The organism is Flavobacterium sp. P3_A6, from assembly GCF_056403035.1.
The window spans coordinates 57,672-114,887 of record NZ_JBFUGG010000007.1 but is presented as its reverse complement, the minus strand read 5'-3'; the positions used below and the strand labels follow the sequence as shown (position 1 = coordinate 114,887).

63 protein-coding genes (2 of these 63 running past the window's edge) are annotated in these 57,216 nt (G+C 34.3%); 14 read left to right on the top strand and 49 right to left on the bottom strand.

The genetic code is table 11. The features are described from left to right. The 33 genes from carA to rpsL form a co-directional block, all read right to left on the bottom strand. Nucleotides 1-1,083, bottom strand: partial view of a glutamine-hydrolyzing carbamoyl-phosphate synthase small subunit gene (gene carA / locus AC1DVP_RS09345; protein WP_477183207.1) — the 5' portion only. Its footprint begins 21 nt before the window's first position; 1,083 of the gene's 1,104 nt are visible here — the first part of the coding sequence; the start codon lies at nt 1,081-1,083; its stop codon lies off the left edge, out of view. Nucleotides 1,084-1,350: 267 nt separating this feature from the next. Further along, nucleotides 1,351-1,839, bottom strand: coding sequence for a 50S ribosomal protein L17 (gene rplQ, locus AC1DVP_RS09340; RefSeq protein WP_477183206.1), 489 nt, complete (start codon nt 1,837-1,839; stop codon nt 1,351-1,353). A gap of 38 nt (nt 1,840-1,877) precedes the next feature. Further along, the gene (locus tag AC1DVP_RS09335; protein WP_035637337.1) at nt 1,878-2,870 is read right to left on the bottom strand and encodes a DNA-directed RNA polymerase subunit alpha; all 993 of its coding nucleotides are present in this window, start codon (nt 2,868-2,870) and stop codon (nt 1,878-1,880) included. Between the two features lie 21 nt (nt 2,871-2,891). Beyond that, on the bottom strand, nt 2,892-3,497 hold the full coding sequence (rpsD, locus tag AC1DVP_RS09330; RefSeq protein ID WP_100433335.1) for a 30S ribosomal protein S4: 606 nt from the start codon (nt 3,495-3,497) through the stop codon (nt 2,892-2,894). A gap of 92 nt (nt 3,498-3,589) precedes the next feature. Then, nucleotides 3,590-3,973 (bottom strand): 30S ribosomal protein S11, encoded by a 384-nt coding sequence (gene rpsK, locus AC1DVP_RS09325; RefSeq protein WP_024981527.1) that lies wholly within the window; start codon nt 3,971-3,973, stop codon nt 3,590-3,592. 8 nt (nt 3,974-3,981) lie between these two features. Next, complete coding sequence (gene rpsM, locus AC1DVP_RS09320) at nt 3,982-4,356, bottom strand: 30S ribosomal protein S13 (RefSeq protein ID WP_100433334.1); 375 nt, start codon at nt 4,354-4,356, stop codon at nt 3,982-3,984. A gap of 2 nt (nt 4,357-4,358) precedes the next feature. Continuing rightward, on the bottom strand, nt 4,359-4,475 hold the full coding sequence (ykgO, locus tag AC1DVP_RS09315) for a type B 50S ribosomal protein L36 (RefSeq protein WP_008992256.1): 117 nt from the start codon (nt 4,473-4,475) through the stop codon (nt 4,359-4,361). Between the two features lie 12 nt (nt 4,476-4,487). Further along, on the bottom strand, nt 4,488-4,703 hold the full coding sequence (gene infA, locus AC1DVP_RS09310) for a translation initiation factor IF-1 (protein WP_007136545.1): 216 nt from the start codon (nt 4,701-4,703) through the stop codon (nt 4,488-4,490). A gap of 3 nt (nt 4,704-4,706) precedes the next feature. Further along, nucleotides 4,707-6,053 (bottom strand): preprotein translocase subunit SecY, encoded by a 1,347-nt coding sequence (gene secY / locus AC1DVP_RS09305; protein WP_100433333.1) that lies wholly within the window; start codon nt 6,051-6,053, stop codon nt 4,707-4,709. 13 nt (nt 6,054-6,066) lie between these two features. Then, nucleotides 6,067-6,519 carry a 50S ribosomal protein L15 gene (gene rplO / locus AC1DVP_RS09300; protein WP_100433332.1) on the bottom strand — a complete coding sequence of 151 codons (453 nt, stop codon included), beginning with the start codon at nt 6,517-6,519 and terminating at the stop codon, nt 6,067-6,069. 11 nt (nt 6,520-6,530) lie between these two features. Then, the gene (gene rpmD, locus AC1DVP_RS09295) at nt 6,531-6,713 is read right to left on the bottom strand and encodes a 50S ribosomal protein L30 (RefSeq protein WP_026706255.1); all 183 of its coding nucleotides are present in this window, start codon (nt 6,711-6,713) and stop codon (nt 6,531-6,533) included. 12 nt (nt 6,714-6,725) lie between these two features. Further along, the gene (rpsE, locus tag AC1DVP_RS09290; RefSeq protein ID WP_116797193.1) at nt 6,726-7,250 is read right to left on the bottom strand and encodes a 30S ribosomal protein S5; all 525 of its coding nucleotides are present in this window, start codon (nt 7,248-7,250) and stop codon (nt 6,726-6,728) included. Between the two features lie 3 nt (nt 7,251-7,253). Continuing rightward, nucleotides 7,254-7,604: a 50S ribosomal protein L18 gene (gene rplR / locus AC1DVP_RS09285; RefSeq protein ID WP_477183205.1), complete on the bottom strand. Its 351-nt coding sequence runs from the start codon at nt 7,602-7,604 to the stop codon at nt 7,254-7,256. Between the two features lie 11 nt (nt 7,605-7,615). Continuing rightward, a complete protein-coding gene (gene rplF, locus AC1DVP_RS09280; RefSeq protein WP_477183204.1) occupies nt 7,616-8,158 on the bottom strand; it encodes a 50S ribosomal protein L6 in 543 nt (180 codons plus the stop codon). Between the two features lie 18 nt (nt 8,159-8,176). Then, complete coding sequence (gene rpsH, locus AC1DVP_RS09275) at nt 8,177-8,575, bottom strand: 30S ribosomal protein S8 (RefSeq protein WP_100433328.1); 399 nt, start codon at nt 8,573-8,575, stop codon at nt 8,177-8,179. 107 nt (nt 8,576-8,682) lie between these two features. Beyond that, entirely contained in the window at nt 8,683-8,952 is a 270-nt protein-coding gene (gene rpsN / locus AC1DVP_RS09270; protein WP_026707007.1) for a 30S ribosomal protein S14, read from the bottom strand. Nucleotides 8,953-8,955: 3 nt separating this feature from the next. Further along, entirely contained in the window at nt 8,956-9,507 is a 552-nt protein-coding gene (gene rplE / locus AC1DVP_RS09265; protein WP_077377755.1) for a 50S ribosomal protein L5, read from the bottom strand. A gap of 2 nt (nt 9,508-9,509) precedes the next feature. After that, the gene (rplX, locus tag AC1DVP_RS09260) at nt 9,510-9,824 is read right to left on the bottom strand and encodes a 50S ribosomal protein L24 (protein WP_035668111.1); all 315 of its coding nucleotides are present in this window, start codon (nt 9,822-9,824) and stop codon (nt 9,510-9,512) included. A gap of 11 nt (nt 9,825-9,835) precedes the next feature. Further along, on the bottom strand, nt 9,836-10,204 hold the full coding sequence (gene rplN, locus AC1DVP_RS09255) for a 50S ribosomal protein L14 (protein ID WP_007803649.1): 369 nt from the start codon (nt 10,202-10,204) through the stop codon (nt 9,836-9,838). A 2-nt stretch (nt 10,205-10,206) separates the two neighbouring features. Continuing rightward, on the bottom strand, nt 10,207-10,467 hold the full coding sequence (gene rpsQ / locus AC1DVP_RS09250) for a 30S ribosomal protein S17 (protein WP_026706247.1): 261 nt from the start codon (nt 10,465-10,467) through the stop codon (nt 10,207-10,209). 17 nt (nt 10,468-10,484) lie between these two features. Then, a complete protein-coding gene (rpmC, locus tag AC1DVP_RS09245) occupies nt 10,485-10,676 on the bottom strand; it encodes a 50S ribosomal protein L29 (protein WP_035668115.1) in 192 nt (63 codons plus the stop codon). Between the two features lie 13 nt (nt 10,677-10,689). After that, entirely contained in the window at nt 10,690-11,115 is a 426-nt protein-coding gene (gene rplP, locus AC1DVP_RS09240) for a 50S ribosomal protein L16 (RefSeq protein ID WP_017495016.1), read from the bottom strand. Between the two features lie 19 nt (nt 11,116-11,134). Continuing rightward, complete coding sequence (gene rpsC, locus AC1DVP_RS09235) at nt 11,135-11,887, bottom strand: 30S ribosomal protein S3 (RefSeq protein WP_100433325.1); 753 nt, start codon at nt 11,885-11,887, stop codon at nt 11,135-11,137. Between the two features lie 5 nt (nt 11,888-11,892). Then, nucleotides 11,893-12,306 carry a 50S ribosomal protein L22 gene (rplV, locus tag AC1DVP_RS09230; RefSeq protein ID WP_268847741.1) on the bottom strand — a complete coding sequence of 138 codons (414 nt, stop codon included), beginning with the start codon at nt 12,304-12,306 and terminating at the stop codon, nt 11,893-11,895. 6 nt (nt 12,307-12,312) lie between these two features. After that, nucleotides 12,313-12,591, bottom strand: coding sequence for a 30S ribosomal protein S19 (gene rpsS, locus AC1DVP_RS09225; RefSeq protein ID WP_024981511.1), 279 nt, complete (start codon nt 12,589-12,591; stop codon nt 12,313-12,315). Between the two features lie 6 nt (nt 12,592-12,597). Beyond that, the gene (gene rplB, locus AC1DVP_RS09220) at nt 12,598-13,422 is read right to left on the bottom strand and encodes a 50S ribosomal protein L2 (protein ID WP_100433324.1); all 825 of its coding nucleotides are present in this window, start codon (nt 13,420-13,422) and stop codon (nt 12,598-12,600) included. Between the two features lie 6 nt (nt 13,423-13,428). After that, nucleotides 13,429-13,719 carry a 50S ribosomal protein L23 gene (gene rplW / locus AC1DVP_RS09215; protein ID WP_115813673.1) on the bottom strand — a complete coding sequence of 97 codons (291 nt, stop codon included), beginning with the start codon at nt 13,717-13,719 and terminating at the stop codon, nt 13,429-13,431. A gap of 6 nt (nt 13,720-13,725) precedes the next feature. Beyond that, nucleotides 13,726-14,355, bottom strand: a complete 630-nt coding sequence (rplD, locus tag AC1DVP_RS09210) for a 50S ribosomal protein L4 (protein WP_477183203.1) — start codon at nt 14,353-14,355, stop codon at nt 13,726-13,728. Next, on the bottom strand, nt 14,355-14,972 hold the full coding sequence (gene rplC, locus AC1DVP_RS09205) for a 50S ribosomal protein L3 (protein WP_477183202.1): 618 nt from the start codon (nt 14,970-14,972) through the stop codon (nt 14,355-14,357). Before rplC ends, rplD begins: the two co-directional genes overlap by 1 nt. Before the next feature lie 154 nt (nt 14,973-15,126). Beyond that, nucleotides 15,127-15,432: a 30S ribosomal protein S10 gene (gene rpsJ, locus AC1DVP_RS09200; RefSeq protein ID WP_007803605.1), complete on the bottom strand. Its 306-nt coding sequence runs from the start codon at nt 15,430-15,432 to the stop codon at nt 15,127-15,129. A 10-nt stretch (nt 15,433-15,442) separates the two neighbouring features. Then, on the bottom strand, nt 15,443-17,599 hold the full coding sequence (fusA, locus tag AC1DVP_RS09195) for an elongation factor G (RefSeq protein WP_477183201.1): 2,157 nt from the start codon (nt 17,597-17,599) through the stop codon (nt 15,443-15,445). 10 nt (nt 17,600-17,609) lie between these two features. Next, a complete protein-coding gene (gene rpsG, locus AC1DVP_RS09190) occupies nt 17,610-18,086 on the bottom strand; it encodes a 30S ribosomal protein S7 (protein ID WP_026727879.1) in 477 nt (158 codons plus the stop codon). Nucleotides 18,087-18,159: 73 nt separating this feature from the next. After that, nucleotides 18,160-18,543 carry a 30S ribosomal protein S12 gene (gene rpsL, locus AC1DVP_RS09185; protein WP_007136570.1) on the bottom strand — a complete coding sequence of 128 codons (384 nt, stop codon included), beginning with the start codon at nt 18,541-18,543 and terminating at the stop codon, nt 18,160-18,162. A 216-nt stretch (nt 18,544-18,759) separates the two neighbouring features. On the opposite strand from rpsL, the gene AC1DVP_RS09180 reads away from it, so the two are divergent. The 6 genes from AC1DVP_RS09180 to rlmB all read left to right on the top strand — a co-directional run bounded on the left by AC1DVP_RS09180 (nt 18,760) and on the right by rlmB (nt 31,550). Then, a complete protein-coding gene (locus tag AC1DVP_RS09180) occupies nt 18,760-20,508 on the top strand; it encodes a BamA/TamA family outer membrane protein (RefSeq protein ID WP_477183200.1) in 1,749 nt (582 codons plus the stop codon). A gap of 84 nt (nt 20,509-20,592) precedes the next feature. Continuing rightward, on the top strand, nt 20,593-23,757 hold the full coding sequence (locus AC1DVP_RS09175) for a SusC/RagA family TonB-linked outer membrane protein (protein WP_477183199.1): 3,165 nt from the start codon (nt 20,593-20,595) through the stop codon (nt 23,755-23,757). Between the two features lie 17 nt (nt 23,758-23,774). Next, nucleotides 23,775-25,202 (top strand): SusD/RagB family nutrient-binding outer membrane lipoprotein, encoded by a 1,428-nt coding sequence (locus AC1DVP_RS09170; RefSeq protein ID WP_477183198.1) that lies wholly within the window; start codon nt 23,775-23,777, stop codon nt 25,200-25,202. A gap of 1,043 nt (nt 25,203-26,245) precedes the next feature. Next, a complete protein-coding gene (locus AC1DVP_RS09165) occupies nt 26,246-29,353 on the top strand; it encodes a SusC/RagA family TonB-linked outer membrane protein (protein ID WP_477183197.1) in 3,108 nt (1,035 codons plus the stop codon). 4 nt (nt 29,354-29,357) lie between these two features. After that, complete coding sequence (locus tag AC1DVP_RS09160) at nt 29,358-30,731, top strand: SusD/RagB family nutrient-binding outer membrane lipoprotein (protein WP_477183196.1); 1,374 nt, start codon at nt 29,358-29,360, stop codon at nt 30,729-30,731. An 84-nt stretch (nt 30,732-30,815) separates the two neighbouring features. Continuing rightward, nucleotides 30,816-31,550 (top strand): 23S rRNA (guanosine(2251)-2'-O)-methyltransferase RlmB, encoded by a 735-nt coding sequence (gene rlmB / locus AC1DVP_RS09155; RefSeq protein WP_477183195.1) that lies wholly within the window; start codon nt 30,816-30,818, stop codon nt 31,548-31,550. Between the two features lie 81 nt (nt 31,551-31,631). On the opposite strand, the gene AC1DVP_RS09150 is transcribed toward rlmB, so the two are convergent. Continuing rightward, nucleotides 31,632-32,429, bottom strand: a complete 798-nt coding sequence (locus AC1DVP_RS09150) for a rhomboid family intramembrane serine protease (RefSeq protein WP_477183194.1) — start codon at nt 32,427-32,429, stop codon at nt 31,632-31,634. 249 nt (nt 32,430-32,678) lie between these two features. Between AC1DVP_RS09150 and AC1DVP_RS09145 the strand changes: the two genes are divergently transcribed. Then, nucleotides 32,679-33,956, top strand: coding sequence for a replication-associated recombination protein A (locus AC1DVP_RS09145; RefSeq protein WP_477183193.1), 1,278 nt, complete (start codon nt 32,679-32,681; stop codon nt 33,954-33,956). A 126-nt stretch (nt 33,957-34,082) separates the two neighbouring features. Here the strand turns inward: AC1DVP_RS09145 and AC1DVP_RS09140 are convergent, their stop codons facing one another. Genes AC1DVP_RS09140 through AC1DVP_RS09115 form a run of 6 tightly spaced genes read right to left on the bottom strand, consistent with a single transcriptional unit; the run spans nt 34,083 to nt 37,814 of the window. Continuing rightward, on the bottom strand, nt 34,083-34,856 hold the full coding sequence (locus AC1DVP_RS09140) for a hypothetical protein (RefSeq protein WP_477183192.1): 774 nt from the start codon (nt 34,854-34,856) through the stop codon (nt 34,083-34,085). Between the two features lie 3 nt (nt 34,857-34,859). Next, nucleotides 34,860-35,549 (bottom strand): YjjG family noncanonical pyrimidine nucleotidase, encoded by a 690-nt coding sequence (locus AC1DVP_RS09135; RefSeq protein WP_477183191.1) that lies wholly within the window; start codon nt 35,547-35,549, stop codon nt 34,860-34,862. Nucleotides 35,550-35,558: 9 nt separating this feature from the next. After that, the gene (locus tag AC1DVP_RS09130) at nt 35,559-36,017 is read right to left on the bottom strand and encodes an RES family NAD+ phosphorylase (RefSeq protein ID WP_477183190.1); all 459 of its coding nucleotides are present in this window, start codon (nt 36,015-36,017) and stop codon (nt 35,559-35,561) included. After that, nucleotides 36,017-36,520 carry a type II RES/Xre toxin-antitoxin system antitoxin gene (parS, locus tag AC1DVP_RS09125; RefSeq protein WP_477183189.1) on the bottom strand — a complete coding sequence of 168 codons (504 nt, stop codon included), beginning with the start codon at nt 36,518-36,520 and terminating at the stop codon, nt 36,017-36,019. Before parS ends, AC1DVP_RS09130 begins: the two co-directional genes overlap by 1 nt. Before the next feature lie 54 nt (nt 36,521-36,574). Continuing rightward, nucleotides 36,575-37,297 (bottom strand): RadC family protein, encoded by a 723-nt coding sequence (gene radC / locus AC1DVP_RS09120; protein WP_477183188.1) that lies wholly within the window; start codon nt 37,295-37,297, stop codon nt 36,575-36,577. A gap of 40 nt (nt 37,298-37,337) precedes the next feature. Beyond that, entirely contained in the window at nt 37,338-37,814 is a 477-nt protein-coding gene (locus AC1DVP_RS09115) for a GNAT family N-acetyltransferase (RefSeq protein WP_477183187.1), read from the bottom strand. A gap of 99 nt (nt 37,815-37,913) precedes the next feature. On the opposite strand from AC1DVP_RS09115, the gene AC1DVP_RS09110 reads away from it, so the two are divergent. Beyond that, nucleotides 37,914-38,540 (top strand): DUF1287 domain-containing protein, encoded by a 627-nt coding sequence (locus tag AC1DVP_RS09110; protein WP_477183186.1) that lies wholly within the window; start codon nt 37,914-37,916, stop codon nt 38,538-38,540. A 56-nt stretch (nt 38,541-38,596) separates the two neighbouring features. Here AC1DVP_RS09110 and AC1DVP_RS09105 read toward each other — a convergent pair whose 3' ends face one another. The 5 genes from AC1DVP_RS09105 to AC1DVP_RS09085 form a co-directional block, all read right to left on the bottom strand. After that, nucleotides 38,597-39,952 carry a UDP-N-acetylmuramate--L-alanine ligase gene (locus tag AC1DVP_RS09105; protein WP_477183185.1) on the bottom strand — a complete coding sequence of 452 codons (1,356 nt, stop codon included), beginning with the start codon at nt 39,950-39,952 and terminating at the stop codon, nt 38,597-38,599. Between the two features lie 43 nt (nt 39,953-39,995). Beyond that, the gene (locus AC1DVP_RS09100) at nt 39,996-40,688 is read right to left on the bottom strand and encodes a tetratricopeptide repeat protein (protein ID WP_477183184.1); all 693 of its coding nucleotides are present in this window, start codon (nt 40,686-40,688) and stop codon (nt 39,996-39,998) included. Nucleotides 40,689-41,070: 382 nt separating this feature from the next. Further along, on the bottom strand, nt 41,071-41,511 hold the full coding sequence (locus AC1DVP_RS09095; RefSeq protein WP_477183183.1) for a carboxymuconolactone decarboxylase family protein: 441 nt from the start codon (nt 41,509-41,511) through the stop codon (nt 41,071-41,073). 68 nt (nt 41,512-41,579) lie between these two features. After that, a complete protein-coding gene (locus AC1DVP_RS09090) occupies nt 41,580-42,155 on the bottom strand; it encodes a Crp/Fnr family transcriptional regulator (protein ID WP_477183182.1) in 576 nt (191 codons plus the stop codon). Between the two features lie 43 nt (nt 42,156-42,198). Further along, on the bottom strand, nt 42,199-42,780 hold the full coding sequence (locus AC1DVP_RS09085; protein WP_477183181.1) for a YdeI/OmpD-associated family protein: 582 nt from the start codon (nt 42,778-42,780) through the stop codon (nt 42,199-42,201). A gap of 167 nt (nt 42,781-42,947) precedes the next feature. On the opposite strand from AC1DVP_RS09085, the gene AC1DVP_RS09080 reads away from it, so the two are divergent. The 3 genes from AC1DVP_RS09080 to AC1DVP_RS09070 all read left to right on the top strand — a co-directional run bounded on the left by AC1DVP_RS09080 (nt 42,948) and on the right by AC1DVP_RS09070 (nt 51,245). Beyond that, a complete protein-coding gene (locus AC1DVP_RS09080; RefSeq protein ID WP_477183180.1) occupies nt 42,948-49,250 on the top strand; it encodes an alpha-2-macroglobulin family protein in 6,303 nt (2,100 codons plus the stop codon). Nucleotides 49,251-49,417: 167 nt separating this feature from the next. Next, entirely contained in the window at nt 49,418-50,233 is an 816-nt protein-coding gene (locus tag AC1DVP_RS09075; protein WP_477183179.1) for a UDP-2,3-diacylglucosamine diphosphatase, read from the top strand. 19 nt (nt 50,234-50,252) lie between these two features. After that, nucleotides 50,253-51,245: a glycosyltransferase family protein gene (locus AC1DVP_RS09070; RefSeq protein ID WP_477183178.1), complete on the top strand. Its 993-nt coding sequence runs from the start codon at nt 50,253-50,255 to the stop codon at nt 51,243-51,245. A gap of 229 nt (nt 51,246-51,474) precedes the next feature. Here the strand turns inward: AC1DVP_RS09070 and obgE are convergent, their stop codons facing one another. The 4 genes from obgE to hpt all read right to left on the bottom strand — a co-directional run bounded on the left by obgE (nt 51,475) and on the right by hpt (nt 55,225). Next, nucleotides 51,475-52,476, bottom strand: a complete 1,002-nt coding sequence (gene obgE, locus AC1DVP_RS09065) for a GTPase ObgE (RefSeq protein WP_477183177.1) — start codon at nt 52,474-52,476, stop codon at nt 51,475-51,477. Nucleotides 52,477-52,567: 91 nt separating this feature from the next. Further along, a complete protein-coding gene (locus AC1DVP_RS09060; RefSeq protein WP_477183176.1) occupies nt 52,568-53,791 on the bottom strand; it encodes a hemolysin family protein in 1,224 nt (407 codons plus the stop codon). Between the two features lie 286 nt (nt 53,792-54,077). Then, on the bottom strand, nt 54,078-54,650 hold the full coding sequence (locus AC1DVP_RS09055) for an adenylate kinase (RefSeq protein WP_477183175.1): 573 nt from the start codon (nt 54,648-54,650) through the stop codon (nt 54,078-54,080). Between the two features lie 44 nt (nt 54,651-54,694). Further along, on the bottom strand, nt 54,695-55,225 hold the full coding sequence (gene hpt / locus AC1DVP_RS09050; RefSeq protein WP_219316764.1) for a hypoxanthine phosphoribosyltransferase: 531 nt from the start codon (nt 55,223-55,225) through the stop codon (nt 54,695-54,697). Nucleotides 55,226-55,313: 88 nt separating this feature from the next. Between hpt and AC1DVP_RS09045 the strand changes: the two genes are divergently transcribed. From AC1DVP_RS09045 to purE, 3 genes are all read left to right on the top strand, one after another. Then, complete coding sequence (locus tag AC1DVP_RS09045; RefSeq protein ID WP_477183174.1) at nt 55,314-55,862, top strand: hypothetical protein; 549 nt, start codon at nt 55,314-55,316, stop codon at nt 55,860-55,862. Nucleotides 55,863-55,943: 81 nt separating this feature from the next. Then, nucleotides 55,944-57,098, top strand: a complete 1,155-nt coding sequence (locus AC1DVP_RS09040; protein WP_477183173.1) for a 5-(carboxyamino)imidazole ribonucleotide synthase — start codon at nt 55,944-55,946, stop codon at nt 57,096-57,098. An 85-nt stretch (nt 57,099-57,183) separates the two neighbouring features. Further along, a protein-coding gene (gene purE, locus AC1DVP_RS09035) for a 5-(carboxyamino)imidazole ribonucleotide mutase (protein ID WP_477183172.1) crosses the window boundary here: on the top strand, nt 57,184-57,216 show its 5' end (the start). It continues 453 nt past the right edge of the window; the window shows 33 of its 486 coding nt (coding positions 1-33); it begins with the start codon at nt 57,184-57,186; the stop codon falls past the right edge of the window.

Genomic DNA, 57,216 nt, shown 5'->3' with positions numbered 1-57,216 from the left:
AATAAACTGATCAAAAAGGTAAGAAGAATCGTGTGGTCCAGGACTAGCTTCCGGGTGATATTGTACAGAAAAACAATTCTTATTTTTCATTCTCATACCTGCCACTGTTCCGTCATTCAAATGTAAATGTGTGATTTCTAAATCAGGATGCTGATCCAATTCTTCTTTGTTTACAGCAAAACCATGGTTTTGAGAAGTAATCTCTCCTCGGCCTGTAATTATATTTTTCACAGGATGATTAATCCCTCTATGACCATTGAACATTTTATAAGTTGAAACGCCATTCGCCAATGCAATAACTTGATGACCTAAACAAATGCCAAACAAAGGCTTATTATTTTGAAGTATCTCTTTAGCAACTTGTATTGCGCCATCCAAAGGATCAGGATCGCCAGGACCATTAGATAAGAAGAACCCATCTGGATTAAAAGCGGCTAATTCAGAGTAAGAAGAGTTATACGGGAAAACTTTGATGTAACAGTCTCTTTTTGCCAGGTTTCTAAGAATATTCTCTTTTATTCCCAAATCCAAAGCTGCAATTTTATATGTAGCATTTTCATTTCCATAAAAATATGGCTCTAATGTAGATACTTTAGAAGCTAACTCTAGACCTTTCATATCTGGAACTTCTGCCAGCATCCCTTTCAATTCATCGATAGGAGTATCATCGGTACAAATAACAGCATTCATAGCACCGTTTTCACGTATGTAACTTACTAACGCACGCGTATCAACATCGGAAATACAAATCAAATTTTGTTTGGCAAAATAATCTTCCAAACTTCCTGATGAATCAGTTCTAGAATAATTAAAACTAAAGTTTTTACAAACCAATCCAGCAATTTTTATACTATTGGATTCAACTTCTTTATCGTTTACCCCATAATTCCCAATATGAGCATTTGTTGCAACCATTAATTGACCAAAATAAGAAGGATCAGTAAAAATCTCTTGGTATCCGGTCATACCTGTATTAAAACAAACTTCACCAAATGTTTTTCCAGTAATCCCAATTGATTTACCGTGGAATATAGTTCCGTCACTTAATAAAAGAATAGCGCTTTTTCGTGTTGTATATTTCATATGTATTTTAATATTGTGCAAATTTAAATTTTTAAAACAGTGGACGCAATGTTTTTTCAGAATAATTCAGCCTCATTAAAACTGTAAAGAGCAGACTAACAAAAAGACTGTAAAATGTTTTAAAAAAGTATTTCCTAAAAAAAATAAACTGCCTTACAAATGTTTTTTCTTAAGCTTTGACAAAAATTTATTTCATTTTTTTATAAAAAAAAAGGATAAACTATAAATAGTTTATCCTTGATTATTATTGAATCATTATTCTCATAATTATTCAGCAACATCAGTTGTTGGTTCTGCCTCAGCAGCTGGAGCTTCAGTAGCTTCTTCTGCTTTTTTAGCTTTACCACCACGACGGCTTTTTGCTTTTTTAACTTCTTTTTTACCTCCGTTGTAAAGTTCATTGAAATCAACTAATTCGATCATTGCCATATCAGCATTATCTCCTAAACGATTTCCAACTTTAATGATACGAGTGTATCCTCCTGGACGGTCACCTACTTTAGCTGCAACATCTCTGAACAAGTCAGTTACTGCATATTTGCTACGTAAGTAAGCAAAAACGATACGACGATTATGAGTAGTATCAGATTTTGATTTTGTTATAAGCGGCTCAACAAATTGTTTAAGCGCTTTAGCCTTAGCAACAGTAGTGTTAATACGTTTGTGCTCAATAAGAGAACAAGCCATATTAGCCAACATAGAACTTCTATGTGCAGTCTGTCTGCTTAAGTGATTGAATTTTTTTCCGTGTCTCATTGCTTTATGAAATTTAACCCCGATTAATCGGGATTAGATTATTCTTTATCTAGTTTGTATTTTGCCAAATCCATTCCGAAAGTCAAATTTTTAATTGCAACTAGTTCATCTAGCTCAGTTAAAGATTTTTTACCAAAATTACGGAATTTCATTAGGTCATTTTTATTGAACGATACTAAATCACCAAGTGTATCAACTTCAGCCGCTTTCAAACAATTTAATGCTCTAACAGAAAGATCCATATCAACAAGCTTAGTTTTAAGCAATTGTCTCATGTGTAATGATTCTTCATCATAAGATTCTGTTTGTGCAATTTCGTCAGCCTCAAGTGTAATTCTTTCATCAGAAAACAACATGAAATGGTGAATTAAAACTTTTGCAGCTTCAGTAAGAGCATCTTTAGGATTGATTGAACCGTCAGTTTTTATTTCAAAAACTAATTTTTCATAATCTGTTTTTTGCTCTACACGGAAGTTTTCGATTGCATACTTAACATTTTTTACCGGAGTAAAAATTGAGTCAGTAAATATAGTTCCTATTGCAGCATTCTGTTTTTTGTTTTCTTCAGCAGGAACATATCCTCTACCTTTTTCAATAGTTAAATCAAAATTTAATTTAATTTTACTATCTAAATTACAGATAACAAGCTCTGGATTTAAAACTTGGAAACCTGAAATAAATTTTTGAAAATCACCAGCTGTTAATTGGTCTTTACCAGAAACAGATATAGTAACTGATTCATTATCGATATCTTCAATTTGACGTTTGAAACGCACTTGTTTAAGATTAAGGATAATTTCGGTAACGTCTTCAACAACTCCTGAAATAGTAGAAAACTCATGATCTACACCTTCTATGCGAACAGATGTAATTGCATAACCTTCTAATGCTGAAAGCAAAACTCTTCTAAGTGCATTACCAACAGTCAATCCATATCCAGGTTCTAAAGGTCTAAACTCAAATTTACCTTCAAAATCGGTTGAATCGATCATGATAACTTTATCGGGCTTCTGAAAATTAAATATTGCCATAAATTTCGACTAAGTCAATTATTATTTGTTGTACAACTCTACGATTAATTGTTCTTTAATGTTTTCTGGAATTTGAAGTCTTGCAGGTACAGAAACGAAAGTTCCTTCTTTAAGATCTTGATTCCAAGTAATCCATTCATAAACATGACTTGAATTTGATAAAGAACGTTCGATAGCCTCTAATGATTTAGATTTTTCACGAACAGCAACTTTATCACCAGGCTTAAGGTGGTAAGAAGGAATATTAACAACTTCACCGTTAACAGTAACGTGTCTGTGAGAAACAATTTGACGAGCACCTCTTCTAGAAGGAGCAATACCCATTCTAAAAACTACGTTATCTAATCTTGCTTCACATAATTGTAATAAAACCTCACCAGTAACACCTTTAGTAGCTGATGCTTTTTCGAATAAATTTCTGAATTGTTTTTCTAAAATTCCATAAGAATATTTAGCTTTTTGCTTTTCCATTAACTGAACAGCATACTCAGATTTTTTTCCTCTTTTTTTAGCCATCCCATGTTGCCCAGGAGGATAATTTCTTTTTTCGAAAGCTTTATCATCTCCGAAAATTGCTTCGCCGAATTTACGTGCGATTCTTGTACTTGGACCAGTATATCTTGCCATTTTAAAAAAATTTAAGGTAGAGATTATGAATTCAGGTCTTATCCTTCGATAATCGTTATTCTACCTTTATTATACTATAATTTATTTGAGTATTATACTCTACGTCTTTTTGGAGGACGACATCCGTTGTGAGGCATTGGAGTAACATCAATAATTTCTGTAACTTCAATTCCACCATTATGCAAAGAACGAATTGCAGACTCACGTCCGTTTCCTGGTCCTTTTACATAAACTTTTACTTTTTTAAGTCCAGCCTCAAGAGCTACTTTACTACAATCTTCTGCTGCCATTTGAGCTGCGTATGGAGTATTCTTTTTAGAACCTCTAAAACCCATTTTACCAGCTGAAGACCAAGAAATAACTTCACCTTTTTTGTTAGTCAAAGAAATGATGATGTTATTGAAGGTAGCAGAAATATGAGCTTCTCCCGTTGATTCAACGATAACTTTACGTTTTTTTGCAGTTGCTTTAGCCATATTACTTATTATTTAGTTGCTTTTTTCTTGTTAGCAACAGTTTTTCTTTTACCTTTTCTTGTTCTAGAGTTGTTTTTAGTTCTTTGTCCTCTTAATGGAAGACCAGATCTATGACGAATTCCTCTATAACATCCAATATCCATTAAACGTTTGATGTTCAAAGAAACTTCAGAACGCAATTCTCCTTCAATTTTGAATGTTCCAACAGCTTCACGAATTGCTCCGATCTCGTCATCATTCCAATCTTGAACTTTTTTATCTTGGCTAACTTGAGCTTTTTCTAAAATCTCAATTGCTCTACTTCTTCCTAATCCGAAGATATAGGTAAGTGCTATAACACCTCTCTTATTTTTTGGGATATCTACCCCTGCTATTCTTGCCATAATTATCCTTGTCTTTGTTTAAATCTAGGATTCTTTTTGTTTATTACGTACAATCTCCCTTTTCTACGCACAATTTTGCACTCGGGACTTCTCTTTTTTACTGATGCTCTAACTTTCATAGTGAATATCCTTTAATATCTATAAGTAATTCTTGCTTTTGACAAATCATAAGGACTCATTTCTAGTTTCACTTTATCACCAGGTAATAATTTGATGTAATGCATACGCATTTTTCCAGAAATATGAGCAATTACGATATGTCCATTTTCTAACTCTACACGGAACATCGCATTTGATAATGCTTCAATGATTGATCCGTCTTGTTCTATTGCTGATTGTTTTGCCATAAGTTAAGCTACCGCTTTTCTATTTTTACCACTTTTCATCAAACCATCATAATGCTTATTCAACAAGTATGAATTGATTTGTTGAATAGTATCTATTGCAACTCCAACCATAATTATCAATGAAGTCCCTCCAAAAAACATAGCCCAAGATTGTTGAACATCCATAAGACTTACAACAATGGCTGGGAACACAGCTATCAAAGCAAGAAATAAAGATCCTGGAAAAGTTATTAAAGACATCACTTTATCAAGATAATCTGAAGTCTCAACACCTGGTCTAACACCTGGTATAAAACCTCCACTTCTCTTTAAATCATCAGACATCTTATTAGTAGGAACCGTAATTGCAGTATAAAAGAAAGTAAATACAACAATTAATGTTGCAAATAAGAAATTATACCAAAAACCGAACATATTACTAAAAGCACCAACAATAGATTGAGAAGCATCTGATTTAGACAAACCAGCAACAGCAGCAGGAATAAACATAATTGCTTGTGCAAATATAATTGGCATTACACCAGATGCATTAAGCTTTAACGGAATCCATTGTCTGTTACCACCCATCATATCTTGTTCGAAATCACCAGATGTTGTACGACGTGCGTACTGCACTGGGATTTTTCTAACTGCCATTACAAGTAACACACAAGAAATAATTACAAGTAACCAAATAATGATTTCGACAACCAATAACATTGGGCCTCCATTATTATTAGTAACTCTTGTAGTGAATTCTTGAATAAAAGCTTGTGGTAACCTAGCCAAAATACCAACCATAATCAAAAGGGAAATACCGTTTCCGATACCTTTATCAGTAATTTTTTCTCCTAACCACATGGCAAAAATTGTACCAGTAACTAAAATAACAACTGAAGAAAATAAAAATTCAAAAGAATTAAATCCCAAAATGAAAGCTGAACTAGGTAAAGTTCTGTAAAGATTGTAGATATAAGTTGGTCCTTGCACTAAAGTTATAACTATAGTTAACCAACGGGTAATTTGATTGATTTTTTTTCTACCACTCTCTCCATCACTTTGTAGTTTTTGCAAATAAGGAATCGCAATTCCCATAAGTTGTACAACAATAGATGCAGAAATATAAGGCATAATTCCCAAAGCAAAAACTGAAGCTTTAGAAAATGCACCTCCGGTAAACATGTCTAGAATAGATCCTAATCCATTTTTAGTTTGTCCAGCCAATCCAGTTAATTGAGTTGCATCAATTCCTGGTAACGTAACATGGGCACCAAAACGATAAACTAAAAGCAGACCTAATGTAATTAAAATTCTATTTTTTAGCTCTTCTATTTTCCAAACATTACTTATTGATTCAATAAATTTCTTCATCTTACTTGTCGAATTACATGATTACAGCTTCTCCACCAGCAGCTTCAATAGCAGCTTTTGCAGTAGCAGTAAATTTGTGAGCAGTTACTTTTAATTTTGCTTTCAATTCTCCTCTACCTAAAATCTTAACGATTTCATTTTTAGTAGCAAGACGATTAGCCACATAAACTGTCATATCAACAGTATCTGTGATTACTCCATTATCAACCAATAATTGAAGAGTATCAAGATTAACACCTTCGTATTCTTTACGATTGATGTTAGTGAAACCAAACTTAGGCACACGTCTTTGAAGTGGCATTTGACCACCTTCAAAACCAATCTTTTTAGAATAACCAGAACGAGATTTTGCTCCTTTGTGACCTCTTGCAGAAGTACCACCTTTACCAGAACCTTCACCTCTACCTAATCTTTTATTTTGATTGTGTGTAGAACCCTCAGCAGGTTGTAAGTTACTTAAATTCATAACAGTATTTGTTATTTAGCTTCTTCAACAGAAACTAAGTGTTTAACTTTATTTATCATCCCAAGGATAGCAGGATTTGAATCATGCTCTACAACTTGTCCCATTTTACGTAGGCCTAAAGCTTCCAAACCTCTTTTTTGAGTAAGAGGACAGTTGATTTTGCTTCGAACTTGTTTTACTAATAATTTAGCCATAATTTCCTTGAATTAACCTTTAAAAACTTTTTCTAAAGAAACACCTCTTTGTTTTGCAACAGTGTAAGCACTTCTCATTTGTAATAAAGCATCAAAAGTTGCTTTCACTACGTTGTGAGGATTTGAAGATCCTTGTGATTTAGATAATACATCATGAATCCCAACTGATTCAAGAACTGAACGAACAGCTCCACCAGCAATAACCCCTGTACCATGAGAGGCAGGAATTAAGAATACACGTGCACCACCAAATTTACCTTTTTGTTCGTGAGGAACTGATTGTCCGTTCAAAGGAATTTTCACAAGATTTTTCTTTGCATCTTCAACTGCTTTTGCAATCGCTTCAGAAACGTCTTTAGATTTTCCTAATCCATGACCTACAACTCCATTTTCATCACCTACAACTACAATAGCAGAAAAACCAAAAGCTCTACCTCCTTTTGTAACCTTAGTAACACGATTTACACTCACCAAACGATCTTTTAATTCAAGACCACTTGGTTTTACTAACTCTATATTTTTGTATTTAGACATAATATATTAGAATTTAAGCCCAGCCGCTCTTGCGCCTTCCGCTAATGATTTAATACGACCGTGGTATAAGTAACCTCCTCTATCGAAAGTAACATCATTTATACCTGCTTTCAAAGCTTTCTCTGCAACAAGTTTTCCAACTGCAGCAGCCACTTCAATATTCGTACCTTTTCCAATTTCTTTTTCTCTTGAAGAAGCAGCTAATATAGTAACTCCATTTACATCATCAATTAATTGAGCATAAATTTCTTTGTTACTTCTAAAAACAGATAGTCTCGGTTTAGTAGCAACACCACTAATCGTTTTTCTAATTCTGAATCTAATACGTTGTCTTCTTTCAGGTTTTGTTAATGACATAATCTTATTTTTTAAGCTGATTTACCTGCTTTTCTTCTTAATACTTCACCTACAAATTTAACACCTTTTCCTTTGTACGGCTCTGGTTTACGGAAACCTCTGATTTTTGCCGCAACTTGACCTAAAAGTTGTTTATCCAATGATGTTAATTTCACAATCGGGTTTTTACCTTTTTCAGAAATAGTTTCAAGAGTTACCTCAGGAGCTACTTCTAATATAATATTATGAGAAAAACCAAGTGCTAAATCTAATTTTTGCCCTTGATTTGAAGCTCTATAACCAACCCCTACCAATTCTAAAGATTTAGTAAAACCTTCTGTTACACCAATAACCATGTTATTAATTAAAGATCTGTACAAACCGTGTTTTGCTCTTTGGTCTTTATGATCAGAAGATCTTTCTACTAGAACCTGATCTCCTTCAACTGTTACAGTTACGTCCGAAAACTCCTGAGATAGTTGACCGTTTTTTCCTTTTACAGTAATAATACCGTCTGCAACTGTAACAGTTACACCAGCTGGTATTGTTACTGGGCTTTTACCTATTCTTGACATCTTATATAGTCTTTAAAATTAGTATACGTAACAAATTACTTCTCCACCTACATTTAATTGCTTGGCTTGTTTACCTGTCATCAACCCTTTTGAAGTTGAAACAATAGCAATTCCTAATCCGTTAAGGATTCTTGGGATTTTAGAAGCACCTGCGTACTTACGTAAACCTGGTTTACTAATTCTTTGGATATCTTTGATTACCGGCTCTTTAGTATCTTTATCATACTTCAAAGCAATTTTGATTGAACCCTGTACAGAGTTGTCTTCAAATTTGTAACTTAAGATATAACCTTGATCAAATAAGATCTTTGTTATTTCTTTTTTTAGATTAGATGCTGGAATTTCGACAACTTTGTGGTTTGCAGCCACAGCGTTTCTAACTCTCGTCAAATAATCTGCAATTGGATCTGTATACATATGTATTAATTTGCGGCTATGGTTTTCAGCTAATACCTCATTAACTGAACCTTTAACCAGTTTATAAATGTGAAAAACAGACGTGATTACTCACGTCTGAATATTTTCTACCAAGATGCTTTTTTAACACCTGGTATCAATCCATTGTTAGCCATTTCACGGAATGTAACACGTGAAATACCGAATTGACGCATATACCCTCTTGGTCTGCCTGTTAATTTGCAACGATTGTGCAAACGAACTGGCGAAGCATTTTTCGGTAATTTTTGCAAACCTACGAAATCTCCAGCTTCTAACAAAGCTTTTCTTTTCTCAGCATACTTAGCTACCGTTTTTTCTCTCTTAACCTCACGGGCTTTCATTGATTCTTTAGCCATATCTTAATTCTTTTTAAAAGGTAAACCTAATTCAGCCAACAATGACTTTGCTTCTTTGTCTGTTTTTGCAGTAGTTACAAAAGAAATGTCCATTCCAGATATTTTATTTACTTTGTCAATATCAATTTCAGGGAAAATGATTTGCTCTAAAACACCTAAATTATAGTTTCCTCTACCATCAAAACCAGTCGCTTTAATACCACTGAAATCTCTAACACGCGGTAATGCAGAAGTAATAAGTCTATCTAAAAACTCATACATTCTTTCACCACGCAAAGTAACTTTTGCTCCAATAGGCATCCCTTTTCTCAATTTGAAAGACGCAACATCTTTCTTTGAAATTGTAGATACTGCTTTTTGTCCAGTAATCTTAGTTAATTCATCAACTGCATAGTCAATCAATTTTTTATCAGATACTGCTGCACCAACTCCTTTACTCAAAACGATTTTTTCCAATTTAGGAACTTGCATAACGTTTGTGTAACCGAATTCTTCTTTAAGAGCAGAGATAACTCTACTCTTATATTCTTCTTTTAGTCTAGGTATATATGCCATTACTATAGTACTTGATTAGATTTTTTTGAAAATCTTACTTTCTTATCTCCTTCAACTCTAATACCTACTCTTGTTGTTTCCTTAGTTTTAGGATCAATTAGAGAAATGTTAGATATTTGAATAGAAGCTTCTTTTTTTACAATACCACCTTGAGGGCTTTTTGCACTAGGTTTCGTATGTTTAGAAACCATGTTTACACCTTCAACAATTGCTTTGTTTTTCTCACGGTAAACACGTAAAACTTTACCTTCAGCACCTTTATGGTCTCCAGCAATAACTCTTACGATGTCTCCTGATTTTATTTTTAGCTTTATCATCTTAAAACGAATTAAAGCACTTCTGGTGCTAATGATACAATTTTCATGAATTGTTTTTCACGAAGTTCTCTTGCTACCGGACCAAAAACACGAGTTCCTCTCATTTCCCCTGCTGCGTTCAAAAGAACACATGCATTATCATCGAAACGAATATAAGAACCATCAGCTCTTCTCACTTCTTTTTTGGTACGTACAACAACTGCAGTTGAAACAGCACCTTTTTTAACGTTTCCGTTAGGTGTTGCGTCTTTAATTGATACTACAATCTTGTCTCCAACAGAGGCATACCTTCTTTTGGTACCTCCTAAAACACGGATAGTTAAAACTTCTTTAGCTCCTGTGTTATCTGCTACTTTTAGTCTTGATTCTTGTTGTACCATAATTATTTAGCTCTTTCTAGGATTTCAACTAATCTCCAACATTTTGATTTACTCAAAGGACGCGTTTCGCTAATTCTTACAGTATCTCCAATGTTACAGTCGTTTGTTTCGTCATGTGCAACAAATTTCTTTGTTTTCAACACGAACTTACCGTATAATGGGTGTTTTACTTTAGTTACTTGAGCAACTACAATGGATTTATCCATTTTGTTTGAAGTAACAACCCCAATTCTTTCTTTTCTTAAATTTCTTTTTTCTTCCATCTTTCAGCAGAATACAATTATTGTAACTCTCTTTTAGTAAGTTCTGTAGCTAATCTAGCAACTGTTCTTCTTACACTTCTAATTTGAAGTGGGTTCTCAATTGGAGAAATAGCGTGAGCCATTTTTAGATCAGCATATGCCTTCTTAGTTTGGCTAAGTTTTTCTTGCAACTCCGCTGCAGAAAGATCTTTTATTTCTGATTGTTTCATAATATAATATAGATTATGCTTCGAAATCTCTAGCAACAACGAATTTAGTTTTTACTGGAAGCTTTTGAGCTGCAAGACGTAATGCCTCTTTTGCAACTGACAAAGGAACTCCTCCAACTTCAAACATAATTCTTCCGGGTTTAACAACGGCAGCCCAATATTCAACGGCACCTTTACCTTTACCCATACGTACCTCAAGAGGTTTCTTAGTGATAGGTTTGTCTGGAAATATTTTAATCCATAATTGTCCTTCTCTTTTCATGTAACGAGTTGCAGCAATACGTGCTGCTTCGATTTGACGAGAGGTTAAGAACATTCCATCTTCATGTACAGATTTAATACCAAACATTCCATTAGAAAGTTCGTGTCCTCTTTGGGAATTCCCTTTCATTTTACCTTTTTGTACCTTACGGTATTTTGTTCTTTTAGGCTGTAACATTTTTCTTTAGTTTAAAAATTTACTTTCTTTTACGAGCGTCTGGTTTTCCACCTTTATTAAAGTTAGATTTGCCACGAGGAGCATCTCCGCCTTTACCACCACCAGGTTGCTTTTTATCCATTCCTGCAAGTGGAGAAAGATCTCTCTTTCCATAAACTTCACCTTTCATGATCCATACCTTGATACCCATTCTACCATAAGTAGTATGAGCTTCAGCCAAAGCATAATCAATATCAGCTCTGAAAGTTGATAGAGGAATTCTACCTTCTTTGAAACCTTCTGAACGAGCCATCTCAGCACCATTCAAACGACCAGAAATCAAAACTTTGATACCTTCTGCGTTCATACGCATAGAAGCAGCAATAGCCATTTTGATTGCACGTCTGTAAGAAATACGGCTTTCGATTTGACGACAGATGCTTGTAGCAACTAGATACGCGTCAAGTTCAGGTCTTTTAATTTCAAAGATGTTGATTTGAACCTCTTTGTCAGTAATTTTCTTAAGTTCTTCTTTCAACTTGTCTACCTCTTGTCCGCCTTTCCCAATAATAATACCAGGTCTTGCAGTAGTGATAGTAACGGTTACAAGTTTCAAAGTTCTCTCGATGATTACTTTTGATACACTAGCTTTTGATAAACGAGCGTGGATATACTTTCTGATTTTTTGATCTTCGGCTAATTTATCACCGTAGTCATTTCCACCATACCAGTTTGAGTCCCATCCTCTGATGATACCAAGTCTATTTCCAATTGGATTTGTCTTTTGTCCCATGCTGCTTAAGAATTGCTTTGTGTGTTATTGATAGCTCCCAACACGATTGTTACGTGATTAGAACGTTTTCTTATTCTGTGTGCTCTACCTTGTGGAGCTGGACGAAGTCTTTTTAACATCATTCCACCATCTACACGGATTTCTTTAACAAATAATCCAGCTTCTTCAAGATTACCTTCACTATTTTTTTGCTCCCAGTTATTGATTGCAGATAATAATAGTTTTTCTAATTTTCTTGAAGCTTCTTTCGAACTGAATCTTAATATGTTAAGTGCTCTTTCTACCTTCTGACCTCTTACCAAGTCCGCTACTAAGCGCATTTTTCTAGGTGAAGTAGGGCAGTTATTCAATTTTGCGAAAGCTAAAGACTTATTAGCCTCTTTTCTCGCATCTGCTGTTTCTCTTTTACGAACTCCCATTGCTTCTTATTTTTTACCTTTATTTTTTGCTCCAGCATGACCTCTAAAAGATCTAGTTGGTGAAAATTCTCCTAATTTGTGACCTACCATGTTTTCTGTAACGTAAACTGGTACAAATTGACGACCGTTATGAACTGCGATAGTTTGTCCAACAAAATCTGGAGTAATCATAGAAGCTCTAGACCAAGTCTTTACCACTCCTTTATTTCCACCTGCGATGTTTTCTTCAACTTTCTTTTCTAACTTATAATGAACGAAAGGTCCTTTTTTTAATGAACGTGCCATATCTTATTATTTCTTTCTACGTTCTACGATATACTTGTTACTCGGGTTTTTCTTAGAACGAGTTCTATAACCTTTAGCTGGTATTCCATTTCTTGAACGTGGATGTCCACCAGAAGAACGTCCTTCACCACCACCCATTGGGTGATCAACAGGGTTCATTGCAACAGGTCTTGTTCTAGGTCTTCTTCCTAACCATCTTGTTCTACCAGCTTTTCCTGATACAACTAATTGGTGATCCGAATTAGAAACTGCTCCAATTGTAGCTGAACAAGTCAACAAGATCAATCTTGTTTCTCCTGAAGGCATTTTAATTGTTGCATATTTTCCATCTCTTGCCATTAATTGAGCAAATGTTCCAGCAGAACGAGCGATTACAGCCCCTTGTCCTGGTCTCAATTCGATACAAGAAATAACAGTTCCTAAAGGAATTCTGCTTAAAGGCAATGTATTACCAATTTCAGGTTGAGCTTCTGGACCAGAAACCACTTTCTGTCCAACTTTCAATCCGTTTTGAGCAATAATGTATGTTTTTTCACCATCAGCATAAGCTAATAAAGCGATAAACGCAGTACGATTTGGATCGTATTCAATAGATTTCACTGTAGCTGGAATTGCTTCTTTTGTACGTTTGAAATCAATAATACGATATCTCTGCTTGTGACCACCACCCGTATAACGCATGGTCATCTTTCCTTGACTATTTCTACCTCCAGAGTTTTTTATCGGCGCTATCAAAGAGCGTTCCGGCTTATCAGTTGTAATGGCGTCATAACCATTCACAACTCTAAATCGCTGACCTGGGGTAATAGGTTTTAATTTTCTTACTGACATTTTATCTTAGATATTGTTGTAAAAATCAATTGTTTCTCCTTCTTGTACTTGAACAATCGCTTTTTTAATAGCGTTAGTCTTTCCACTGATTAAACCACTTTTAGTGTATTTTGTAGTTCTGTCCGGTCTCACATTTATTGTATTAACACTCAAAACATTTACTCCATAAGCAGCCTCAACAGCTTTCTTAATTTGTACTTTGTTTGCTTTTCTGTCAACAACGAATCCGAAGCGATTTAAAACTTCACTTTCTTTGGTTACTTTTTCCGTTACGATAGGTTTAATTATGATGCTCATATCCTATTATTTACTTAAATTTTCTTCAATTACTTCCAAAGAACTCTCCAAAAGCACTAAATTATTAGCATTTAAAATAGCATAAGTACTTAATTCATAACTACTTACAACACTAGACGCCTTTAAATTACGTGACGACAAATATACATTTTTATTGGTATCACCCAACACAAACAGCGATTTTTTATTTTCTAACTCTAAAGCTTTCAAAACATTAATGAAATTTTTAGTGTTTGGTGTTTCAAAATTAAAATCTTCAAGAACGATAATGTTTGACTCTTTTGCTTTAATTGAGAAAGCAGATTTTCTAGCCAAACGTTTCAAGCTTTTATTCAATTTGAATGAATAACTTCTTGGTCTTGGTCCAAAAACTGTTCCACCACCTTTAAACAATGGATTCTTTGCACTACCCGCACGAGCAGTACCAGTTCCTTTTTGTTTTTTTATTTTACGAGTACTTCCCGCTACTTCAGCTCTTTCTTTAGCTTTGTGCGTTCCTTGACGTTGATTAGCAAGATACTGCTTAACATCAAGATATACTGCGTGATTATTTGGCTCTATACCAAATACTGAATCAGAAAGTTGAACTTTTCTTCCAGTATCTTTTCCGTTGAAATCTAATACTTTTGCTTCCATTACTTCTGAATGATTACATAAGAGTTTTTGCATCCAGGAATACATCCTTTAACAACAAGCAGATTCTTTTCAGCAACTACTTTTAAAACTCTAAGGTTTTGAACTTTTACATTATCTCCTCCCATTCTTCCAGCCATACGCATCCCTTTGAATACTCTAGATGGATAAGAAGAAGCTCCTACAGAACCTGGCGCTCTTAAACGGTTATGCTGACCATGAGTTGCTTGTCCAACACCACCAAATCCGTGACGCTTAACAACCCCTTGAAAACCTTTACCTTTAGATACACCTTGTACATCTACAAATTCTCCTTCTTCAAAAATTGAAACCTCAATAAGATCTCCTAATTTCTGTTCAGTTGCAAAATCTTGAAATTCAACGACTTTTTTCTTAGCAACAGTTCCAGCTTTCTTAAAGTGACCTAGAGCCGCTTTTGTGGAATGTTTCTCGTTTTTGTCATCGAAACCAAGTTGCAACGCTTCGTACCCGTCAACACCTTTGGTTCTGACTTGGGTAACAACGCATGGTCCAGCTTCGATTACTGTACAAGGAATATTCTTCCCGTTTTCGTCGAAAATACTAGTCATGCCGATTTTTCTACCAATTAACCCAGACATAAATATTAATTATTAATTATTAAATATAAATATAGAACGCTGCTTTTAAGCAAATCCTATTTTTTTAGTGGGTGCAAATGTATAACTTATTTACACACAAACCAAAAAAATATTTTTTACCTAAAAACGGCGTTCCTTTTTACTCTTAAAGTACTTAAACTTTGATTTCAACTTCAACTCCACTTGGCAATTCAAGTTTCATTAAAGCATCAATAGTTTTAGAAGAAGATGAATAAATATCAATTAATCTCTTATATGACATTACTTCAAATTGCTCTCTCGCTTTTTTGTTTACGTGTGGAGAACGCAATACTGTAAAAAGTTTTTTGTGAGTTGGTAATGGAATTGGACCAGTAACAACAGCACCTGTAGTTTTTACTGTTTTTACAATCTTTTCAGCAGACTTATCCACCAACATATGATCGTAAGATTTTAGTTTTATTCTGATTTTTTGACTCATTTTCTTTAAATTAAGCGTTTCCTTTTGCTTTTTTGATTACTGCTTCTGAAATATTAGCAGGCGTTTCTGCATAGTGTGAAAATTCCATTGTAGATGTTGCACGACCTGAAGATAAAGTTCTTAAAGTTGTTACATATCCAAACATTTCAGACAATGGCACATCAGCTTTAATAGTTTTAGCACCAGCTCTATCACCCATGTCATTTACCTGACCTCTACGACGGTTGATATCACCTACGATATCCCCCATGTTTTCTTCCGGTGTAATAACCTCCATTTTCATGATTGGCTCTAAAATAACTGCACCTGCAGCTTTAGCTACCTCTCTATACCCCATTCTTGCTGCAAGCTCAAAAGAAAGTGCATCAGAATCCACAGGGTGGAAAGATCCATCCAATAAAGTAACCTTCAAACTATCTACTTGGTACCCTGCTAAAGGACCAGTTTTCATAGCTTCACGGAAACCTTTTTCTACAGAAGGAATATATTCTTTAGGAACGTTACCACCTTTTACCGAATTCACAAATTGCAATCCAACTGGAGTTTTCCCGTCAACTTCATCCGCTGGCTCAAGAATAAATACGATATCACCGAATTTACCACGACCACCTGATTGTTTCTTGTAAGTTTCTCTGTGTTGTGCTTTTTTAGTAAACGCTTCTTTGTATTCAACTTGAGGCTCACCTTGATTCACTTCAACTTTAAATTCACGTTTCATTCTATCAACCAAGATATCTAAGTGTAACTCACCCATGCCTGAAATAATAGTCTGACCTGAAGCTTCATCAGTTCTAACTGTAAATGTTGGATCTTCTTCAGCTAATTTAGCTAAAGCCATACCCATTTTATCTACGTCAGCTTTTGTTTTAGGCTCAATAGCAATACCAATTACCGGTGCAGGGAATTTCATTGACTCAAGAATAATTGGGTGCTTTTCATCACACAATGTATCTCCAGTTTTAATATCTTTAAATCCAACAGCAGCTCCAATATCTCCAGCTTCGATAAATTCGATTGGATTTTGCTTGTTAGCATGCATTTGGTAGATACGAGAAATTCTTTCTTTATTACCAGAACGAGTATTCAAAACATAAGATCCAGCATCCAATCTTCCTGAATAAGCACGGAAGAAAGCCAAACGACCAACAAATGGGTCAGTAGCAATTTTAAACGCTAAAGCAGCAAATGGCTCTTTAACATCTGGCTTACGCAAGATTTTAGTTTGATCTTCCTCTAATAATTCAGCATCATCTGGATGAATTCCAGTAATACCTTCTTTATCCATCGGAGATGGCAAGTATTTACATACAGCATCTAACATGAATTGAACTCCTTTATTTTTGAAAGAAGATCCAGCAATCATAGGAATGATAGCCATATCCATTACAGCCGCTCTTAACGCAACGTTGATTTCTTCCTCTGTAATAGAGTTTTCATCTTCCATGAACTTTTCAAGCAAATTCTCATCATAATCAGCAACTGCTTCAATAAGAATCGATCTGTATTCTTTTACTTCTTCAAGCATATCTTCTGGAATAGGCACCACTTCATAAGTAGCTCCCATACCAGCATCATCCCAAACAATAGCTTGGTTTCTTACTAAATCCACAACACCTTTGAAATCATTTTCTTCACCAATTGGCAAAGTGATTGCAACTGCATTTGACTTCAACATATCTCTTACTTGTTGACAAACCATCAAAAAATTAGAGCCTTGTCTATCCATTTTATTAACGAAACCAATACGTGGCACTCTGTATTGATCTGCTAATCTCCAGTTAGTCTCTGATTGTGGCTCAACACCATCAACAGCACTAAACAAGAAAACCAAACCATCAAGTACACGCAAAGAACGATTTACTTCAACAGTAAAATCAACGTGCCCAGGGGTATCGATAATATTAAAGTGGTAAGGTAATGTTTCAGGTAAAATTTTACCTTGAGTTGTTGGAAAATTCCATTCACAAGTTGTAGCCGCAGAAGTAATTGTAATACCTCTTTCTTGCTCTTGTRCCATCCAGTCCATTGTTGCCGCACCATCGTGTACTTCACCAATTTTGTGTGATTTTCCAGTATAGAATAATATACGCTCTGTTGTTGTTGTTTTACCAGCATCAATATGAGCAGCAATTCCTATATTTCTTGTATATTTAAGTTCTCTAGCCATTTCTTAAGAATTAAAATCTAAAGTGAGAGAAAGCTTTATTAGCTTCTGCCATCTTGTGAGTATCCATTCTTTTCTTAACAGCAGCTCCTTCTTCTTTAGCCGCAGCTAAACATTCTGAAGCTAATCTCTGAGCCATAGATTTTTCGTTTCTTCTTCTTGAATAAAGAATCAACCATTTCATAGCCATAGAAATTTTTCTGTCTGGTCTAATTTGCATTGGAATTTGAAATGTAGCTCCACCTACTCTACGGCTACGCACTTCTACGTGAGGCATAACGTTTGTTAAAGCATCTTTCCAGATTTCCAATGAAGTTTTTTCATCATTTTGTTTTTTAGTTTCTATAATGTCAATTGCATCATAAAAAACTTTAAAAGCTGTTGATTTCTTACCATCCCACATTAAGTTATTCACAAAACGCGTTACCAATTGGTCATTAAACCTTGGATCTGGTAAAAGTGGTCTTTTCTTTGCCGCTCTTTTTCTCATGTCTTTTTTTTAATAAAATTTCACACTCATACAGTCACGATTAATCGCAACTCTACAAGAATAACGTTTTAAATTACTTTTTTGCTTCTTTTGGTCGTTTTGCTCCGTACTTAGATCTTCTTTGCGTTCTTCCTGCTACACCTGATGTATCAAGCGCACCACGAACGATGTGATACCTAACTCCTGGCAAATCTTTTACCCTTCCACCCCTAACTAATACTATCGAGTGCTCTTGTAAATTGTGTCCTTCTCCAGGGATGTAAGCATTCACTTCATTACCATTTGTCAAACGTACACGCGCTACTTTACGCATTGCAGAGTTTGGTTTTTTTGGCGTCGTAGTGTAAACACGCGTACAAACCCCTCTTCTTTGAGGACAAGAATCTAAAGCAACCGATTTACTCTTCTTAGTTATCTGAGTTCTTCCTGTTCTTACTAATTGTTGAATTGTTGGCATAATTAATACTAAAAATTTCTTATTATATTAAAATCCCGCTTTTTACGGGGTTGCAAATGTATAAATTAATTTTCACTCTACAAACCATAATTGATTTATTTTCACAAGAAGTAAACATTTGTGTTCTAACAAAATACATCTTTACAAAAAACAGACACAATGAACCCAAAAAGAAACATCAACAAAGACAACTTCAAAAGACAAATATTATGATTATTGAAACAAAGAACAGATATTTGCGTTGCTATCATCATAAAGAAATTAAAAGTGAAACTCAAAATTCTTATTCTATTTTTTTTTCTTAATTATTTGGCTTCCAAAAGTCAAAATATTCAATTAAAAATAATTGGAAAAACAACAACAGAAACTAAAATAATTGACTCTATTGGCTACACCCCAAAACTGCAAAACGCAAAAAAAACAATTGAAGAAGTAAATATTGTGGTTAAAAAACTGACTGAAATAGGCTATATAAACAATCAAATATTAGAAGAAAAAAAAGAAAACGACAGCAGTTATATTACCAAACTTTCACTTAAAAAAAGAATAAAAAATATACATATATATATAGGTATAAAAAACAATTTATTTTTAGACAGTTTTTATGAAGCAAAACAAGATTCTATAATATTATCATATTCTCAAATAGAACCATTTTTAAAACATACTCTGCAAAATTTAGAAATAAATGGTTATGCATTTGCAAAAGTAAAACTCATCAATTTGCAACAGAAAAACCAAAATCTATATGCTGACTTATCAATTTCAACAGACAGAAAAAGAAATTTAAACACAATAGAAATAAAATACACCAATCAACAGCATAAAAAACTTTTTCCAAAAGGAGCCGAAAAACAAATCATAAAAAAATACAAAAACTCAATTTTCAACCAAGAGACAGTAAAACAAATCAATCATGATTTTGAAGAATTCATCTTTATCAATCAAATTAAATATCCAGAAATATTATTCACTAAGGACAGTACGAAAGTATTTGTCTATTTAGAGAAAAAGAAAGCAGATAATTTCGATGGCTATTTAGGATTCAATAATTCAGAAAATAAAAAAATTCAATTTAACGGATATTTGGATCTAACCTTAATTAATGCACTTAGAAACGGTGAAGAATTATCTATTTACTGGAAGAATGACGGAAATAATCAAAAACTTTTTAATGCTAATTTAAATATCCCTTATTTATTCAACAGCCCAATAGCTATTAAAGCACAAATCAATATTTTTAAACAAGACAGTATTTTTCAAAACACAAAGACCTCTTTGCAATTAGGCTATTTCATAAATTACAACAAACGCATTTATCTTGGATTCGAATCTACAGAGTCCAGTGACATTCAAAATCTAAATAGTCAAAATTTAGCAGATTTCAAAAACACTTTCTACACCAGCTCTATAGAATTCAAAAAAAACAATTCTAAAAATAAACTATTCCCTATAAAATCTTTTCTTAATTTAACTATTGGAACCGGAAACAGGACAACAATAGAAAATTCATCAATAAAACAAAATTTTGCAAATTTTAACATAATAAATGATTTTTATATTAATGAGAAAAATATTATAAATTTAAAAAATCAAAATTATTTTTTAAAAAGCAAGAATTACATTACAAATGAATTATATCGCTTTGGAGGAATAAACTCCATAAGAGGATTCTCAGAAAATAGCCTACAAGCCAATTTGATGATTGCTCTTATGACAGAATACAGATATTTAGTTTCACCCAATCTATATCTCAATTCCATCCTAGATTACTGCTATTATGAAGACCCAACGATTTCTTCAATAAAAAAAAACAATGAAAAACTTCTAGGCATTGGGCTCGGTTTAGGCGTTCTAACTCCAAATGGTTTATTAAAATTTGCCATCACAAATGGAAAGACAAAAAACGAAGAAATAAAATTTTATAACACAAACATAACGATAAGTTACAATGTTAAATTTTAGACTTGACAAAAAAAAGGGTTTCAGATATTAGGATACTTAACAAATTATTATGATTTTTGCCACACTAATTCAAAATATTTAAAAATGAAACTAAAGTTCAATGGATTCTTAGTACTCCTTGTAGTACTAGTAGCGCAACTAACTTTTGCGCAAGAAAGATCTGTTTCAGGAGTTGTTTCTGACAATGCAGGCATGCCTTTACCAGGTGTAAGTATATTGATCAAAGGAACAAAAAATGGAACTCAATCTGATTTTGATGGAAAATACACTATCAAAGCAGCACCAAGTGACGTATTGGTATTTAGCTATGTAGGCATGAAATCTACAGAAAAAAGTGCAAGCTCAACAACAGTAAACACAAAATTGACAAGTGATGCAACACTATTAGAGAGTGTCGTTGTAACAGCGTTGGGTATTAAGCGAGAGAAAAAAGCATTAGGATATGCTACGCAAGAAATTAAAGCGGAAGAATTAACCAAAGGAAACAACAATAGCTTAGCTGGAGCTCTTCAAGGAAAACTCGCTGGTGTAAATATAACACCTTCGAGTGGTGCTCCTGGAGCTTCTTCTCAAATTGTAATCCGTGGAGCACGTTCATTCACTCAAAACAACACACCTTTATATGTAGTTGATGGCATGCCAATTGCATCAACAGCTGATTACTCTACAGGAAATAGTGTAACTGGATCAGACAGTGCAAATAGAGCTGTAGATATTGATCCTAACGATATTGAATCAATCAACGTTCTTAAAGGACAAGCCGCATCAGCACTTTATGGACTTAGAGCCTCAAATGGTGTAATCGTAATTACAACAAAAAGCGGTAAAGGAGCTTCTAAAAATGGAAAACCAACAATAAATTTCTCTACCTCAACTTCTGCAGAGAATATATCTAGAACAATTGATTATCAAAATGACTACGCTCAAGGAGTTTCTGGTGTATTCAACCCGACAAGTTCACTAACCTGGGGACCTAAAATTTCTGCGTTACCAAATGATCCAAAATATGGAGGGAATGTATCTAATGCCAACAATGGAGGAGACATAACGAGTCACGCAGGTCAATATTATGTTCCACAAAGAGCCTCCGCAGGTTTAAATCCATGGGTTACACCTAGAACTTATGATAATTTTGGTGATTTTTTCAAGACTGGAATTACTGTAAATAATTCTCTAAGCTTAACACAAGCTACCGATAAAACTACGTATGCCTTCAATTTAGGTTCGTCAAACCAAGATGGTTTTATCCCGGGCACTGGATTTACACGTTATAATGCAAAAGCTGCATTTAGCACAAAATTAGGAACTGAATGGAAAACCGGATTCGTAGGCAATTATGTTCAATCTAAAATCGACAAAGCTACAGGAGCAAACGATTCTTCTGTTGCAGGTGCCTATGCAAGTCCGAGAAGCTATGATTTAAAAGGAAACGGATATGAAAGTGCTACTGATCCTTATAAACAAGTTTATTATAGAACAACTGGATTCAATAACCCATATTGGGCAGCTGCACACAACACATTTGACGAGCAAACAAATCGTTTCTACGGAAATTCTTATGTTGAATACGCTCCGAAAATCTCAACTGACGATACTCATAAATTATCATTCCGTTATCAGCTTGGTGCTGATGCTTACTCTACAGATTATAGAGATATTCAGGAGTACGGTAACGGGCAAACTACAAAAGGTCATTTAGAAATCTACGGAATAAATTCTAGAACTGTAAATTCATTATTGACTGCAAACTATCAATACAAGATTTCTGACGATTTAGACTTAACAGCACTGGTTGGTAACGAAATCAATGACAAAAACGAGAAATCATATAGCATGACTGGGAACGACCTTAATTTTGGTGGTTGGGCTAATTTAAAAAATACCGGACAAACAGTTGCCACAGATGACATTAGTAAAAACAGAACTTTTGGACTTTTTGGTAATCTAAACCTTTCGTACAAAAACTTTATTTTCCTTGGTTCAACCATAAGACAAGATATAGTTTCGTCTATGCCAAGAAATAATCGTTCATTTGTTTATCCTTCAGTATCATTAGGTCTAGTATTAACTGAATTAGACGCTCTAAAAGGGAATTCCACTATCTCTTTTGCAAAGCTAAGAGGATCCTGGGCCGAAGTAGGTCAAGCAGGAAGCTATCTTGCTAACTATTACTCAGTACCTGACTACGGAGGTGGATTTTGGTTAAACACTCCTGTTAATTACCCTCTTAATGGTGTAAACTCATACACACCAAACAATGTAATGTACGACCCAAATTTAAAGCCTCAAAACACGAGATCTTACGAAGTAGGTGCTGAAGTACGATTGTTTCAAGATCGTGTAAGTATTGATTATACCTACGCTAGACAAGATGTAATTAACCAAATATTTCAAGTGCCTTTGGCTGGTTCAACAGGCGCTGCTACTTTAGTGATGAACGGAGGAAAAATCCATACTAATAGCCATGAATTATCAGTAAGCGTTATTCCCGTTAAAACTAGAGATTTCGATTGGACACTAACTGCTAATTTCACTAAAATAGACAATTACGTAGATGAATTAAAAGAAGGTGTAAATAATATTTTCTTAGGAGGATTTACAACACCACAGGTTAGAGCTAATATAGGAGAACGTTTTCCGGTACTCTATGGAACATCATTTGCAAGAGATACTAAAGGAAACATTATAGTTGGTTCTGATGGATTACCTAAGTCTGGAGAAACCAAATCACTTGGAACTGCTGCTCCAAAATTCAACTTAGGAGGAACTACTGCATTTAGATACAAGAAAATAACTCTTGTAGCCACATTTGATTGGAAAAACGGAGGAGTAATGTACAGCGGAACAAATTCATTACTAGACACCTACGGATTAAGCACCAAAACAGCAAACCGTGATGAGCTAATAGTCCAAGAGGGAGTAACTGAAACTGGAGCAGTAAACACAAAAGCAGTAACCAAACAAGCTCTTTATAATACATCGTATGCAAATATTGCCGAAACTGCAATATATGATGCCTCTTTCGTAAAACTTAGAGAACTTTCTTTAGGATACACTTTACCTCAATGGTCAAAAGCATTAGACATGCGTGTTTCTGCATTTGCAAGAAACATCTTGCTGTGGGCTAAAATGCCAAATTTAGATCCAGAATCTTCACAAGGAAACAACAATATGGCAGGCGCTTTTGAAAGGTTATCTGTTCCGCAAACAACAAGTATTGGAGCCGGAATCAATGTAACGATTAATTAATTATAATTCAAAAAATCATGAAAAAATATAAAGTCATATTACTTTCGGTGGTTGCATCAGTTTCATTTAATTCTTGTTCGGAGGATGTAATGGATAGCATCAACACCAATGTAAACGACCCTTTAGATGTACCAACTCGCTTTTCTATCACTGACGCAATGACAAGTACTGCATTTAGCAATACTGGTTCAGAAATATCCTTCTATACGGGAGTTTATACAGAATTAAATGCTGGAGGTTTTGGTCAAATGTACAATGCAGAGGTAAGAAACGCAGAACCTCAAAATCAAACAACATTTAACAACACTTGGAACAGCATCTATCAGACAATGTACAACCTGAAGTTGATAATCGCTAAATGTTCTACAGGTCAGGAAAAAGGAAACTACACTACCCTAGGTATTGCACAAGTGCTATATGCATATAACTTGGCTTTGCTTACAGATATGTATGGAGATGTTCCTTTCTCTGAGGCTTTTCAACCTGGAGTAATTTTCCAACCTAAATTAGACCGCCAACAAGACTTGTACAATACTGTTTTCGCAACTCTTCAAGACGCTATAGTTAATCTTGGAAAAACATCAGCTTATCCAGTTTTAGGAACTCAAGATATAATTTATGGAGGCGACAAAGCTAAATGGACAAAAGCAGCGAATGGTTTGCTTGCTCGTTATACTTTACGTCTTTCTTTTAAAAATCCTAATTACGCTCAGATATTGACTTATGTAAGTAAATCATTTACCAGCAAAGCTGAGGAATTTAAGATGAAGAACGAAAGCATTCCAAACCCTTATTACCAATTTTGGAACGATAGAAAATATTTGTTTGCTAGTAAAAGTCTGCATGACAAATTAGTCGCTAGACCAAATGACCCACGTGCCAGCGGTTATTTTGATGGTACTAACTTTTTTGTTAATGGTATTAGTTCTCAAAGTCAAAGTTACTCTGAATCAGCATTGTTAGATCCAAGTAATCCAATATTTATGTTAAGCTACCACGAACTATTGTTCATCAAAGCGGAAGCTGAAGCAAGAAACTCTGCTGCCGTAACAAGCACAGCTAGTTTGACTGCTGCCGTAAATGCTGCCTTTAATAAAGATGAGGCTGTTAATTTTTCAAGTACAAATGCTGCAACTTATGTTGCTGGACTAAACATTACAACCAATGCAGCTTTATTGAAAGAGATTTCAGTACAAAAATATTTCTCTTTCTACGAAAACGAATCTGCTGAGGCATACAGTGATTTCAGACGTTTATTAGCAGTGTACGGATCATTAGCAAATCACCCAATACAATTAGCAAATCCTAAGAATGCAACTCAATTCCCACTTAGATTGCCTTATGGAGATTCTGATGTATCTACAAATAATAACATTAAAGCTATATTTGGAGACGGTTCTTATGTATATAAAGAAAATGTTTGGTGGGCTGGAGGTACTCGTTAATACTCTTTACACATATAATTTAATCTAATTTAGATAAATTTGAAAATTCAAAACCATCCCATTTCGGGGTGGTTTTTTTATATATAACCATTAAGATAATGTATACTAAATTTATCTTAATGTCTTAATGGCAATCAAATATTAAACAATAAATTAAAAGTAAAACTGTATAAGAATGAATGATAATAATTTTTTCATTTCTTGTCAAAAAAAATACCAATATCGTAATGATTCGGGCAATTTTTATATCTTCTCTAGGGTAGATTCAGCCATAATTATTCATATTATTCTTTAACCCAAATCCATTTTTCTTGTTCTATTTCTAATAATCTAAAAGTGTAAAACACTCTTTCTTAAATTCTCTATTACTCACTTTAAAGCACTTCACCATTACTCAGTACTTTTATCCAAAATACTATTATCTACACATTTATATTAGAAATCATATTTTATATATTTCTTCATTAAATCAACAACAAACATCTTTATTTCCAAAACTAATTAATAAAATCTTTATAAATACAAAAATCAAACTGTTGTAATAAAACCACACTTAGATATCACTTTTGTTATAAAAAATCAGACAACCACTACAAGTCCATTCTGAAAGCAAAAATTCACCAGATTCTAATATAATAAGTTGATTAGTTATCGTTAATAAAAATAATTTTAAAGTATTTACTTAATAAAAAATTATTAATTTTTTATTAAGTAAATATAAAGATGTTTTTTTTATGTTCTATTATTATTAGATCAACTCTTCCATTCTTAACTAAATTATAAGAAAAAACATTTCATTAAACAAAAGAAAATAAATTGAATTCCAATCACTTATATCAAAATAAAGAAAATAAACTTTAGATTATCATTATCTTTTTACAACATCAACATCAATATTAATACAAATATTAAATTTTGTAACATAAACATAATGATAAGTTATAATGTTAATTTTTCAACTCAACCAAAAAAAAAGAAAGCCAACATTAGGTTAATTAACATATAATTATGATTTTTACAATACTAATTCAAAATATTTAAAAATGAAACTAAAGTTCAATGGATTACTAGTACTCCTTGTAGTACTAGTGGCGCAAATGTCTTTTGCGCAAGAAAGATCTGTTTCAGGAATTGTTTCCGACAATGCAGGTATGCCTTTACCAGGTGTAAGTGTAATTATTAAAGGAACAAAAAATGGAACTCAATCAGATTTTGATGGTAAATACACCATCAACGTAGCACCAAACCAAGTGTTGGTATTTAGCTATGTTGGGATGAAAACTTCAGAGAAATCTGCTAGCTCAACAACCATTAATGTAAAACTTTCAAGTGATGCAATGGAACTAGAAAGTGTAGTCGTTACAGCATTAGGGATTAAAAAGGAGAAAAAAGCATTGGGATATGCTACTTCAACTGTTGGTGGTGAAGATTTACAAAAAGCACATGAAGTCAACATTATTGAAAGTCTTGCTGGAAAAGCTGCAGGTATTCAGGTAACTGGAACGGCAGGAACGCCTGGAGCTTCAAGTAAAATTATTATTAGAGGTCAAAAATCCATTAGTCTTTCTAGCCAGCCAATTATAGTTTTAGACGGACAGATAATCGATAACTCCATAAACAATAATGCGGGTTCTGGTACTAATATCGGTGGTGTGGATGACTCTAACAGAGCAGTTGACATCAATCCTGATGATATTGAAAGCGTATCTGTCTTAAAGGGGGGTGCAGCAGCAGCTATTTATGGAGAGAATGCAAGAAACGGGGTAATAATTTACACTAGTAAAAAAGGAAAAAAAAGAAAAGGAATCGGTATTGATTTTTCAAGTTCTGCATCAGTCGACCATGTAAGTCAACTTCCAGCAATTCAAACTGAATACGCCGCAGGTACTAATGGAGTTGCTTATATTGCTCCTGCTACATATGGCACAGATGGTTTTGCATTAACCAATGGAACTAATCAAAGCTGGGGACCAAAAATTTCTAGCGTTCCAGGCCTAAAATCCTACAATAACCCTGAAAATTTCTTTAAAGACGGAGTTACATTTACAAATAACATCGCTCTTTCTGGAGGTGGTGAAAATGGAATCTTTAGACTTTCTTTTGGTAATGTACAACAAACAGGAATGGTTCCAAATACTTCCTTAAAAAAATCAAATTTTAGTGTAAGTGCAGATTATAACATAACTGATAAATTAAAAGCCGGTGCTGATGTAAAATACTCTAATACAGGAGGAGTAAGAGCACAAAAAGGGAGTAATGTAGCTGGAATAATGTTGTCTTTATTTAGAACACCTGCAAGTTATGACCTTAGAGACTACGAAACAGCTGTAGGAACAAATAAAAACTATTATGCTTTTTATGACAATCCTTATTACACTGTTCATAATAACGAATATACTGATGAGACAAATCGTGAGATTATTAGCGGACATATTACATACAACCAAAGTAAAGCCTTTAATGCATTAGTAAGAGCTGGTGTAGATACATATACTACTCATGCACAGCAAAATTACTCTTACAGCAGTAATGGTAACTCTACAGCAGATGGAAGTGGTCAGGTAATACTAGACACTTATACTTTGAGTCTATATAATCTTGATGTGATTTTTACTGGTGATTTTAAATTTATGGATAACAACTTATCTTTAAATTATAATGCCGGAGGATCAATCAACTCAAAATTCTCAAATGACATGTATACTGTAGGATCTACAATGCTTATACCTAATCAGTATAACTTGAGCAATTTCGCTACTTATTTACCTACAAACTATGATTCGCAACAAATAAAAAGAGGTATTTACGCACAAATAGAACTTGGTTTATATGACCAATTTTATTTGACAGTTACAGGAAGAAATGACTGGAGCAGTACATTGCCTTCAAATAACAGATCTTATTTTTATCCTGCAGTAAGTGGGTCTTGGTTAGTAAACAAAACACTAAATTTACCTGATTGGATTAATTTAGCGAAGATAAGAGGAGCATACGCTAGTACTTTTGCCTCTCCAAATCCTTATAATGTTCTAACTGTTTTTAACACTCCTACTTACTTTGATACATTTGGTCCAGAATTAACTTCCCCTTATGGAGGTGTTGGATCCTATGCATATGATGTGACTCGTAAAAATCCAAATTTAAAACCTGAACATAATAAAGAATTCGAAGCTGGTATAGAATTAGATATGTTTACAAAATTGCATTTAAATGTAAGTGCTTATAAATCTACCAATTACGACTTATTGATTTCAGCACCAATTGCTGCATCTTCAGGTTTTACTAATTATTTCACTAATGGTCCAACTGTAGAGAACAGAGGTCTTGAGATTGAATTAGGGTACGACATATTTAAGAACACTGACTTTCAATGGAATATTAATGTAAATTGGAGTAAAAACGAAAATAAAGTAGTTGACATTCAAGATAATTTAAATTTTTCAGGAGAAGGGAGTGATTTCTTTTCAGGTAATGTGACACCAGCAATAATAAAAGGACAACCTTTAGGTGTTTTTTACGGAACGGCTTGGGAAAGAGACGGCTCTGGTAATTTAATTATTGGATCAAATGGCATACCATTAGTTCAAGCTTCATCTCAGATTATTGGAAATCCGAATCCAAATTGGTTAGGAGGTATAAGAAACAATTTTACATATAAAAATATTTCTCTAAGTTTCCTTTTAGATATAAGACAAGGAGGAGACATATGGAATGGTACAGCAGGAAGACTTAACAGACTTGGAATTTCAGAAGATTCTGCTAACGACAGAACTGCTACTTATGTAATTCCGGGAGTTACTTCTACAGGAACACCAAATACAGTTGCCGTAACAAATAAAGCCTATTACAATAATTATTTAGGTGATAATGGCGCTGCTAATGAACAACAAGTTGAAAAAGACATTAACTGGGTAAGAATGAGAGACATTAGCTTAGGATACAATTTTGGAAAACTTCTTTCAAAAAGTGCTCCTTTTGTTAGAGATGCATCCTTAACGCTATCAGCAAGAAACTTATTTGTAATTACAAATTACACAGGAGTGGATCCTGAAAATTCTTTTGCAGGATCAGGTTCAAATACTAATGGCTTTGATTATTTTAATAATCCAGGATCAAAAAGCTATGCTTTAACATTAAAACTTAATTTTTAATATTATGAAAAAAATAATATATTTATCAATAATATTAGGAGCCCTATCTCTAACTTCATGTGAAAATGAATTAGACTCATTTAACGATAATCCTAATAGCCCAACTGTAATACCTACTCCAACGACGCTACTTACCTCTGCCGAAATTGGAACGGTGAATAACTCGGTAGGTAATTTAACCAGAACCTTTACTATATTTACTCAACATACGAATGGAAATTCATTTCAATCTTCAGAGTATGGAAGTTATATTCTAACAGAATTAGACAATGAAGGCGATTGGAGCAATATTTACCAAGCTGGTATTAATGCAAACACAATTGTAAAAAATTTCGAGACAATAGACCCTCATTATGCTGGTATTGCAAGGATCTTATTAGCTCTTAACATGGGTTATGCAACTGATGCATGGGGTGACATTCCTTTCTCTGAAGCATTTGAAGGTAATAGTGGTAATCTTACCCCTAAATATGACACCCAAAAAGACGTAATTGAAAGAATTCAAACCTATCTTGATATAGCAATAGCAGATTTATCTAAACCTGCAAGTGCTAATATTAATGTACCAGGGACTGATGATATTTTTTATGGTGGAAATACTAAAACCTGGATTAAAGTTGCTTATGGAATCAAAGCAAGATATGCTATGAGATTAACAAAAAAAGATGGTAGCACTGTAGCCGCGCAAAAAGCGTTAACTTATCTAGCAAAATCGCTTAGTTCAAATGGAGAAAATTTAGTCGCAAAATTTGATGGAGGAAACAATCAAAGTTCATGGTATGCCTTTAATAATCAAAGAGGCGGATACATGGGAATGGGTAAATACTTTATCGATTTGTTAAATGCTAGTTCAGATCCACGTTTGCCATTTTATGCGACCACAGACGCAAACGACACTTATACTGGAGCTGCGCCTGAATCACCAGATGCAGAAGGTATAACATCTCAATTTGGAGAATTCTTTGCTGCAGGACCAGATACACCTTTAAATATTTTTACTTTAGCAGAAGTAAAATTTATTGAGGCAGAAGCACAATTTAGATTAGGAAATACTGCTGCCGCTCAAACAGCATTACAGGCTGCAATAAGTGCTTCATTAGTAAATGTTACTGGCACAGATAATCCTGCCTTTGCAGCAAGTGCAGCATCTGTAGTTACTTTGCAAAATATTATTACACAAAAATACATTGGTTTATTCACTAGTACTGAACCATATAATGATTTTAGAAGAACAGGATTCCCTGTATTAACACCAAATCAAAGCAGCGAAACTAAAAAGATTCCTTTAAGATTAATAACACCAAAATCAGAAAGAACGTTAAACAATAAAGCAACAGTTGTTTCAGATTTTTACACCCCAGTTTGGTGGGCTAATTAATCTCATTAAAATAATTAAGACTAAGCCATTCTGTTCATTCAGAGTGGCTTTTTTTTATAAAAACATTATACTTATATTTGCCACATGGAAAAAGAACATCAAATTTTTGGAATCAGAGCAATAATTGAAGCTATACAGGCGGGCGCAACAGTTGATAAAGTTTATATTCAGAAGGAAGCAAGCAGCGAACTGATGAAAGATTTAATGAAGGTGATGAAGCGTGGCAATATCAATTTCTCTTATGTTCCTGTTGAAAAACTAAACCGACTGACTCCAAACAACCATCAAGGCGCAGTAGCAAGCATCTCACCAATTTCATTTTTTGATTTAGAGACCTTAATCGATACCGTCGTTGAAAACGGAAAAAAGCCTTTATTTTTAATTTTGGATCAAATTTCGGATGCACGTAATTTTGGTGCTATTATCCGAACAGCAGAATGTACAGGCGTTAATGGAATTATCGTTCAAAAAGCAGGCTCGGCTCCAGTAAATGGAGACACTGTAAAAACTTCAGCAGGTGCGGTATTTAATATTCCAATTTGTAAAGTAGAACACATAAAAGATGCTATTTTCCTTTTGCAGGCCAGCGGTATCAAAACCGTTGCCGCTACCGAAAAAACAGATCAAAATATTTATGATGTTTCTTTAAACGAACCAATAGCAATTATTATGGGATCTGAAGATCGAGGAGTAAACCCATCAGTGCTTAAAATTGTAGATGAGAAAGCAAAACTTCCTATGTTTGGAACTATTGGCTCTTTAAATGTTTCTGTAGCTTGTGGCGCTTTTTTATATGAAGCGGTTAGACAAAGAAGCTAAATAATTTAAAAAATCAGATTGCAAATTTTAGATTGCAGTTAAACTGCCCTAGATTATAATAAATTATCAAAATAGAATGAATCAAGGCTCCGGTTTTGATTCATTTTTTTCGTCTAAAGACTCTTGCGTTTCAACATAATCATACACAACATTTGAATTCGATATAAAAAAAGAATTCATTTCTATTTGAACTTCTTCAATAATTTCAGGTTTGGGCGGATTGACAAAATTACCATTCTCATCAAACCTTTGCATAAACTTATCTTCCGACGGATCATAATCAGGGCGCTCCCAATCATATTTTATCACTTTCCTGAATTCTGGTTTTTTGTAAAAAAAAGTCAGTACAAAACCCGTAATTAAACCTGACAGATGACCCTCCCAAGAAATAGTTTCATCAATTTTTGGAAAAACATACCAAACCATTCCGCCATAAAGAACAACTACCGTTAGAGATAAGGCTACCAATCTATAATATTGGGTTTGTAAGCCTTTAAAAAAAATAAAAGAAACCAATACATAAATTAAACTACTGGCTCCAATATGGTAACTTTCTCTTCCTATAAGCCATGTCAAAGCTCCAGAAAATAAAATTCCGTATACCAATATTCCTATTGCTTCTTTACTATAAAAAAAGAACAAAGCTGCCAAAAGCACCAGTAATGGTATAGAATTATTATAGAGATGTTCTATATTCGAATGAATGAATGGACTAAAAATTATACCTTGCAATCCTGAAAAAGTTCTCGGCAAAATTCCGTTCTCATCAAAATCAAATCCAAAACGGATTTCCAGCCAATAAACAAACCACAAGAACAGCACAAAAAAAAGTGGTACTCCTAAAACAGCATTAGTAAATTTAAAATTATTTTCTTCCATTATTCAGGCTACTAAATCGTTAGACTATTTTACAGATTCTTAAAACAAATCAAAAATGCATCCAAAAGCAATTTAGTGCTATTTTGTCATATAAAATAATTCTGTTATGAAAACAAATACCCTAGCCCTGATGGAAACGGCATCCTTTTGTGTCTCGTTTTTCTGCGAGGCACAAAAGATATAGTGGACAGCAGGAACAGCTCCTGAAAAATATACTCATAAAAACTGAAAATTGTGTAATTTTACGACATGGAAACACCACTAGCAGAACGCATACGTCCGCAAAAACTAGAAGACTATATTAGCCAGTCCCATTTGGTGGGTTCCAATGGTTCGCTGACGCAACAAATTTCTAAAGGAATTATTCCATCCTTAATATTTTGGGGGCCTCCAGGAACGGGAAAAACGACTTTGGCACAAATCATTGCTCAAGAGTCTAATCGTCCTTTTTATATATTAAGCGCTATTAATTCAGGAGTTAAGGATATTCGGGATGTAATTGAAAAAGCAAAACAAAGCGGCGGATTATTTACTGCCAAAAATCCTATTTTATTTATTGATGAGATTCATCGTTTTAGTAAATCGCAGCAAGACTCTTTATTGGCAGCTGTTGAAAAAGGATGGATTACCCTCATAGGTGCTACAACCGAAAATCCGAGTTTTGAAGTGATACCCGCTTTATTGTCCCGTTGTCAGGTCTACGTTTTGAATGCTTTCACCAAGGCAGATTTAGAACATTTATTGCAAAGAGCAATGACAGCCGACAGTTATTTGGCTTCCAAAAAAATAAAACTGCAAGAAACAGAGGCGCTTTTGCGTCTTTCTGGCGGCGACGGACGCAAACTATTAAATATTTTTGAACTAGTCATAAATGCTTCTGCAGAAGACGAAATTTCGATCACTAATGATCGTGTTTTCGAATTAGTGCAGCAAAATACGGTTTTATATGACAAAACCGGCGAACAGCATTATGACATTGTTTCGGCTTTTATAAAATCGATTCGAGGCAGTGATCCTAACGGAGCTGTTTATTGGCTAGCCAGAATGATTGAAGGCGGTGAAGATGTGAAATTTATTGCTCGAAGGATGCTGATTTTATCCAGCGAAGATATTGGCAATGCTAATCCAACTGCTTTTATTATGGCTAATAATGCTTTTCAGGCGGTGTCAACAATTGGTTATCCGGAAAGCCGAATTATTTTGAGTCAATGCGCTATTTATCTCGCAACTTCACCTAAAAGCAATGCTTCTTATTTGGCAATCGGTACAGCACAGCAATTAGTAAAACAGACTGGAGATTTACCAGTACCAATCCATTTGCGCAATGCTCCAACCAAATTAATGAAAGAGTTAGGATATGGTGAGGATTATAAATATTCTCATGATTATGCCAACAATTTTGCTGAACAGGAGTTTTTGCCAGAAGCACTAAGCAATACCCCAATTTATATTCCAGGCGCGAATTCCAGAGAAAATACTACTCGAGAATTCCTGAAAAACAGGTGGAAAGATAAATACGGGTATTGAAATTGTAGATTATAGAGTTTTCATTACATAATAAAAAAAACCTCGGAGCAGAACCACCGAGGTATTATATTATGGAAACAATTTTCAATTTCTGAAGCAAAACTTCGAGCAATTAAACCTTAAGGATTAAAACTTCACTTTAATTATTTCTKACATTAAAGTATCTTTTTCATAATATTCAAAATACCATTGATTATCTTTTAGAACCAAAGTTCCTTGTATATCGCCTTTAGATGCTAAATAAATAGAAGGATTTGTGGTTTTATATACTTTCATAACCACTTTTGGAGTGCTGTCTATTAATTGAAATCCATTTTTGATAGGCTGTGCAAATAAAACCGCTCCATCTGGCTCTGCACTATTATTAGGCACATTTACGGCTACAGCAGCAACGGTTACTGCCGTTGTTATTACTGGAGCTACTTGTGGAGTAGCTGGAATAGCCATTCCTGTGTTTGTATTATTTACAGCCGGTGTGCCATCATATTTATAATGCAATGCATATACTGATTCAAATGCCATATTTAATGCTTCGGAATAGGCTGCTTCATAATCTTTCTCTTTACTTTTCCCAACTTGAGATTTGAAAATTTCTTTACCGCTGCAATCCTTAAAAACAACGTAAAGTTTCGTTACTAAAAATGCATTATCTCTTATTACATCCACATTTAACAAACTGCATCTGTCATTGTATCCACCAGGGAAGGTTTCATTCGCATAAAAAGCTTCAAAACCAGCTTTTTTTAAATTAACCTTGGTTAGGGTAGCAAGACGGTATTGGTTCTCAGACTTAAGGAAATCATATTTCAAAGGAATAATCACTCCTGTATAATCATTAATTGATTGAGAAAATCCAAAGCTTGAAACAAGCAATAATAGGTATAGAAATTTTGATTTCATGATTTATAAATATTTTTTTAGTTCTAATAAATGTTTTACTTGCTTAATATCTTGTTCTACTTCAATGTTTTTGTCATTAAAAAAAATAGCATCCAATCCTGCATTTAATGCACCCTGCACATCAGCTTCCATACAATCCCCAATCATGAGACTGTTTTCTTTTTTGGCTTTCGCCAAATTAAGGGCATGCTCAAAAATAATAGGATTGGGTTTCTTAACACCTGCCATTTCCGAGTTTGTAATTGTCTTGAAAAACCCCGCAATATTAGAATTTTTTATTTTCTTGTATTGCACATCTGCAAAACCGTTGGTAATAATGTGCAATTTATACTTTTTTTCCAGATATTCCAGCACTTCAATCGTTCCGTCGAACAAATGGTTGTTTTCGGGCAAAAGCTGAATATAATCATGCGCGATACTTTCAATTTGAGCATCGGAAACAAAATATTCTAATGCATCAAAAGTATGTTTAAGACGATTATAACGTAATTCAGCATGTGTTATTTTATCGTACTGATACAATTTCCAACAGGCCTGATTGATAGGAATATATTTTTCTATAAAATTGGTAATTTCAATTGTGGGGTGATCTTTCTTGAAAATAGTTTCAAAAGCCAGCTCAGAATTAACATCGAAATCCCAAAGCGTATGATCTAAATCAAAAAAAATATCGGTTATTTTAGAAGATACCATGTAATGCAATTATTTAAAAATTCGTTTATCGAAAGGAAAATCAATTTGTTCTGTAATTCTGATTTTATAAAAATCGGCATGATACGGATTAATCAAAAAATTAAAATCTCCTTTCACTACCGCCGACGGAACTTTCAAAACACAGGCTTCATTTCTCCTGATGAAATCGTCTCCCAAAAGCGGTGTCTCAAAGGTACAAGGAAAAACATTCCAATCGATAGATAATTTATTGGTATCTAAAACTTCTACAGAAATATCATCCGGAATATCAATTGTCAGCATCATAAAATCGCTTGGTAATGTCGCCAATGAAAGATGAACCAAAACTTCGGCCATTGCCAATGCCCTGCTATGAGCGCAATAAATAATCTCTGTTCCTTTTGAATTCCAGCGGGCACCAGAAATTGACGCACCCTTTCCTGATAACTCAATGGGGTATTTTTTGGGTGTTAATCGGAAAACTTTCATTAAACAAAAATTCCCTGATCAATTTTATTCAACTCATTGACTACCATTTCTTTTCCATAAGAATCTCTAAGCAATTCTATAGGCTGTAAATTTCCAAGTGCAAACGAAGGCATTTTCAGCCACATATAAAATTGTGCTTCGGTATCAAAAACAGCATTTCCCAATGAAGTTACCTCAGCCAATTCTAATATTTTTTCGGATTGTAAAGGTTTGAAAATAAAATCCTCTTTGATTTTATTTCGTTGCAGTGATTTTGTAGAAATTCCCAAAAAAGAAGCCCAATCCTCTTCATTGAAAGGCGTTATTTCCTTTATCAAATTAAAAAGTTCATAGGGAATTCCTTCGCGAATAGCATGAACAATCAGCATTCTGTTTTTCAGAAACTCTTCATAAGTGATATTCTTATTCAAAATCTTATATCCTCTCTCCTGTTCTACCCTATTTACCAAAACCCTAACGGCTTTATCAATAGCTTCTCCTGATTTTAATTTTATTGCTTCCATAAAAAAGACATTTGACTGTAAATATAAGTCAAATGTCTTATCTGAGCAAATTTTTTAAAATATTCCTTCATCAGCAAAACTGTAATAACCAGTTTCCGTGATAATTATATGATCTAAAACAGGAATATCTAATTGCTGTCCTGCGTTTTTTATCTTTTTTGTTATTTGAATATCAGCTTCACTGGCCTGTAATTTTCCGGAAGGATGATTGTGTGCCAAAATAATTGCTGTCGCATTTTGCTCAAATGCTATTTTAAAAACAATTCGGACATCAACCATTGTCCCTGTCATGCCGCCTTTGCTCAACTGTGATTTGAAAAGTATTTTATTAGAATTATTTAAAAACAAAACCCAAAATTCTTCGTGCGGTAATTCTCCAATTATAGGCTGCATGACTTCAAAAACTGCTTTACTGGACGTGATTTTTGTCAGCTCAACAGCATCTTCACCTCGTCTTCTCCTCCCCAACTCCATCGCTGCAATTATTGAAATTGCTTTGGCTTCGCCAATACCATTAAAAGTCATTAACTGGGCAATTGACAATTTTCCCAAAGCATTCAAATTATGATCGACACTGGCCAAAATTCGTTTACTTAAATCCACCGCCGATTCGTTTCGGTTTCCCGAACCAATCAATATTGCAATTAATTCGGCATCACTCAGAACGCTTTTGCCTTTGAGCATTAATTTTTCACGAGGTTTGTCATCTTCAGCCCAACTCGTGATTGGAAATGCTTCTTGTTCCCGCAAAGGAGACTTAGAATCGTGCAAGATCATAATTTCATAAAGATTTAAATTTATACCATTTCATACAATTCTACTTATCCTCAAATACTCCTATTTCTTTTTTCATGCAAACACTTTTATCCAAACCTACATAAGGCCCATAATTATCAACAATTGCATACCCCACTTTTTGATACAAGCTAATTGCTTCTTGCTGTTTATACAATGTTTCTAAAACCGAAACCGAATAGTCGAATTCTTTTGCCCAAAACTCCAATTCTTTCAGTACTCTTTGAGCCAAACCCAATCCACGTGCTTCGGGAGAAACAAACATGCGTTTTATCTCGATGGTATTCTTATCATATTTCTTAAAACAACCACAAGCAACAGGTTTTTCATTCAAATAAATTACTATTACATTCCTATTCAACTCTATGATATTGTTCCCCCAATAATTGGTTTTCAATTCCGGATAACGTTCCCACAAATAATTATCAAAGGTCTTTATCAAAGACACAAAATCAGGATTTTCGCTGGTTGTTTTTACAACTTTTAATTTTGAGTTCATACGTCTATCAACTTAGTTTGGCTAATATATTAAAAAAAGAGAAAAATCATACAATAAAACTTATTCTTACTTTTATAATGAGTAATTTTAAAACAAAACATGAAATCATTAGTCATATTATTAACCATAGTATTATTTTTAGGCTGTAGCCAAAAAGAAAAAAATAAAATTCAGACAACCAATACTGAAGCAGTAGCTACAACTTTTGAAGAAAAATTATCCAGAGCGGCAATCTCCATAATTGATCCTTCCATAAATTATGATCCGACCTATATTTCCATAAAGTATCCAAATGGAGATGTTCCAAAAAACAAAGGCGTTTGCACCGATGTAGTGATACGGGCTTATCGAAAACTTGGCATTGATTTGCAAAAAGAGGTTCACGAAGATATGAAAGCCAATTTCTCTAAATATCCAAATTTAAAAAAGTGGGGAATGACAAGAACGGACACGAATATTGATCATCGTAGAGTCCCAAATTTGGAAGCATTCTTTGAAAGAAAAGGAACAAAATTACTCGTTACAAAAAATGCAAACGATTATGAAACCGGAGAAATAGTAACTTGGATAATTAACGAAAAGTTACCCCACATTGGCATCATCACGAACAAAAAATCATACGACGGGGAGCGAAATCTTATTGTTCATAATGTTGGACACGGCCAAGTTTTGGAAGATTGCTTGTTTAGCTATAAAATTGTGGGACACTTTAAATATGTAAAATAAAAATGCGCCGATCACAAAATTGCAATTGGCACATTTTACATTATTAATAAAATTTTCTAAGCTATTAACCCCTTTACCTCATCAAAATTCAATCCGCCATAATTCCCTGAACTCATCAATAACAGGGCTGAATTTTCCAGATTCAGGTTAAATAAATACTCTTTGAAAGCTGTAGGATTCGTGTAAATAATTAAATCTTTTCTATTGAAAGCTTTCGCAATTTGTTCATAGGTCACTTCTTCCAATTGCTTTATTTTTACAGCATCCGGCGAGTAAAAAACAACAGCAACATCTGCATATTCTAGTGCGCCTTCGTATTCTTTCAAGAACTCGGCATTCAAACTGCTGTAAGTATGCAGTTCCAAACAAGCCACTACGGTACGGTTTGGATATTGCTCTTTTACTGCTTTGGTCGTTGCAGCAACTTTACTAGGCGAATGGGCAAAATCTTTGTAGGCTACTTTAGTTTTACTTTCAGCGATTTTTTCTAGACGTTTGGATGCCCCTTTGAAACTCGCAATCGCTTCATAGAAATCAGCTTCATCCACTCCCATATTTTGGCAAATCCATTTGGCTCCCGCCAAATTATTTAAATTATGCGCACCGAAAACTTCAATAGGCATAGATCCTTCGGGAGTTTCCAAAAGTGTAACACCGTCTTTTACCTCGTATTTTGGTGTCGTATAAGATATTTTTCGAATAGGATTAACTGCTTTTTCGGCAACACGCTTTACTTCGGAATCGTCTTCGTTGTAAACCAAAATGCCGCCATTTGTAATTTTATCAATAAAAATTTCAAACTGCTCTACATAAAAATCATAGGTTGGAAAAACATTGATATGATCCCATGCAATTCCAGAAATCAATGCGATATTAGGCTGGTACAAATGAAATTTCGGTCTTCTGTCTATTGGCGAAGACAAATACTCATCACCTTCCAAAACCATAAAATCATTTTCTTCGGTAAGATGCACCATCGTGTCAAAACCTTCCAATTGCGCTCCAACCATATAATCCACTTCAATATTATGATAATGCATTACGTGCAAAATCATCGAAGTTATGGTTGTTTTTCCGTGAGAACCCCCAATGACAACACGCGTTTTATTTTTGGATTGCTCGTATAAAAACTCTGGATACGAATAAATTTTGAGTCCCAATTCCTGCGCTTTCAAAAGTTCAGGATTATCGGCTTTAGCGTGCATTCCAAGGATTATGGCTTCAATATCTGTTGTTATTTTCTCAGGAAACCAACCCAACTCTGCAGGCAGAATTCCTTTTTTTTCCAAACGTGATTTGGATGGTTCAAAAATCGCATCGTCACTTCCCGTAACCTGATATCCTTTGTTATGTAATGCCAATGCTAAGTTGTGCATCGCGCTTCCGCCTATGGCAATGAAATGTGTTTTCATCTAATGTTGTTATTGCTTATCTGTAATCGATACTTCGATTATTTTATTGTTTTTTATTTTTATACTCCTCCCAGACTTTATTGGCTTTGTCAGGTTGTTTCATTTTATTTTTATAAAAATCTGCCAATGCCTGATAACAAATCTTCGAGCCTCCTATTAAAACAGCCCTTTTATATTGCACTTCTGCCTCAGTATTTCTATTAAAATATTCTTCGATATGTCCTCGAGATAAATACCCGTCAACGGGCGACAACTCCCTTAATTCACCAGAATATTTGATGGCTTTGGACTCACTTCCTCCAACTATCCCGGGCAATTGCAGATTCAATTCAATCAGTGCCCATCTGGCTTCGATGTGTTTAGGATTTAAAGCAATTGCTTTTTCAAAGGAAGACCGCACTTCGCCAATCATTCCCAAAGCTTTCATTTTACTCACTTCCGAAGCTTTCATCCCCAAAGCACCTCCGTACTTATAATAGTAGTTCGCTTCGACAGGTTTTAACGTTTTCAGTTTCTTATAATAGGTAATCGCTTTATCCCAAGACTTATTCTGCCCTGCAATATCGCCTAAATATTCTATTGTTTTGAGATGATTGGGGTTGCTTTTTAAATAGTTTTCCAAAATAGGCTGCGCTTGATCGTATTTCTTGTCAAGAAATAATTTTTCTCCTTTTTCAAAAGATTGAGAAAACAATAATAGCGGGAATGACAAAAAGAAGCTTAGCAGTTGTTTCATCCTCCAAAAATAAAGAATTTCTAAAAGAATAGAAGTCTTTTAACTTAAAAATAGGAATGAAATTAAATTTTTTACGACAATAAATTCTGCGGACTATTGGCTTTAATAACCTGAATTCGATTATCATTTTTTGGAGCAGAAAAATTAGGTATTTTCAGCAAGTATCGTCCCGCTATCCGTTACAATCTTATGTGTCTCGCAGAAAAAACGAGACACATAAGGATTTTCACTTCTATCGGGGCTAAAGGGAGAGAATTAGCTTTTTTGCCATCATCCAAAAAAAAGAAAACAACAACAATAATTGAACTCCAATTAATCATAAAAAAGCGCAAAAACTCTTGGCTTTTGCACTTTTCTATCACTTTAATTATAAACGACCGTTTTATTTAGCAGGTTCCAACTGTGTGCTTACTGCAATTCTATTCCAAGCATTTATAGTTACAACTGCCATTATAATCTGGGCAATGGTATTTTTGTCAAAAAACTGTTCTGCTTTTTTATACGTTTCATCAGATAAACCATGATTGTGAATCAAAGTAATTTCTTCAGTAATGGCCAAAATCACTTTTTCTTCCTCAGTAAATAAGCTGGTTTCGCGCCAAGCATTCAGCAAAAAAATACGTTGGGTGGTTTCTCCATATTTTAGCGCATCTTTGGTGTGCATGTCAAGACAAAAAGCGCAGCCATTGATTTGGGAAGCTCTAATTTTTATTAATTCCTTATTTGTTTTCGACAATTGGGTGGTTGCCAAATAACCTTCCAAAGCATACATCGCTTTATAAGCCTGAGGTTCTATTTCATTGATGTCTATTCTCTTTTCCATTTTTATTATTTGTTTTAAATTAACATGACAAATTTCTGAAATAGATAATGGAAAAAACTTAAACCAGTTTAAGAACGCTTTTTATTTCTGATTTCGCTTAAATATTCTGGCGTAAAACCTAAAAAAGACGCGATTAAATATTGCGGAATCCGCTGCACAAATTCAGGATATGAATTACGCAAATGATCGTAGAATTCTTCTTTAGAAAAATCATACAGATATTTCAGCCTCACCTGAGTAGCCGCATAAGCGCGCTGATAGACAAATCTAAAATAGCGTTCCATTTTAGGAAATCCAACCAATAGTTTTTCCTGTGCCTCGCTATCGATCACTAAAATTTCTGAATTTTCTACTGCCTGAATATAAAAATCCGTTGACAAGCCTCGCTCGTATGCAAAATTATCTGTCATCCACCAATTTTCTATAGCAAATTCTGTGGTGAGCTCTATCCCTTTTTCGTTGATAAAAAACTTCCGAAGACAACCATTCAATACAAAATAATGTGATTTGCAAATTTGTCCCTGTACAAGCAGATTTTCTTTTTTCTTAACCTTTATTATTTTAAAAAAAGATAAAATACCCGAAAACTCTTCTTCGTTTATTTCAATAAATTTTTTCAGGTGATTTTTAAATATTTCAGACATTTCCTTTCAAAAGTTTAATTCAATTTCATTCTTCTTCTTCTCTTTACAAATCATTTAATCCTTTGCCAATAAGAATTTGTGGCATATATTTTTCAACTCTTGATTCTCTGGTTTTGGACTGTTTGGGTGCCGAAAAATGCAGTAAATAGGCTTTTTGGCGTCCTGGCGTCAAAGCTTCAAATGCCGTTTTCAAGCTGGGGAATTCTTCCAATTTCTTTTGAAACTCTTCGGCGACTGGAAATTCTTCAGTTTTTTTGAATTTCACTTCCAAACCGGCTTTTTCTACTTCAATCGCTTCATAAATATGAGCTTTCAAAATAGCTTCCTGCTCTACTATTTGCTGAACATCTGTAAACCGAATCTGGCGGGCTGCCTGCACATTTTTCGATTGTTGAATTAAAATACCATCAGCATTACTTAACAAAGCTCCTTTGAAAAACAAAAAAGCACAGTAGTCTTTAAACTCATGGATTAAAACGATATTGTTTCCCTGAAATGTATAACAAGGACTGCCCCATTTTAATTCTTCGGTCAGCTGACAGTTCAGAGCAATCTTTCTTAACTGTTCCAATGCGGACTGCCATTTTTCGGATTTAGCAAAATAAAAATCAACTTTAGGATTCATATTATTCATTTACAGATTACTAAAAATTGTTTTTGTCAGATAGAAAATTTCATCGCTCTGATTAGAAAAACAAAAGCTTGAAGTCTCAAAGATATTGAAAAAATAATCATTTGGTTTTAATCAAAAAAACAGTAATTTGTACGAAAATCATTTAGATAAAATCCCTCATGAAAAATATTTATTTAGCTCTTCTTTTTATATCGACTTCCTTATTTGCACAACAATATGAAAAGGATTGGAACAAAGTTGTCAAGAACGAAAATGAAGGCAAAATAAAAACAGCCAATGAAATTGTTGCCAAAATCTATAAAAAGGCCGTTTCAAAAAAAGAAGAGGTTCAAATCATCAAATGCTTTTTCTATTCCTCGAAGTATTTACAAGTAGTCGATGAAAACGCACAAACCAAAATTTTAAATAATCTAAAAGCCCAAATCAAACAAGTTAGTATTCCGTCGCAGGCAATTTTGAATTTGGTTTATGGGAAATGTTTAAGTGATTACAATGAAAATTATGACGACGTTGCTGTTGTAGCTGCAGATACAATAGCCCTCACAGTCGAAAATAAAAACACTGCTGTTGTCAAGGATACAGCATCAGTAGCAGGTAGATATACCGAGCAGGATATTCTCAAAATATTCGAAAAAACACTTGAAAATGAAGCTATTTTAAAAACAACTCCTTTAACTAATTATGAAGCTATTTTTGATTTTTTTACTTTAGAAAAATTCAAAAAAGAAAATCTGTTTGATTATTTGCTAAAAGAAAATATTGCTTTTTATAAAGCAAAAATAAATGAATGGGAATTAGAGCCTAAAGAATTTAAAGCGCATACAAATGCACTTTTGGGCAATACAGCAGTTTTTACAAAATTAATCCTTGATTTCATCAAAAATGACAATCTAAAAAAAGTACTTTCTTTATATCAAAAGCTAGAAGTTGATACTCCTACTTTTGAAAATCAATTGGAACGCATTTTATTTTGTTCTCAATATCTTTTAAAATCAGATGAAGAGTTATTGAGTGCTTTAATTTTATTAGAAAAAGAAACAAAAGAGCCGATTCAACTGCAAAAAATTCAATTAGGAAAAGCAAATATTTACGCCAGATTAGCTTCTAAAGAAATGCATCCTGATTACAACGCCAAAGCAATTTCTGAATTAGAAAGTATTCTAGCAATTAACAATAATTCGAACGCCTACAAACTGGCTGTTCAAAAAAAAGAAGAACTGCTTTCAAAAACCATTCAGGCTGAGCTTCAAAAATACATTTACAATAAACAAAACGCCAGAGCTTTTATTCGATATAAAAACACAAACAATGTTGCGATTTCTTTTTTTAAAATAAACTACAGCAAAATTGCCGAATTTCACAACATACCAAACAAAATCGACAGTTTGGCTACCTTAATCATAACTAACAAAAAACCATTAATCACTAAAAATTACCAGCTTGTAGATAAAAAGGATTATTTTGAATACACCACCGAAGTCCTTTTGCCACAGCTTGAAACAGGAAGTTATCTCGTTTATTTTGAGAGCGAAACAGATTCCAAAGACAAAAAAGGATTTGGATACGAAACTATCACGGTATCAAATATTTCGGTTTTGGCAAATTCAAAAGCTGGCATCGAATACTACACTGTTCTGGACAGAAAAACAGGCAAACCGATGAAAGATGTCTCTTTAAAATCAAGCTATTTCGACATAAAAACCAATGCTGACGGATTCGCAACCTATAAACCAAAAGAGGGTACTAACCGCTATTACAATAATTTCCCAATTCTATTAACCACTGCTAACGACACTATTTTAATTAACAAAAACTACGTTGCATACGGCATTGATTATTCTGAAAAAGACGAAGACGAAAACTTTGAAGGCAAAGTGGAATTCTACTTAGACCGAGCCATTTATCGCCCAGGCCAAACCGTTTATTACAAAGGAATTGCTATTCAAAAAAAGAAAAATAAATCAAGCATTGTTTCAAATACTTCTTTCAAGATAACCATTCAAGATCCTAATTATACCAATTTTAAAGAATTTGATGTTACTACTAATGAGTTTGGTTCTTTTTCTGGGGAATTTGTTTTACCCAAAACGGATTTAACAGGAGATTTTAGAATTGTCGCAAATGAACCCAATGACATTAAGAAAGATGCTTCTTATGATAAAGCAAAAGGCGGGCATCCATTTTGGGAAGATGTAGATTTTCAAAACTCATCCATTTATTTCAAAGTGGAAGAATACAAGCGCCCGAAGTTTGAAGTAACTTTTGAGCCTAAAAAAGAAAGCTTTCAGGTAAATCAATCTGTTACTGTAAAAGGAACTGCCAAAGCATTTGCTGAAAGCAATATTTCGGATGCAAAAGTAACGTACACCATAACCCGTTTTATGAACTCGTTCAGGTATTACAGTAACGAGCCAGAAGAAATTATAGTGAGCAGTGAAACTAAAACAGATGCTTCTGGGAAATTTATTATTGATTTCATTGCGCAACCGTCTAAAAACGCAAGTAAAGAACAGCTTCCTGTTTTCAATTATCGAATAAACGCAAGCGTTACTGACATCAATGGAGAAACACATACTGCGGTAACCATTATCAAAGTGGGTTATCACGATTTGGTACTGAATGCTTCTGTTCCAAACAGCATTGAGACGAAAAACAAAAACGAAATCACTCTGAACAGCACAAATCTAAATGGAGAATTTAAAGCCATAAAAGGCGAAATCAAATTGTATTTTGTAAGTCCGTTCCCAAATAAATTCAAATCCAGAGTTTTTCAACAACCTGAAATCAACACCATTTCGGATTCGGATTTTGAAAAATTATTTCCTTACGAAATTAACAACAATGAAACTTCCAAAAAGTCAACTGAAACTTTAGTCTTTTCTAAAAAAGTGGACACCGAAAAGGACAAAAATATCGCTCTCGATTTCATCACAGATTATCAATCTGGAAATTATAAAACTGTATTTTCTGCAAAAGACAGTTTTGAAAATCCTATTGAAACTGTTTCTAATTTCTCAATCATACAAAGCAAAAACAAATTCAGTCCAAATAAATTATTCACTATTGAGCAAATCAATAAAGACCCAAAGAAAGATGGTTTTGTAACCGTGCAGCTTAGTTCAACTTTGGATACATTGCATATCCATACTATTGCCAATTATGAAAACCATACTTTTTATGAAAAAAATATTGTTTTAGAAAACCATCAAGCAACCATTACAATTCCGCTCCAAAAAGAATTCGAAAAGTCATTGCGAATTGGTTTTGAAAGTGTTTTCGAAAATCAAACTTTCAATGATCAATTAGAAGTATTATTAAAATATAATGAACCCAAGATGGAATTTTTGGTAGAAAGTTTTAGAAATAAAATACAACCGGGAAGCAATGAAAATTGGTCATTCAAATTGAATGCACACAACACCAAATCGGAAGCTGAAATTTTAGCATCCATGTATGATAGTTCTTTAGATCAATTTTCCAAAACGGCATGGGGAGCATTAAACTTTAATGAATATAATAACAATAATGTGTATTTCAGAACAGGTTTAGGATTTGAAAGAACATACACCGATCTCCAAAATTTAAATTTAGAATTAAATCCATTACAACTTCAAATAGAAGAAACAAACTTGAAGTGGTTTGGTTTTGATATTAATAACTCAACTTATGGAGATGGGATGTCTATTGTTGACATAAAAGATAAAAAAATTGGTTCTGAAACGATAAAAGGAGATGCTGATGCACCAATAACTGTAGAAGAAGTAGGAAATGCACCCGCACCTAGAGTTGACCAAGTTCAATTTGTAAAACCTGTATTAGCAAAAGCAGAAGAAGTTGTAGTAGTTGGATATGGCTCAATGAAAAAAGCCTCTCTCACTGGAGCGGTTATGAATGTATCAATTAGAGGTAATGCTTCCATAAGCGGAGCAACACCATTATATGTCATTGATGGAGAAATTGCCTCTGAAGAAGCTCTTAAAAATATAAATTCATCAGACATTCTTTCAATAGATGCTTTAAAAGACGGAAAAGCGACTGCTATATACGGAAGCAAAGGAGCAAACGGCGTAATCATCATCACAACGAAAAAAGCACTGGAAGCCTTAACCCAAGTAAAAGCCAGAAAAAATCTATCTGAAACTGCTTTCTTTTTCCCGAATTTAAAAACAGATGTCAAAGGAAAAGTGAGTTTTGGTTTTACTTCACCTGAAGCCCTGACGGCTTGGAAACTTCGTTTATTGGCGCATAACAAAGATGCCGTAACAGGTTATCTTGAAAAAAGTGTTATTACTCAAAAAGAATTAATGCTCATGCCAAACTTTCCACGATTTTTTAGAGAAAAAGACACCATTGTTATCAGCGCCAAAATCTCGAATATGACCAATGAAGCGAAAACTGGAATTACCGTTTTACAGCTTTTTGACGCAACCACTATGCAGCCAATAGATATCAAAATGGAGAATGCAAAAAACGTCAAAAACTTTACTATTGCTTCTTTTGGAAATACAACTGCCAATTGGACAATTGCTATTCCCGAAGGCATACAAGGCGTTCAATATAAAATTTTGGCAAAAACTGGTAATTTTTCAGATGGGGAAGAAAATATTTTGCCTGTGCTTACAAACAATATGCTGGTTACCGAAAGCATTCCTATTTGGGTACAGGAAAATTCGAAGAAAGAATACACTTTTGAGAATTTAAAAAACAATAATTCTGTCACTTTAAGAAACCATCAATTTACGCTGGAATACACCTCAAATCCTTCGTGGTTCGCGATTCAATCACTTCCTTATTTAATGGAATATGAACACGAATGTGCTGAACAGACTTTTGCGCGCTATTATGCCAATGCATTGGCTACTGAAATCATTAATAGCAATCCAAAAATTGCAACTGTTTTTGAAACTTGGAGAAAAAACGGAAAACTGAATTCCAAACTGGAAGAAAACGAGGAATTGAAATCAATTATTCTTGCTGAAACGCCTTGGCTAAATGATGTCCAAAATGAAGACAAAAAGAAAAAAAATCTTGCCTTGCTTTTTGATTTGGAAAAAATGAAAACTTCGCAACAGACAACTTTTGACAAATTAAAACAAAAACAAAAACCTTCCGGAGGTTTTGCCTGGTTTGACGGAAACGATGAAAACGAATACATCACCCGACATATTTTGGCTGGATTAGGGCATCTGGCAAAATTAAATGCTAATGATGCAACTATTGAAAAAATAGATGAAATTTCCAAAAAAGGAATTCCGTTTATCGATAGAAAATTTTTGGAATATCATAACGCAAGAACCAAAAACCTGAAAGCAACTGACAAATTAATTTGGATAAATCCAAATTCGGATTTGCATTATCTCTATACCCGCAGTTTTTACTTGAAAGATTACCCGCTTTCCGACACTTTAAAGAAAGTAACCAAACGCTATTTAGAAACTGCCAAGGAGAATTGGCTAAATTATTCATTGTATGAAAAAGGGATGACTGCTTTGATATTGAATCGTTTTGGAGAAACAACGGCTTCCCGAAAAATTCTTGAAAGTCTAAAAGAAACGGCTTCCAACAACGAAGATTGGGGCATGTATTGGATTGCCAACAAAGCTGGCTGGTATTGGTATCAAGCTCCAATTGAAACCCAAGCTTTATTGATCGAAGCTTTCGCAGAAATAAACAATGATACGAAAGCCGTTGATGCAATGAAAGTTTGGTTAATCAAGAACAAACAAACCAAAAATTGGCCCACAACAAAAGCCACCACCGAAGCAGTATATGCCTTACTGATGCAGGGTTCTGATTGGCTGAGCGTAAAAGACAACACAACTTTCCAAATTGGAGAGCAGAAAATAGTAAGCAAAAAACTGTCCGAAAATGAAAAAGAAGCCGAAACAGGCTACATCAAACTCAACTGGAAAGCTGATGAAATCAAAAAAGATATGGCTACAATAAACATTACCAACAAATCAAAAGTTCCTGGATATGGAGGCGTTTACTGGCAATATTTTGAAGATTTGGACAAAATAAAAAACAATTCGGGAACTAATTTGTCTATTGCAAAAGAATTATACATCAAGAAAAATACTGACAAAGGTTCTGAATTACAAAAAATAACGTCCAAGAATAATTTAAAAATAGGCGATTTGATTACCGTTCGTTTAATTATTTCAACCAAAGAGGATATGGAATTTATTCACTTAAAAGACATGCGTGCTTCTTGTTTTGAACCCGTAGACGTACTTTCGAGCTATGAATACAAAGGCGGTTTGGGTTTTTATAAAAGCACAAAAGACGCGGCAACCCATTTCTTTTTTGACCGAATAAACAAAGGGACTTATGTATTGGAATATGACATTCGAGTAAATAACACTGGGAATTTCTCTAATGGAATTTCAACTATCGAAAGCATGTATGCACCAGAATTCACAAGTCATACCAAGGGAATTAGGATAAAAACCATTCCATAAGCAATATCAAATAATTTTCACACACCGTCTTGTTCTGAACTGCCCCCAGATAATATCTAATTATTTGGGTGCAGTCTATTCCAATAACTCGACGGTTTTTTTATACACAAATAATACTGAGAACACATTGGGATAACATAGCGGTTTTACTTTCGTAAAAACTAAAAATGAAAAGACGAAGAAAAATTCCGTTAGTCGTTATAAGTGATGTTCATTTAGGCACTTACGGATGCCAAGCCAAAGAATTACTGCAGTATTTAAAATCAATAAACCCTCACACATTGGTTTTAAATGGAGATATCATTGACATGTGGAGTTTTACCAAAAGCTATTTCCCCGCATCACACATGAATGTATTGAGGCAAATCATCAAAATGTCGAACCTAGGCACTCGAGTAATCTACATTACTGGAAACCACGATGAAGCTTTACGAAAATATTCCGATTTTATTTTGGGAAATTTTGAATTGGTCGATAAACTTATTCTCGATTTAGACGGGAAAAAAACTTGGATTTTTCACGGTGACGTATTCGATTCTTCGACCCAAGGCTATGCTAAAATATTGGCCAAACTAGGCGGAAAAGGCTATGATTTACTAATCTTAATCAACAGTTTGATCAATTGGTTTTTGGGACTCTTAGGCAAAGAAAAAAGAAGCTATTCCAAAATGATAAAAGACAGTGTCAAGAAAGCTGTTTCCTTCGTATCTAATTTTGAAACTACTGCCGCCGAAATCGCCATCCAAAAAAAATACAGTTATGTTGTTTGCGGACATATTCACAAACCCCAAATGAAAGAAATTGAAAACGAACACGGAAAAGTATTGTATTTAAATAGTGGCGATTGGATAGAAAACCTTACGGCATTAGAATACAAAAAACAAAAATGGAGCCTTTACAATTATAAAAAAGAACACTACACAGGCTCTGATTCCACTGAGGAAAAAGTGATAAACGACATTGTCAACAAAATTCTTTCCTGAAAACCCTAAACAGTAAGCAATGAAAATATTTTACGCAATTCAGGCAACAGGCAACGGACACATTAGCAGAGCCATACAATTATATCCTTACCTGCAAAAATTTGGGGAGGTTGATTTCTTTTTAAGCGGTAACAATGCCAGCCTTGATATTAATTTGCCCATAAAATTTAAGAGTGCAGGATGCAGTCTCCATTACAGCAAGTGCGGAGGCTTGAATTACTGGGACATCGTGAGGAATGTGAAACCAAGGCAAATATATAAGGATGCCGATATACTGCCTCTAAAAAACTATGATGTTGTCATCAACGATTTTGATTCCATTACTTCACTGGCGTGCAAAATGCAAAAAGTACATTCCGTACAATTTGGCCATCAAGCCAGCTTTATATCTCCTTTAACTCCAAGGCCCGAAAAAAAGGATCTTATGGGCGAAATGATCCTCAAACATTATGCTCCTTCACCAAAACACATCGGCCTGCATTTTGACAAATACGATGATTTTATCTTTCCGCCCATTATCAAAGATGAAATTGTAAATACCACACCCAAAAACAAGGACCATATCACCGTCTATCTCCCCTCTTTTCAGCAGGATTGTTTAGAAAAAGCCTTCAATAAACTTCCTAATCTAAAATTTCATTGGTTTTTAAATAACATACAAACCAAGCACACCATAAAAAACATCACTTACTACCCTGTCAATCAAGCTTTCTTCAACAAAAGTCTCATAAACTGTGAAGGAATTATTACTGGAGGAGGCTTCGAAACACCTGCTGAAGCATTATATCTGGGCAAAAAAATACTTTCAATTCCTATCCGAAAACATTATGAGCAAGAATGCAATGCTGCGGCTCTCAAAAAACTAGGTGTTCCCGTACTGTACGATGTAGGTGAGAATTTTGATTTAATCATTGATAATTGGCTGAATTCCCCAACAAAATACCCTAAAATACAAGCCAATAATATCAATGAAACCCTGCAGTTTTTATTTGACACTTATAATGACAAATAAAATATTCATAATTTGGGCATGACCCAAGGGTCGGGCTGTCCATTATATTCCCGATTAACAAAAACTACGGCAAAAAAGCCTTGTTTTTCTAAATCGGGAGATGCCATTTCCATCCCTCATGCAGTTCCGTTTTCACAACAATATTTTTGATAGAATTCAAATTTTAAATTAAAAAGAAACCCCGCTTCATTAATAACGAAGCGGGGTCTTTTATTGTAAAATCTATTTTTTACTCATTCAGCATTTTCCATAATTTATCTTTCAATTCAGTCAAGCCTTGTTGTGCAACCGATGAAATAAACAAATAAGGAATACCTTTGAATTCTACATCTAATTGTGTTTTCAATTCGGCTTTCAATTCATCGTCCAGCATATCTATTTTTGAAATCACCAATAAACGCTCTTTATCCAGCATCTCTGGATTGTATTTGGTCAATTCATTTACCAAGATATCATACTCTTCCTTAATGTTTGGAGTGTCAACAGGAACTAAAAACAGTAAAGTTGAATTACGTTCTATATGTCGCAGGAAATAATGTCCCAATCCTTTTCCTTCGGCAGCACCTTCGATAATTCCAGGAATATCGGCAATTACAAACGATTGAAAATCTCTGTAAGCTACAATCCCAAGATTAGGTTTTAAAGTCGTAAAAGGATAATCGGCGATTTTTGGTTTTGCAGATGTCAATACCGACAATAAAGTTGATTTTCCAGCATTTGGAAAACCCACTAAACCAACATCGGCCAACACTTTTAGTTCCAAAATTACATCCATTTCCAAACCTGGCAAACCTGGCTGTGAATAACGCGGCGTTTGATTAGTCGAGCTCCTAAAGTGCCAGTTACCTAAACCTCCTTTTCCTCCCTTACAAAGAATTCTCTTTTCTCCGTCTTCGGTAATTTCGAATAATGTTTCACCAGTTTCTTTATCTTTTACAACGGTTCCCAATGGAACTTCAATGTATTTATCATCTCCGTCAGCACCAGTACTTCTGTCACCTCCTCCGTCACCTCCGTGGCCTGCTTTGATATGACGGGCAAATTTTAAGTGAAACAAAGTCCATAGTCCTTTATTTCCCACTAGATAAACGTGTCCTCCCCGTCCGCCATCACCACCGTCTGGTCCGCCTTTTTCAATAAATTTTTCTCTATGCAAATGCGTAGACCCCTTTCCCCCTTTACCGGAAGAAACATAAATTTTTACGTAATCTACAAAATTTCCCTCTGTCATTTTTCCTTATTTATATATAGTTTCAGGTTTCAGGCTTCAGGTTAGTCGAACTTCAACCAACTTAAAACCTGAAACTTTAAACAAATTTTCTCTACTCTTTAAGTGCTTTTACCAACACTTTATCAATCTTCACGCCATCCATATCGATAACCTCTAACACAAATTTTTGCCAAATTAGCTTTTCTCCTTCTTTTGGGATATGTGACAATTCGGTCATTATTAATCCGCTTACTGTGGTCACTTCATAATCATTTATCAAATCATCCAATTCAAAATAAGTTAGGAAATCGTGCAGTGAATAATGCCCGTCTACCATCCAAGTTCCGTCTTCTCTCTCGATTAATTTAAAATCATCTTTATAAAAATCAGATGCATTCCCAACGAGAGCTTCCAGAATATCATTCAATGTAATTATCCCTTGAAAAACTCCATATTCATCGGAAACCAATGCGTAATGAATTCCGGTTTTTTTGAATTGTTCCAATGCTTTATAAGCAGTCGTTTGCTCCATCATAAAAGGTGCATCGGTCATAATTTCTCTCAGATTGAAACTCTCGTTATCAAAATGAGAAAAGATATTTTTCAAATTTACAACTCCAACAATGTCATCGTGATTTTCACCATAAACAGGATAAATGGAGTGCAGTTCTTTGAGCATAAATTCCTTTACCTTGTTTTTATCAGCGTGTAAAGGCAAAAGCATTACCGATTTTCTGTGTGTCATCAACGAATTGATTTTTCTGTCGCCAATATGAAAAACACGTTCTACTATATCTTGCTCTATTTCCTGGACTTCTCCCCCTTCGGTACCTTCTTTAATGATGGCTTTTATCTCTTCCTCGGTTACTTTTCCGTCAGCGGTAGGCTTTATTCTCAAAATGTCCAGTAAAAAATCAGTCGAAGTGGTTAACAGCCATATAAAAGGAGCTGTTATTACAGAAACTATCTTCATTGGCAATGCAACAGCTTTGGCAATACCTTCAGGATAATTTAATCCAATTCTTTTTGGAAATAATTCTCCTAATACTAAAGAAAAAAATGTCAATATGACAACAACAATCCCAACGGCTATTGAATGTGCATAAGGAATCAATATTTGAAATCCTTTTACAAAATTTTCGACATCGGCTGTGATTTTATCACCGCTGTAAATCCCTGTAAGTATCCCGATAAGAGTGATTCCTATTTGTACTGTTGACAAAAATTTATTGGGCGAATTAGCTAAATCTAAAGCAACTTGCGCATTTTTATTTCCTTTTTTTGCTGCGGTTTCCAATCTGTTTTTTCGGGCCGAAATCAATGCGATTTCAGACATAGAGAAAACCCCGTTTAAGAGTATTAGAAAAAATATTATTACTATTTCCAATGTTTAGATAATTCGTTTATATATTGGATTTTATGAAATCCCTTTGTAGCGTAATCTTATTTTAATAGCCCAGATGGAAGTGAAAAGCTCGCTGCTATAAAAAACTAATTTTTCCTGTTATAAAAGAGCGACCGGCGGAAACTCCTTTTATGACATAGAAAAATAGTTTTTTTATGGCTGTGACTTGAAACGTACAGCTGGACACGAGCAAAGCGAACTGGCGAAACAGATGCTCCTATAAATTATCGATAACCGCAGTAAGTCTTTCTGTAATTTCCTGAATAGTTCCTATTCCGTTTACAGCATGAAACTTATTTTGGCCTTTGTAATATCCTATCAGCGGAGCCGTTTTTTCATTGTATTCCTGGTAACGGTTTCTGATTTTTTCTTCATCTTGGTCGTCTACTCTTCCGCTGGTTTTTCCTCTTTCCAGCAATCTAGCCACTAAGATATTGTCGTCGGCTTCCAGAGCAACAGTTCCATTTACTTTTGAGCCAATAGTTGGCAAAAAGGCATCCAGTGCTTCGGCTTGCGCAATTGTTCTCGGATAACCGTCAAATAAAATTCCGTTTGAATCCAAGTGTTTGTTCACCTCATCAATAAGCATTTTTGTTGTCAATTCGTCTGGAACCAAATCTCCAGCATCCATAAAAACTCTTGCTTCTTTTCCTAATGGAGTATCGTTTTTCAAATTGTAGCGAAAAACATCTCCAGTAGAAATATGTGTTAATTTGTATTTTTCTTTTAAAAATTCTGCCTGAGTTCCTTTTCCAGCCCCCGGCTTTCCAAATAAAATTATATTAATCATTCCTTTGTTATATGTGGTTTTTACTATTTTTAGTTATCTTTTGGTTATTCTTTTAACTGATACACTTCGGGTAAATTCCTGCCTAAACCATCGTAATCCAATCCAAAACCAACGATGAATTTATTTGGAATTCGAATTCCGACATAATCAATTTTTAAGTCTTTTTTGAATGCATCTGGCTTGAAGAAAAGTGTGGCGATTTTAAAATGCTTTACATTTTGGCTTTTAAACAGTTTTTTCAGTTCTTCTAATGTATTTCCTGTATCGATAATATCCTCTATAACAATTACTGTGCGTCCCGTTAAATCTTGGTTCAACCCAATTAATTGCTTAACCGATTCTGTAGAGGATGTTCCTTCGTAGGAAGCCAATTTGATAAATGAAACTTCGCAGGGTTTTTTGTATAATTTTAAAAAATCAGAAACTACCATAAAAGAACCATTCAGTACTCCAATAAAAATTGGCGTTTCGTCAAAAAAATCGTCTTCTATTTGTGCTACCATTTTTTCAATAGCAAAGTTTATTTCTTTGGCTGAAATAAACGGAACAAATTGTTTATCGTGTAGTTGTATCACAGTTTAAAGTTTTAAAATATTTGGCAAAGATAGGGATTTCACTTTTGACAATTGTCAATTGATTTGTACTTTTAAATCAAAAACAGAAATGATGGTCACCGAATTCCAAAAAAATTTAGATTATGTAACCGGACATAGAGCCAATAGGCAAAAATATGCCGATGAAGTCCTTAATAATCTGGAACTTTTTCCTGAGTTAATCCAACTCTGTTTTCATATTTCGAACAAAAATTCATCCAAAGCCTGTTGGATTCTGGAATTTGTGTCTTACCAGGAATTGGAATGGCTTACAGCACATTTGGATTTTTTCTGTTCCCAAATCAAAAACCTTAAAGACGAAAGCGCCATACGCCCAATTGCCAAAATCTGCCAGCTTTTGGTATTTTCCCATTATAAAGAAAAGAAAGTAATTCTTTCCGAAAAACATTTGGAAGAAATTATAGAAAGCTCTTTTGACTGGCTGATTAACGATACCAAAGTAGCTTCCAAAGCGTATTCAATGCGTACTTTATATCTTTTGGGACAACATTATGACTGGATACACCCCGAATTGAAAACTATAATTGTCAAAGATTTCCCAAATCACAGTGCCGCATACAAGGCTGTCGCCAAAGAAGTTTTGAAGAAAATAAAATAGCATTTTCCTATTCGATTAGGAAGAAGTATCTTTGTACTCTTAAGGCAATATGTCTGAACAGACAAAGTAAATACAATCACAATGAACTATTTTTCATCCCATTTCAAATTAGGCATACTCGGTGGCGGACAATTAGGCAAAATGCTGTTGTTTGACACCCGAAAATTTGACATTCAAACGTATGTACTCGATCCAAGTGATGAAGCTCCCAGCAGAATCGCCTGCAATCATTTTTTTCAAGGTGATTTAATKGATTTTGAAACCGTTTATAATTTTGGAAAACAAGTAGATGTTTTGACTTTTGAAATTGAATTGGTCAATCTTGATGCATTGGAAAAATTAGAAAACGAAGGCAAAAAAGTATATCCTTCGCCAAAAACGCTGAAATTGATTCAGAACAAAGGCATTCAGAAAGATTTTTATATCAAAAACAATATCCCAACAGCTCCTTTTAAAAGATATGCCACTTTAAAAGACCTGGTTGTTGATTTAGTAGATTCTAATATTGAGTTTCCTTTTGTATGGAAATGTACCGAATTTGGATATGACGGAAACGGAGTAAAAATCATCAGACAAACATCTGATTTGGAAAATTTACCAAATGTAGAGTGCATTGCCGAAACAATGGTTCCTTTCAAAAATGAATTGGCAGTAATTGTGTGCCGCAATCCGCAGGGAGAAATAAAAACATATCCTGTGGTAGAAATGGAATTTCATCCCGAAGCCAATCAGGTTGAATATGTAATTTGCCCTGCTCGAATAGACGATAAAGTGGCCGAAAAAGCCAGAGCAATTGCATTAAATGTTTCTCAGCAATTTAATCATGTTGGTCTTTTAGCAGTTGAAATGTTTCAAACCGAAGATGATGAAATCCTAGTAAATGAAGTTGCTCCCCGCCCGCATAATTCAGGCCATTATTCCATTGAAGCCAGCTTTACTTCGCAATTTGAAAACCATTTGCGTGCCATTCTAGACTTACCTCTTGGAAACACAGACAGTAAAGTAGCGGGAATTATGGTAAACCTAGTGGGCGCCGAAGGTTTTTCGGGAGATGTCATTTACGAAAACATTGAGAAAATATTAAGCTGGAATGGAGTTACCCCTCACATTTACGGCAAGAAAGAAACCCGTCCTTTTAGAAAAATGGGACACGTCACGATAGTAAATGAAGACATAAACGAAGCAAGAAGGATTGCCGAGGATGTCAAGAATACGATTAGAGTGATTTCACAATAATTAAAAAATTTAAAGATTGAAAAATTTAAAGATTAATGTAGTAATTTTTAAATCTTTCAATCATTTAATCTTTAAATAAAAAACAATGAGCAAAGTAGCCATAATAATGGGAAGCATA

What these genes read in the sequence shown, in the direction of transcription:
- AC1DVP_RS09115 (WP_477183187.1), bottom strand. Translation starts at nt 37,814, where the DNA reads ATGAACTCAAAATTAAAAGTTGTAAAAACAACCAGCGAAAATCCTGAT.
- AC1DVP_RS09060 (WP_477183176.1), bottom strand. Translation starts at nt 53,791, where the DNA reads ATGTCTGAAATCGCATTGATTTCGGCCCGAAAAAACAGATTGGAAACC.
- AC1DVP_RS09135 (WP_477183191.1), bottom strand. Translation starts at nt 35,549, where the DNA reads ATGGTATCTTCTAAAATAACCGATATTTTTTTTGATTTAGATCATACG.
- rlmB (WP_477183195.1), top strand. Translation starts at nt 30,816, where the DNA reads ATGGAAAAAGAACATCAAATTTTTGGAATCAGAGCAATAATTGAAGCT.
- AC1DVP_RS09095 (WP_477183183.1), bottom strand. Translation starts at nt 41,511, where the DNA reads ATGGAAAAGAGAATAGACATCAATGAAATAGAACCTCAGGCTTATAAA.
- AC1DVP_RS09100 (WP_477183184.1), bottom strand. Translation starts at nt 40,688, where the DNA reads ATGAAACAACTGCTAAGCTTCTTTTTGTCATTCCCGCTATTATTGTTT.
- AC1DVP_RS09090 (WP_477183182.1), bottom strand. Translation starts at nt 42,155, where the DNA reads ATGTCTGAAATATTTAAAAATCACCTGAAAAAATTTATTGAAATAAAC.
- obgE (WP_477183177.1), bottom strand. Translation starts at nt 52,476, where the DNA reads ATGACAGAGGGAAATTTTGTAGATTACGTAAAAATTTATGTTTCTTCC.
- rpsN (WP_026707007.1), bottom strand. Translation starts at nt 8,952, where the DNA reads ATGGCTAAAGAATCAATGAAAGCCCGTGAGGTTAAGAGAGAAAAAACG.
- rplR (WP_477183205.1), bottom strand. Translation starts at nt 7,604, where the DNA reads ATGTCATTAACAAAACCTGAAAGAAGACAACGTATTAGATTCAGAATT.
- radC (WP_477183188.1), bottom strand. Translation starts at nt 37,297, where the DNA reads ATGATCTTGCACGATTCTAAGTCTCCTTTGCGGGAACAAGAAGCATTT.
- AC1DVP_RS09160 (WP_477183196.1), top strand. Translation starts at nt 29,358, where the DNA reads ATGAAAAAAATAATATATTTATCAATAATATTAGGAGCCCTATCTCTA.
- rpsK (WP_024981527.1), bottom strand. Translation starts at nt 3,973, where the DNA reads ATGGCTAAAGCAACTGCAAAAAAACGTAAAGTTATCGTTGAATCAACG.
- rpsM (WP_100433334.1), bottom strand. Translation starts at nt 4,356, where the DNA reads ATGGCAAGAATAGCAGGGGTAGATATCCCAAAAAATAAGAGAGGTGTT.
- AC1DVP_RS09075 (WP_477183179.1), top strand. Translation starts at nt 49,418, where the DNA reads ATGAAAAGACGAAGAAAAATTCCGTTAGTCGTTATAAGTGATGTTCAT.
- rpsH (WP_100433328.1), bottom strand. Translation starts at nt 8,575, where the DNA reads ATGTATACAGATCCAATTGCAGATTATTTGACGAGAGTTAGAAACGCT.
- infA (WP_007136545.1), bottom strand. Translation starts at nt 4,703, where the DNA reads ATGGCAAAACAATCAGCAATAGAACAAGACGGATCAATCATTGAAGCA.
- rplE (WP_077377755.1), bottom strand. Translation starts at nt 9,507, where the DNA reads ATGGCATATATACCTAGACTAAAAGAAGAATATAAGAGTAGAGTTATC.
- rpmD (WP_026706255.1), bottom strand. Translation starts at nt 6,713, where the DNA reads ATGGCTAAATTATTAGTAAAACAAGTTCGAAGCAAAATCAACTGTCCT.
- secY (WP_100433333.1), bottom strand. Translation starts at nt 6,053, where the DNA reads ATGAAGAAATTTATTGAATCAATAAGTAATGTTTGGAAAATAGAAGAG.
- rplQ (WP_477183206.1), bottom strand. Translation starts at nt 1,839, where the DNA reads ATGAGACACGGAAAAAAATTCAATCACTTAAGCAGACAGACTGCACAT.
- rplO (WP_100433332.1), bottom strand. Translation starts at nt 6,519, where the DNA reads ATGAATTTAAGTAACTTACAACCTGCTGAGGGTTCTACACACAATCAA.
- rplX (WP_035668111.1), bottom strand. Translation starts at nt 9,824, where the DNA reads ATGATAAAGCTAAAAATAAAATCAGGAGACATCGTAAGAGTTATTGCT.
- rplP (WP_017495016.1), bottom strand. Translation starts at nt 11,115, where the DNA reads ATGTTACAGCCTAAAAGAACAAAATACCGTAAGGTACAAAAAGGTAAA.
- AC1DVP_RS09335 (WP_035637337.1), bottom strand. Translation starts at nt 2,870, where the DNA reads ATGGCAATATTTAATTTTCAGAAGCCCGATAAAGTTATCATGATCGAT.
- AC1DVP_RS09175 (WP_477183199.1), top strand. Translation starts at nt 20,593, where the DNA reads ATGAAACTAAAGTTCAATGGATTCTTAGTACTCCTTGTAGTACTAGTA.
- AC1DVP_RS09170 (WP_477183198.1), top strand. Translation starts at nt 23,775, where the DNA reads ATGAAAAAATATAAAGTCATATTACTTTCGGTGGTTGCATCAGTTTCA.
- parS (WP_477183189.1), bottom strand. Translation starts at nt 36,520, where the DNA reads ATGGAAGCAATAAAATTAAAATCAGGAGAAGCTATTGATAAAGCCGTT.
- rplV (WP_268847741.1), bottom strand. Translation starts at nt 12,306, where the DNA reads ATGGGAGTTCGTAAAAGAGAAACAGCAGATGCGAGAAAAGAGGCTAAT.
- ykgO (WP_008992256.1), bottom strand. Translation starts at nt 4,475, where the DNA reads ATGAAAGTTAGAGCATCAGTAAAAAAGAGAAGTCCCGAGTGCAAAATT.
- rpsL (WP_007136570.1), bottom strand. Translation starts at nt 18,543, where the DNA reads ATGCCAACAATTCAACAATTAGTAAGAACAGGAAGAACTCAGATAACT.
- AC1DVP_RS09165 (WP_477183197.1), top strand. Translation starts at nt 26,246, where the DNA reads ATGAAACTAAAGTTCAATGGATTACTAGTACTCCTTGTAGTACTAGTG.
- rpsS (WP_024981511.1), bottom strand. Translation starts at nt 12,591, where the DNA reads ATGGCACGTTCATTAAAAAAAGGACCTTTCGTTCATTATAAGTTAGAA.
- rplC (WP_477183202.1), bottom strand. Translation starts at nt 14,972, where the DNA reads ATGTCTGGGTTAATTGGTAGAAAAATCGGCATGACTAGTATTTTCGAC.
- rpsC (WP_100433325.1), bottom strand. Translation starts at nt 11,887, where the DNA reads ATGGGACAAAAGACAAATCCAATTGGAAATAGACTTGGTATCATCAGA.
- rpsG (WP_026727879.1), bottom strand. Translation starts at nt 18,086, where the DNA reads ATGAGAAAAAGAGCGGCAAAGAAAAGACCACTTTTACCAGATCCAAGG.
- AC1DVP_RS09105 (WP_477183185.1), bottom strand. Translation starts at nt 39,952, where the DNA reads ATGAAAACACATTTCATTGCCATAGGCGGAAGCGCGATGCACAACTTA.
- rplB (WP_100433324.1), bottom strand. Translation starts at nt 13,422, where the DNA reads ATGTCAGTAAGAAAATTAAAACCTATTACCCCAGGTCAGCGATTTAGA.
- AC1DVP_RS09080 (WP_477183180.1), top strand. Translation starts at nt 42,948, where the DNA reads ATGAAAAATATTTATTTAGCTCTTCTTTTTATATCGACTTCCTTATTT.
- rplD (WP_477183203.1), bottom strand. Translation starts at nt 14,355, where the DNA reads ATGGAAGCAAAAGTATTAGATTTCAACGGAAAAGATACTGGAAGAAAA.
- rplW (WP_115813673.1), bottom strand. Translation starts at nt 13,719, where the DNA reads ATGAGCATCATAATTAAACCTATCGTAACGGAAAAAGTAACCAAAGAA.
- AC1DVP_RS09070 (WP_477183178.1), top strand. Translation starts at nt 50,253, where the DNA reads ATGAAAATATTTTACGCAATTCAGGCAACAGGCAACGGACACATTAGC.
- rpmC (WP_035668115.1), bottom strand. Translation starts at nt 10,676, where the DNA reads ATGAAACAATCAGAAATAAAAGATCTTTCTGCAGCGGAGTTGCAAGAA.
- rplN (WP_007803649.1), bottom strand. Translation starts at nt 10,204, where the DNA reads ATGGTACAACAAGAATCAAGACTAAAAGTAGCAGATAACACAGGAGCT.
- rpsQ (WP_026706247.1), bottom strand. Translation starts at nt 10,467, where the DNA reads ATGGAAGAAAAAAGAAATTTAAGAAAAGAAAGAATTGGGGTTGTTACT.
- AC1DVP_RS09055 (WP_477183175.1), bottom strand. Translation starts at nt 54,650, where the DNA reads ATGATTAATATAATTTTATTTGGAAAGCCGGGGGCTGGAAAAGGAACT.
- rpsD (WP_100433335.1), bottom strand. Translation starts at nt 3,497, where the DNA reads ATGGCAAGATATACTGGTCCAAGTACAAGAATCGCACGTAAATTCGGC.
- AC1DVP_RS09145 (WP_477183193.1), top strand. Translation starts at nt 32,679, where the DNA reads ATGGAAACACCACTAGCAGAACGCATACGTCCGCAAAAACTAGAAGAC.
- rplF (WP_477183204.1), bottom strand. Translation starts at nt 8,158, where the DNA reads ATGTCAAGAATAGGTAAAAGCCCAGTAACAATACCAGCTGGTGTAACT.
- rpsJ (WP_007803605.1), bottom strand. Translation starts at nt 15,432, where the DNA reads ATGAGTCAAAAAATCAGAATAAAACTAAAATCTTACGATCATATGTTG.
- AC1DVP_RS09110 (WP_477183186.1), top strand. Translation starts at nt 37,914, where the DNA reads ATGAAATCATTAGTCATATTATTAACCATAGTATTATTTTTAGGCTGT.
- AC1DVP_RS09150 (WP_477183194.1), bottom strand. Translation starts at nt 32,429, where the DNA reads ATGGAAGAAAATAATTTTAAATTTACTAATGCTGTTTTAGGAGTACCA.
- AC1DVP_RS09085 (WP_477183181.1), bottom strand. Translation starts at nt 42,780, where the DNA reads ATGAATCCTAAAGTTGATTTTTATTTTGCTAAATCCGAAAAATGGCAG.
- AC1DVP_RS09130 (WP_477183190.1), bottom strand. Translation starts at nt 36,017, where the DNA reads ATGAAAGTTTTCCGATTAACACCCAAAAAATACCCCATTGAGTTATCA.
- AC1DVP_RS09045 (WP_477183174.1), top strand. Translation starts at nt 55,314, where the DNA reads ATGATGGTCACCGAATTCCAAAAAAATTTAGATTATGTAACCGGACAT.